The organism is Kitasatospora sp. NPDC057015, assembly GCF_042673745.1.
Classification (GTDB): Bacteria; Actinomycetota; Actinomycetes; order Streptomycetales; family Streptomycetaceae; genus Kitasatospora.
Genome location: NZ_JBHUSG010000053.1, coordinates 1 through 57,671, shown reverse-complemented (window position 1 = coordinate 57,671; position 57,671 = coordinate 1). Strand labels below are relative to the sequence as shown.

At 74.6% G+C, this 57,671-nt stretch carries 39 protein-coding genes; 21 read left to right on the top strand and 18 right to left on the bottom strand.

The features are described 5' to 3' along the window. Positions 1 to 150 precede the first annotated feature (150 nt). Positions 151 to 909: a GNAT family N-acetyltransferase gene (locus ACFTWP_RS34590; protein ID WP_380268980.1), complete on the top strand. Its 759-nt coding sequence runs from the start codon at positions 151 to 153 to the stop codon at positions 907 to 909. Between the two features lie 116 nt (positions 910 to 1,025). Next, positions 1,026 to 1,949, top strand: a complete 924-nt coding sequence (locus ACFTWP_RS34585) for a glutathione S-transferase C-terminal domain-containing protein (RefSeq protein ID WP_380268979.1) — start codon at positions 1,026 to 1,028, stop codon at positions 1,947 to 1,949. 113 nt (positions 1,950 to 2,062) lie between these two features. On the opposite strand, the gene ACFTWP_RS34580 is transcribed toward ACFTWP_RS34585, so the two are convergent. Together ACFTWP_RS34580 and ACFTWP_RS34575 are read right to left on the bottom strand one after the other, a co-directional pair. Beyond that, positions 2,063 to 2,893: an alpha/beta fold hydrolase gene (locus ACFTWP_RS34580; protein ID WP_380268978.1), complete on the bottom strand. Its 831-nt coding sequence runs from the start codon at positions 2,891 to 2,893 to the stop codon at positions 2,063 to 2,065. A gap of 140 nt (positions 2,894 to 3,033) precedes the next feature. Next, complete coding sequence (locus ACFTWP_RS34575; protein ID WP_380268977.1) at positions 3,034 to 3,993, bottom strand: TIGR01777 family oxidoreductase; 960 nt, start codon at positions 3,991 to 3,993, stop codon at positions 3,034 to 3,036. Positions 3,994 to 4,258: 265 nt separating this feature from the next. Here ACFTWP_RS34575 and ACFTWP_RS34570 point away from each other — a divergent pair, with 265 nt between their 5' ends. Together ACFTWP_RS34570 and ACFTWP_RS34565 are read left to right on the top strand one after the other, a co-directional pair. Continuing rightward, positions 4,259 to 6,091 carry an allantoin permease gene (locus ACFTWP_RS34570; RefSeq protein WP_380268976.1) on the top strand — a complete coding sequence of 611 codons (1,833 nt, stop codon included), beginning with the start codon at positions 4,259 to 4,261 and terminating at the stop codon, positions 6,089 to 6,091. 219 nt (positions 6,092 to 6,310) lie between these two features. Continuing rightward, on the top strand, positions 6,311 to 7,105 hold the full coding sequence (locus ACFTWP_RS34565) for a metal-dependent hydrolase (RefSeq protein ID WP_380268975.1): 795 nt from the start codon (positions 6,311 to 6,313) through the stop codon (positions 7,103 to 7,105). Between the two features lie 60 nt (positions 7,106 to 7,165). Here the strand turns inward: ACFTWP_RS34565 and ACFTWP_RS34560 are convergent, their stop codons facing one another. The 4 genes from ACFTWP_RS34560 to ACFTWP_RS34545 form a co-directional block, all read right to left on the bottom strand. Then, positions 7,166 to 8,248, bottom strand: coding sequence for a DUF3048 domain-containing protein (locus ACFTWP_RS34560; protein ID WP_380268974.1), 1,083 nt, complete (start codon positions 8,246 to 8,248; stop codon positions 7,166 to 7,168). A gap of 242 nt (positions 8,249 to 8,490) precedes the next feature. Beyond that, positions 8,491 to 9,036, bottom strand: a complete 546-nt coding sequence (locus ACFTWP_RS34555; protein WP_380268973.1) for an ATP-binding protein — start codon at positions 9,034 to 9,036, stop codon at positions 8,491 to 8,493. An 838-nt stretch (positions 9,037 to 9,874) separates the two neighbouring features. Further along, positions 9,875 to 11,815, bottom strand: a complete 1,941-nt coding sequence (locus ACFTWP_RS34550; RefSeq protein WP_380268972.1) for a protein kinase — start codon at positions 11,813 to 11,815, stop codon at positions 9,875 to 9,877. A gap of 605 nt (positions 11,816 to 12,420) precedes the next feature. Continuing rightward, positions 12,421 to 14,379 carry an IPT/TIG domain-containing protein gene (locus tag ACFTWP_RS34545; protein ID WP_380268971.1) on the bottom strand — a complete coding sequence of 653 codons (1,959 nt, stop codon included), beginning with the start codon at positions 14,377 to 14,379 and terminating at the stop codon, positions 12,421 to 12,423. Between the two features lie 487 nt (positions 14,380 to 14,866). Between ACFTWP_RS34545 and ACFTWP_RS34540 the strand changes: the two genes are divergently transcribed. Continuing rightward, positions 14,867 to 15,871 (top strand): YdcF family protein, encoded by a 1,005-nt coding sequence (locus ACFTWP_RS34540; protein WP_380268970.1) that lies wholly within the window; start codon positions 14,867 to 14,869, stop codon positions 15,869 to 15,871. Positions 15,872 to 15,979: 108 nt separating this feature from the next. Here the strand turns inward: ACFTWP_RS34540 and ACFTWP_RS34535 are convergent, their stop codons facing one another. Beyond that, entirely contained in the window at positions 15,980 to 16,633 is a 654-nt protein-coding gene (locus tag ACFTWP_RS34535; RefSeq protein ID WP_380268993.1) for a DUF4360 domain-containing protein, read from the bottom strand. A 313-nt stretch (positions 16,634 to 16,946) separates the two neighbouring features. On the opposite strand from ACFTWP_RS34535, the gene ACFTWP_RS34530 reads away from it, so the two are divergent. The 6 genes from ACFTWP_RS34530 (at position 16,947) to ACFTWP_RS34505 (ending at position 27,071) form a co-directional block, all read left to right on the top strand. Next, positions 16,947 to 18,053 (top strand): DUF5954 family protein, encoded by a 1,107-nt coding sequence (locus ACFTWP_RS34530; protein ID WP_380268969.1) that lies wholly within the window; start codon positions 16,947 to 16,949, stop codon positions 18,051 to 18,053. Positions 18,054 to 19,616: 1,563 nt separating this feature from the next. Then, positions 19,617 to 23,447, top strand: a complete 3,831-nt coding sequence (locus tag ACFTWP_RS34525; protein WP_380268968.1) for an amino acid adenylation domain-containing protein — start codon at positions 19,617 to 19,619, stop codon at positions 23,445 to 23,447. Positions 23,448 to 23,507: 60 nt separating this feature from the next. After that, positions 23,508 to 23,741: a tautomerase family protein gene (locus ACFTWP_RS34520; RefSeq protein ID WP_380268967.1), complete on the top strand. Its 234-nt coding sequence runs from the start codon at positions 23,508 to 23,510 to the stop codon at positions 23,739 to 23,741. A 62-nt stretch (positions 23,742 to 23,803) separates the two neighbouring features. Then, positions 23,804 to 24,685: an NAD(P)-dependent oxidoreductase gene (locus tag ACFTWP_RS34515; RefSeq protein WP_380268966.1), complete on the top strand. Its 882-nt coding sequence runs from the start codon at positions 23,804 to 23,806 to the stop codon at positions 24,683 to 24,685. A gap of 181 nt (positions 24,686 to 24,866) precedes the next feature. Next, a complete protein-coding gene (locus ACFTWP_RS34510) occupies positions 24,867 to 25,613 on the top strand; it encodes an arylmalonate decarboxylase (RefSeq protein WP_380268965.1) in 747 nt (248 codons plus the stop codon). A 231-nt stretch (positions 25,614 to 25,844) separates the two neighbouring features. Then, on the top strand, positions 25,845 to 27,071 hold the full coding sequence (locus ACFTWP_RS34505) for an MFS transporter (protein WP_380268964.1): 1,227 nt from the start codon (positions 25,845 to 25,847) through the stop codon (positions 27,069 to 27,071). A 97-nt stretch (positions 27,072 to 27,168) separates the two neighbouring features. Here the strand turns inward: ACFTWP_RS34505 and ACFTWP_RS34500 are convergent, their stop codons facing one another. Further along, positions 27,169 to 30,654, bottom strand: a complete 3,486-nt coding sequence (locus ACFTWP_RS34500) for a LodA/GoxA family CTQ-dependent oxidase (protein WP_380268963.1) — start codon at positions 30,652 to 30,654, stop codon at positions 27,169 to 27,171. A gap of 271 nt (positions 30,655 to 30,925) precedes the next feature. Between ACFTWP_RS34500 and ACFTWP_RS34495 the strand changes: the two genes are divergently transcribed. From ACFTWP_RS34495 to ACFTWP_RS34485, 3 genes are all read left to right on the top strand, one after another. Continuing rightward, complete coding sequence (locus ACFTWP_RS34495) at positions 30,926 to 31,597, top strand: maleylpyruvate isomerase N-terminal domain-containing protein (RefSeq protein WP_380268962.1); 672 nt, start codon at positions 30,926 to 30,928, stop codon at positions 31,595 to 31,597. Between the two features lie 241 nt (positions 31,598 to 31,838). Beyond that, positions 31,839 to 32,408, top strand: a complete 570-nt coding sequence (locus ACFTWP_RS34490; protein WP_380268961.1) for an SMI1/KNR4 family protein — start codon at positions 31,839 to 31,841, stop codon at positions 32,406 to 32,408. A 332-nt stretch (positions 32,409 to 32,740) separates the two neighbouring features. Then, the gene (locus ACFTWP_RS34485) at positions 32,741 to 35,863 is read left to right on the top strand and encodes a phosphocholine-specific phospholipase C (RefSeq protein ID WP_380268960.1); all 3,123 of its coding nucleotides are present in this window, start codon (positions 32,741 to 32,743) and stop codon (positions 35,861 to 35,863) included. A gap of 189 nt (positions 35,864 to 36,052) precedes the next feature. On the opposite strand, the gene ACFTWP_RS34480 is transcribed toward ACFTWP_RS34485, so the two are convergent. From ACFTWP_RS34480 to ACFTWP_RS34470, 3 genes are all read right to left on the bottom strand, one after another. Further along, a complete protein-coding gene (locus tag ACFTWP_RS34480; RefSeq protein WP_380268959.1) occupies positions 36,053 to 37,747 on the bottom strand; it encodes a SpoIIE family protein phosphatase in 1,695 nt (564 codons plus the stop codon). Between the two features lie 299 nt (positions 37,748 to 38,046). After that, positions 38,047 to 38,862, bottom strand: coding sequence for a DUF4184 family protein (locus ACFTWP_RS34475; protein WP_380268958.1), 816 nt, complete (start codon positions 38,860 to 38,862; stop codon positions 38,047 to 38,049). A 166-nt stretch (positions 38,863 to 39,028) separates the two neighbouring features. Then, positions 39,029 to 40,306, bottom strand: coding sequence for a DUF5685 family protein (locus ACFTWP_RS34470; RefSeq protein ID WP_380268957.1), 1,278 nt, complete (start codon positions 40,304 to 40,306; stop codon positions 39,029 to 39,031). Between the two features lie 412 nt (positions 40,307 to 40,718). Between ACFTWP_RS34470 and ACFTWP_RS34465 the strand changes: the two genes are divergently transcribed. Both ACFTWP_RS34465 and ACFTWP_RS34460 read left to right on the top strand, forming a co-directional pair. Further along, positions 40,719 to 42,191, top strand: a complete 1,473-nt coding sequence (locus tag ACFTWP_RS34465; RefSeq protein ID WP_380268956.1) for an MFS transporter — start codon at positions 40,719 to 40,721, stop codon at positions 42,189 to 42,191. A gap of 183 nt (positions 42,192 to 42,374) precedes the next feature. Then, positions 42,375 to 43,118 carry an SDR family NAD(P)-dependent oxidoreductase gene (locus tag ACFTWP_RS34460; RefSeq protein ID WP_380268955.1) on the top strand — a complete coding sequence of 248 codons (744 nt, stop codon included), beginning with the start codon at positions 42,375 to 42,377 and terminating at the stop codon, positions 43,116 to 43,118. 117 nt (positions 43,119 to 43,235) lie between these two features. Here ACFTWP_RS34460 and ACFTWP_RS34455 read toward each other — a convergent pair whose 3' ends face one another. Then, the gene (locus tag ACFTWP_RS34455; protein ID WP_380268954.1) at positions 43,236 to 44,267 is read right to left on the bottom strand and encodes a phosphotransferase family protein; all 1,032 of its coding nucleotides are present in this window, start codon (positions 44,265 to 44,267) and stop codon (positions 43,236 to 43,238) included. 345 nt (positions 44,268 to 44,612) lie between these two features. Beyond that, on the bottom strand, positions 44,613 to 46,052 hold the full coding sequence (locus ACFTWP_RS34450) for a DUF2252 domain-containing protein (protein WP_380268992.1): 1,440 nt from the start codon (positions 46,050 to 46,052) through the stop codon (positions 44,613 to 44,615). Between the two features lie 166 nt (positions 46,053 to 46,218). On the opposite strand from ACFTWP_RS34450, the gene ACFTWP_RS34445 reads away from it, so the two are divergent. Then, positions 46,219 to 46,728 (top strand): DUF2809 domain-containing protein, encoded by a 510-nt coding sequence (locus ACFTWP_RS34445; RefSeq protein ID WP_380268953.1) that lies wholly within the window; start codon positions 46,219 to 46,221, stop codon positions 46,726 to 46,728. Positions 46,729 to 46,816: 88 nt separating this feature from the next. Here the strand turns inward: ACFTWP_RS34445 and ACFTWP_RS34440 are convergent, their stop codons facing one another. Next, the gene (locus ACFTWP_RS34440; RefSeq protein ID WP_380268952.1) at positions 46,817 to 47,404 is read right to left on the bottom strand and encodes a TetR family transcriptional regulator; all 588 of its coding nucleotides are present in this window, start codon (positions 47,402 to 47,404) and stop codon (positions 46,817 to 46,819) included. Positions 47,405 to 47,519: 115 nt separating this feature from the next. Here ACFTWP_RS34440 and ACFTWP_RS34435 point away from each other — a divergent pair, with 115 nt between their 5' ends. Continuing rightward, entirely contained in the window at positions 47,520 to 47,864 is a 345-nt protein-coding gene (locus ACFTWP_RS34435; RefSeq protein ID WP_380268951.1) for a hypothetical protein, read from the top strand. Between the two features lie 120 nt (positions 47,865 to 47,984). Here the strand turns inward: ACFTWP_RS34435 and ACFTWP_RS34430 are convergent, their stop codons facing one another. Next, on the bottom strand, positions 47,985 to 50,171 hold the full coding sequence (locus ACFTWP_RS34430; RefSeq protein WP_380268950.1) for an MMPL family transporter: 2,187 nt from the start codon (positions 50,169 to 50,171) through the stop codon (positions 47,985 to 47,987). A 256-nt stretch (positions 50,172 to 50,427) separates the two neighbouring features. Between ACFTWP_RS34430 and ACFTWP_RS34425 the strand changes: the two genes are divergently transcribed. Further along, entirely contained in the window at positions 50,428 to 51,051 is a 624-nt protein-coding gene (locus tag ACFTWP_RS34425; RefSeq protein WP_380268991.1) for a MarR family winged helix-turn-helix transcriptional regulator, read from the top strand. 49 nt (positions 51,052 to 51,100) lie between these two features. On the opposite strand, the gene ACFTWP_RS34420 is transcribed toward ACFTWP_RS34425, so the two are convergent. The 3 genes from ACFTWP_RS34420 to ACFTWP_RS34410 form a co-directional block, all read right to left on the bottom strand. After that, positions 51,101 to 52,357, bottom strand: a complete 1,257-nt coding sequence (locus ACFTWP_RS34420) for an NAD(P)/FAD-dependent oxidoreductase (RefSeq protein ID WP_380268949.1) — start codon at positions 52,355 to 52,357, stop codon at positions 51,101 to 51,103. A gap of 202 nt (positions 52,358 to 52,559) precedes the next feature. Continuing rightward, on the bottom strand, positions 52,560 to 53,342 hold the full coding sequence (locus ACFTWP_RS34415) for an SGNH/GDSL hydrolase family protein (protein ID WP_380268948.1): 783 nt from the start codon (positions 53,340 to 53,342) through the stop codon (positions 52,560 to 52,562). Positions 53,343 to 53,530: 188 nt separating this feature from the next. Further along, positions 53,531 to 54,316 (bottom strand): oxidoreductase, encoded by a 786-nt coding sequence (locus tag ACFTWP_RS34410; RefSeq protein ID WP_380268947.1) that lies wholly within the window; start codon positions 54,314 to 54,316, stop codon positions 53,531 to 53,533. A 214-nt stretch (positions 54,317 to 54,530) separates the two neighbouring features. On the opposite strand from ACFTWP_RS34410, the gene ACFTWP_RS34405 reads away from it, so the two are divergent. Together ACFTWP_RS34405 and ACFTWP_RS34400 are read left to right on the top strand one after the other, a co-directional pair. Further along, positions 54,531 to 56,969 (top strand): SpoIIE family protein phosphatase, encoded by a 2,439-nt coding sequence (locus ACFTWP_RS34405; RefSeq protein ID WP_380268946.1) that lies wholly within the window; start codon positions 54,531 to 54,533, stop codon positions 56,967 to 56,969. A gap of 297 nt (positions 56,970 to 57,266) precedes the next feature. Then, a partial coding sequence (locus ACFTWP_RS34400; RefSeq protein WP_380268945.1) for an electron transfer flavoprotein subunit beta/FixA family protein occupies positions 57,267 to 57,671 on the top strand: 405 nt, incomplete at its 3' end.

The following is a 57,671-nucleotide window of genomic DNA, read 5'->3' as shown; positions in this document are numbered from 1 at the left end:
CGAGCCGTCACCACCGAGCCGTCACCGCCGAACCGACCGTCGCAGCGCAGTCCGGTTCCCCGCCGTCCTTCCGAGGGCCGGGGTGCCCGACGGCCGCCGCGCCGCCGCGCCGGAGCCGGCGACCCGCAACAGAACGAGGAACGAATCCGCATGCCCATCTCCGACACGCTCATCGCCGACGAAGGACCGTCGGCGCCCTCCCCGGCGGGGATCGCCGGCGGCCACCCGCTGGACAACGCCGTCCTGGCCGCCCTGCTCGGGCCGCACGCCCGGCTCGCCGAACGGCGCGGCGACGTGCTGCGCTACCCGGCCGACGTCTCGCCGTTCGTCGCCCTCCCGGACCAGGCCGACGAGGCGCACTGGCAGGACCTGGCCGACCTGCTGGAGCCGGGAGCCGCCGCGGTGGTGACGGGGGATCGGCGGACGCCGCCGCCGCACTGGGAGGTCGTGATGAACGGCTCCGGCGTCCAGCTGGTGGACGACGGGGTCGCCGCCGCGCCGGACCACGAGGCCGTCCCGCTCGGCCGGGCCGACGTACCGGAGATGCTGGACCTGGTCGCGCGCGCCCAGCCCGGCCCCTTCCTGCCGCGCACGATCGAGCTCGGCAGCTACCTCGGCATCCGGCGCGGCGGCGTGCTGGTCGCGATGGCGGGCGAGCGCCTCCACCCGCCGGGCTGGACCGAGATCAGCGCGGTCTGCACGGCCGAGGAGTACCGCGGGCAGGGGCTGGCGACCCGGCTCGTCCACGCCGTCGCGCACGGCATCCGCGAGCGCGGGGAGACGCCCTTCCTGCACGCCGCGGCGAACAACACCAACGCCATCCGGCTGTACGAGTCCCTGGGGTTCCGGCTGCGCCGCGAGACCAACTTCCTCGCCGTCAGAGCCCCCGGCGGGTCGCCCCGCGAGTGACCCCGCCGCCGGGGCCCGGGCCGGCCCGCCACGCGGACGGCGGGCCCGCCCGGACCCGGCAGCCGTTCCCACCCCGACCGACCACAGGCAGTTCACCCACAGGAAGGACGTCTGGCATGAGCCGGATCCCGCAGTTCGCCAGCCCCGTCGACACCGCCGCGCACGGCGAGTACCGGATCAACCGTGCCCCCGGTGACGAGCGGCCGCTCTACCGCTTCACCGGGCGGATCACCGCGGACGGGAGCAGCGGGTTCCCCGCCGAGCCCGGCCGCTACCACCTGTACGCGGGCTGGTTCTGCCCCTGGGCGCAGCGCGTCACCATCCAGCGGGAGCTCAACGGGCTGCAGGAGGTGATCTCGGTCTCGTACGTCGACGGCGTCCGGGACGGTCGCGGCTGGGCGTTCCGGGAGACCCACGGGCCGGACCCGGTGAACGGGTTCACCCTGCTGCGCGAGGCCTACGAGGCGACCGAACCCGGCTTCGACGGGCACATATCGGTGCCGACGCTCTGGGACCGGAAGACCGGCCGGATCGTCAGCAACGACTTCGCCGGCATCGGCGTCGACCTCGCCACCGAGTTCGGTGGCTGGAGCAACGGTGCGAACCTCTACCCGGAGGAGCTGCGGCCGGAGATCGAGGAGCTCGACGCCTGGCTGGGCACGGCGGTCAACCGGGGGGTGAGCGCCGCCGCCGGTGACGGTCCCGCCGCGGTCGAGGCCCGCGCCGCCCTGCTGGCGGCCTTCACGGAGCTCGACGCGCGGTTGGAGAAGCGTCGCTACCTGCTGGGCGACCGCCTCACCGAGGCGGACGTGCGGCTCTGGGTGACGCTGGCCCGGTACGACGTGTCGGTCAACGCCACCCGCGCCGTCAGCCCCGGGCTGGAGGAGTTCCCGCACCTGTGGGCCTACGCCCGGGACCTCCACCGCCTGCCGGCCTTCGCCGCCACCACGGACTTCGCCACCTTCACCGCCCCCGGGGCGACGCTGCCCGACTGGGACGCCCCGCAGGATCGGGAGGCGCTGGCGGGCGTCGCAGGCTGACGCTGCGCCGGCCCGCTCGCGCCCGGCCCGCTCCCGCCCCGCCCGGCCCGCTCCCGCCCTGCGGCAGCCCCGCCCCCGCCCGCCGAAGGAAGGCGGGCGGGGGCGGCGCCGTCTCAGCTCTCCCGGCCGGCCGGGTCCAGGGGTGCGAGCAGCGGTGAGGCGCTCCCCTCCAGCAGGACCCGGGCCACCAGCTCCGGGTTGTCGCCCATCGGGACGTGTCCGCAGTCCACCAGGGGGACGAAGCGCGCGGCGGGCAGCAGCAGGCGGGCCCGGCGGCCCTGACCGTTGGGCAGCAGCCGGTCACGGGTGCCCCAGGCGATGGTCACCGGGACGTCGGACGGCAGGTCGGCGGGGAACCGCGAGGCCAGTTCGCCGCCGCCCGCGTGCAGGGTCTGCCGAAAGCCCGGCGCGTCCAGCAGCGCCCTGGTGTCCAGCATGAGTTCGCGCGGGTCGAGGTGCTCGGGGCGGCCGTAGATCATGCCGAACATGGCCTTGCGGCCCCGGGGGTGCTCGGCCAGCCGGGCCCGCAGGGTCTCCGGCGTCCGGGCGGCGAGCCGGTGCAGGTTGAGCATGCCCGAGGCGTACAGGAACCCGGGCCGCTGGAAGAATCCGGCGGGTGAGAGGGCGGTGGCCGAGGAGGCCAGACCGTGCCGGGCGGCGTGCAGGGTGAACAGGCCGCCGAGCGAGTTCCCCGCCACGTGCGGCCGCACGACGCCGATGGACGCCAGGAAGTCGCCGAGCACCGTCATGGCGCTGTCGACGGTGTAGGGCAGGCCGGCCGGCAGCGGCGGGGAGGCGCCGAAGCCGGGCAGGTCGACGGCGATCACCTCCCGCTCGCGGGCCAGCAGGTCGAGCACGGGCTTCCATCCCTGATGGCGGTGCCCGATGCCGTGCAGGAGTAGCAGCGGCGGGCCGTCGCCCCGGCGCTCGTGTACAAGGTCCATGGCCTTGAGCGTAGAGCTGAGTTACCCGCCGGTCACCTGGTTGTGAGAATTTCTGTCAACTGTCGATCGTCGACCGTTGGCCGTCGTGTCGTCGGGCCTTCATGTCGTCGTGCGGTCCTGCCGTCGCTTCGGTCGTGCCGTCAGGCTGTCGGGCTGCGCCGGGCGGCGCGCACCTGTCGGACGAGGTCCCGGGCGGCGGCCGGCCATCGGGGGTGCTCGAAGCCGAAGCCGGCCTCCAGCAGGCGGCCGGGCGTGACCCGACGGCTCTTGAGCAGGAGTTCGGTGTCGGAGCGCAGCGCGAAGGCGCCGATCTCGGCCATCCACCGCGTCGCCGGCAGCCCGACCGGAACGCCCCAGGCGGTGCGGATCGCCCGCATGAACTCGCGCTGCGGCAGCGGCGCCGGCGCGGTGAGGTTGACCGGACCGCTGATGTCCTCCCGGGCGGCGAGGAACTCGACGGCGCGGACGAGGTCGCGCTCGTGGATCCACGACATGTACTGGCCGCCGCCCGCCAGCGGTCCGCCCACGCCGAGCCTGGCCAGCCGCAGCAGGGCGTCGAACGCGCCGCCGGCGTCCGGGCTCATCACCATGCCGGTACGCAGGGCGACCTTGCGGGTCCGCGGCGTGTCGGCCTGCTGCTGGGCCAGCTCCCAGGCCTTGGCGATGTCGACGCTGTTCGCCCAGTAGTCCGGAACGCCCGGCTCGTCGCCGCCGATCACGCCGGTCGCCTCGTCGTTGGGCGCGTCGAAGCGGTGCGCGTAGACGGTGGCCGTGCTCATCTGCAGCCACACTGGGGGAGGGGCGGCGGCGCTCGCGATCGCCTCGCCCACGATCCGGGTGGAGTGCACCCGGGAGTCCGTCATCTCCCGCAGGTTGGCCGGGGTGTAGCGGCAGTTGACGCTGCGCCCGGCGAGGTTGACCACGAGGTCGCAGCCGTCCACCTGCTCGGCCCAGCGCCCCAGGGTCCTGCCGTCCCAGCCGACCTGGCGGGCGTCTGCGGGCCGCCTGGTCAGGATGACGACTTGGTGGCCGGCGCCGGTCAGGGCGCGGTCCAGGATCGCGCCGACCTGCCCGGTTCCTCCGGGTATCACTATCTTCATCGGGCTCCCCCTCGGTGAGTGGGGCGATCGTAGCCCAAATATGAACGTGTTCAAAATACTGTGGAGGCAGAGTCCGGACGGTGGGCCCGGGCCGTGGTCGTGCGGGTGGGGCCACCGGAAACCTCCGCTTCACGCCCGCGGGCCCGGCCGGAAACACCCACTGCCTACCGTTCCCGCACACGGGCCCACGGGTCCGCGGACGCGGGCCGGCCCGGTCCCGCCCCCGCCGCAGCAGCACATCCGACGGCACCCCAGGAGGCCAGGCATGCGCACCGAGCCGCGACCGACCGCCCCGACCGGCGGTCAGGAACCCACCCGGGCGGCCCCGGTCCCGAGCTCCTCACCGACCGGCGGCCGGGGCGGGAGCGACGTCCCGGCAGCAGTCTCCGACCCGGCGGTCTCCGTCCCGGCAGCCCCCGACCCGGCTGTCTCCGTCCCGACGGCAGCCCCCGACCCGGCCGCCGGCCGGGCGGCCGACGAGACCCTGGAGGACTACACCCTGCGGTTCGCGCCGCGCAGCTACCGCCGCTGGACGCCCATGGTGGTGGCCACCACCGCGCTCGGCGGCATCGCGTACATGGCCGACTTCTCCATCGGCGCGGGGATCGGGCTCGCCCACGGCACCGGGAACGCGCTGGCCGCCATCCTGCTGGCGGCCGCGGTCATCTTCGTCACCGGCTTCCCGCTCGCCTACTACGGAGCCCGCTACAACATCGACCTGGACCTGATCACCCGGGGCTCCGGCTTCGGCTACTACGGCTCGGTCCTGACCAGCGTGATCTTCGCCAGCTTCACCTTCATCTTCTTCGCCCTCGAAGGCTCGATCATGGCGCAGGGGCTGAAGCTCGGTCTCGGGCTGCCGCTGTGGCTGGGCTACCTGGTCTCCACGCTGATGGTGATCCCGCTCGTGGCCTACGGCATGAAGGCGCTCAGCAAGCTGCAGGTCTGGACGACACCGGTCTGGCTGCTGCTCATGGTCGCGCCGCTGGCCTACCTGGTCGCCCGGGATCCCGGCACGGTGGACCGCTTCCTGTCCTACGGCGGGACGTCGGGCGGCGGTGGCCTGGGCGCCGGGCCGGTGCTGCTGGGTGCCGGTGTCTGCCTGTCCCTGATCGCGCAGATCGGGGAGCAGATCGACTACCTGCGCTTCATGCCGCCCAGGACGGACGCCAACCGCCGTGCCTGGTGGACGGCCGTGGTGACGGCCGGGCCCGGCTGGGTGGTCCTGGGCGCGCTGAAGCAGGTGATCGGGGCGTTCCTGGCCGTCTACATCCTGGCCGAAGCCGGTCCCGCGGCGGCGACCGAGCCGATCCGGCAGTTCACCGGCGCCTTCGAGGTGATGATGCCGTCCTGGGCGGTCGTCCCGCTGGCCGTCGCGCTGGTGGTGATCAGCCAGATCAAGATCAACGTGACCAACGCCTACTCGGGCTCGCTGGCGTGGACCAACTCCTACACCCGGGCCACCCGGCACTACCCGGGCCGGATGGTGTTCGTCCTGGTCAACCTGGGCTTCGCGCTGGTTCTGATGGAGGCCGACATGTTCAGCTTCCTCAACAGCGTCCTGGGCTTCTACTCCAACTGCGCCATCGCCTGGATCGTCACCGTCGCCACCGACATCATGGTCAACAAGTACCTGCTGAAACTCTCCCCGCAGGCACCGGAGTTCCGCCGGGGCATGCTCTACCCGGTGAACCCGGTGGGACTCGTCTCCTTCGTCGCCGCGTCCGGACTCTCGATCGCCCTGTACTTCCACGCGCTGGGTGACACGCTCCAGCCGTACTCCCCGGTGGCGGCGGCGCTGATCGCCTTCGTCCTCACCCCGCTCACCGCCGCCGTGACCAGGGGCCGCTACTACCTGCGGCGCACCTCCGACGGGATCGACGCCCCGTACCTCGACCCGGACGGCAACCCCAGCGCGGCCACCTTCGCCTGCCACGTCTGCGGGCAGGAGTTCGAACGCCCGGACCTCGCGGCCTGCGCCGCCCACGACGCCGTGGTCTGCTCGCTCTGCCTGAGCACCGACAAGGCCGGCGAGCACGTCCTCCCGGCGACACCCGCACCCGCACCCGAACGCGCGCCCGCACCCGCCGCCCGCTGACGGTGCGTCGCCGCCCGGTCGCTGCCGGTCGGCACGTCGCGGCAGGTCGCGCCCCCGACCGCCCCCGGCCGCCCCCCGACCGCCCCTCTTCGGGACGGCGCGGCGCGGGCCGCGGGCCCGCAGGTCGGGGGCGTGTGCCGACGGTGATCACGGAGGGATAGGCTGCCGCACCGTCAGGTGCCGATCGGCCCTGCGACCTACTGAGGGGTGGAGATCGCCATGATGGGACCGGCGCATGCACTGTCGGGTGCAGCGGCCTGGCTGATGGCAGGGGCGGCCTCGGCCGCACTGGACCATCCGATGCCCTGGCCCGTGCTCGTCGCGGGGGCCCTGATCTGCGCCGGGGCGGCGCTCGCACCGGATCTCGACCACAAGGCGGCGACCATATCGCGGGCCTTCGGGCCGGTGTCGCGGACGGTGTGCGAGGTCGTCGACAAACTGTCGTACGCGGCCTACAAGTCGACCCGGATGAAGGGCGACCCGCGGCGCAACGGCGGGCACCGCACCCTGACCCACACCTGGGTCTGGGCGGTGCTCTGCGGGGCCGGCGCGGCGGCCGTCGCCGTGTACGGCGGCCGCTGGGGCGTCCTGGCGGTGCTGTTCGTCCACATGGTGCTGGCCATCGAGGGCCTGCTGTGGCGGCACGCGCGGGCGTCCAGTGACGTCCTGGTCTGGCTGCTCGGGGCGGCCAGCGCCTGGATGCTCGCCGAGACCCTCGACAAGCCCGGCAACGGCTCGGACTGGCTGTTCGCCGAGCCCGGTCGGCAGTACCTGTGGATCGGCCTGCCGATCGTGCTGGGCGCGCTGGTGCACTGCATCGGTGACGCGCTCACCGTCTCCGGTTGCCCGGTGCTGTGGCCGATCCCGATCGGGCGCAGGCGCTGGTACCCGATCGGGCCGCCCAAGGGCATGCGCTTCCGGGCCGGCAGCTGGGTGGAGATGAAGGTGCTGATGCCGGTCTTCATGGGCGTGGGCGGCGTCGCCGCCCTCGGTGCGCTCGGTTACATCGGCTGACTCCCGTCCGGACCGGACCGCACCGCCCGGGCGGCGGGCGGTGCGGCGCGGCCGCGGTGTTCAGCGAGGCTCCAGCACCACCCAGACCGGGCCCGGACGGAAGGTCATCGGCGCGCCCGCGTACGAGAACGTGGTGCCGGAGTCCGCCCGGGGGCGGGACCAGGTGCCCTGGTAGGCCCGGCCGTCGCGGAGCACGACCGCCTCGCCGTCGCCTACGGTCGGCGCGAAGGGCACGGGGTTGCCCGCGGAGTCCCGCAGCCCGAGCGGCGAGGTCCGTTCGTCCACCCGTTGGACGACGACGGTCGCTGCCCCCAGCCGTCCGCCCTCGCTCGTGCGGGCGGGTTTCCCGTCCATCGACACCAGGTACCTCTGGTCGGCGGCGGACCAGTTGAAGGTGAACGAGGCCGCGGGCATCCGGGCGGTGAAGCCGTCCGCGGGCGTCCCGCCCGCCGGCGCCGCACCGAACCGGAAGCCGATGTCGCGGGCCTGGGCCGCGTCGGGGGAGGCCCGCAGGACGTCCGAGGGCACCACGTACTCGTTGTGCGGCGCCGCTCTGGACGGGGAGCGGAAGAAGGCGCCGCCGTGCTGCAGCGGTGAGACGTTGAGAACGTCCGCTGCGCCGAGGACCGGGAGGAACCGGCTCTGCGCGCCCGAGTAGACGAAGTTCACCCGCCCGTACTGTTCGAGGAGTTCGAGATCGCTCTCGCGGGCGCTGCGGACCGGGCCGATGGTGTCGCCGGGCGGCAGGCGGTTCGAGTCGTAGACCGCCAGGAGTCGCGAGATGCCGCCCTCCACCTCGATCGCGTAGACCACGTCGGCCGAGTCCAGGCCGGTCTGCGGCCTGGCGTCCACGATGTTGTCGATCTTCACGGCGGTGATCCGGCCCGCCTCGCCGGGGAGTCCGGTGAGGGGGGACACCCCCTGCGCGCCGGATGTTCCGGGGCTCCCGGGCGTGGTGGGGGCGCCGGGTGGCGCCGCGGGTGCGGCGGGCGGTCCGGCGTCCACCGGCAGCGGCGAGCGGCCGGTGACGAGCACGAGCAGCACCGCGAGCAGGACGGCGGTCGCGCCGAGTACGACAGCGCCCAACCGGCGGGCCCGGGGGAGTGAGCGCCAGCGTGTCGCGATGCCCTGGAAGGCTCTCATCCGGGGGTTCACCTCCGTCCCCCCGTGGCCGGGACTCCGGCCGGTCGGGCCCCGGTCCGTCTGTCGGTCCGGTGGTGCGGCCAGAAGTCTGTGTACGGAGAGACGAGCTGGGCGCTCCGGGCGGTTCCACCTCTTGCCCGGCCGACGCTCTGACCGCCCGGCCGACGCCCTGACCACCCGGCCCGGCGCCGGCGACGGCGCGGTCGTGCCGGGCGGAGCATCGCGGTGGGGCCGCTGGTGATTCACCGGTTCCGGGTGCGCTGTGCGATCCCGACAGCGGGGTGGGCGGCAGCGGGGGGCTCAGGGAGCGTGGCGGCGGGCGCCTCGGGGCGGCGCTGCGGGAGGCGGGCGTGGACGGTCTTGCCGCTTCCCGGGTCCAGGGTCACCTGGACGGGGCCGCAGAGGGCCGCCACCAGGTGCAGCCCCAGGCCGCCGGTGCCGGCGCCGGGGTCGGGCAGTCGGGGCAGCGGAAGGCTGCGGCTCGGGTCGGACACCGCGATGTCCACCGCGTCCTGAAGCACGGCCAGGTCCAGCGTGCCGGGCCCGCCCGCGTGTCGTACGGCGTTGGTGACGAGTTCGCTGACCACCAGCAGCAGGTCGTCCCGGTCCTGCGGTCGGTCGGGGCGCACGCGGTCGAAGTAGGCCCGGACGGCCGCGCGCAGCCCGTGGACGCCGTCGGGGGCGGCCGTGAACGTGGCCCGCCAGTGCTCGGTGCCGGCGGTCGGGCCGGTCACCGCGTGACCGGTGGAGTGGTCCTCTCGGGGGTGGGCGATCGCCGTGGCGGGCATGGTCCTCGGCCTTCTCTCGTGTTCGTCCCCGCCCGGCCCCGCTGCGGCGGGCCGCCGGCGCCGGACCGGGTGGCGGCCCGGACCCCTCCGGGTGCTCGGACGGTGGCCGGTCCCGGGCTCTGCCGGTGGCGGAGCCCAGGACCTCCTGCTCGGTGGTGCACCGTGGCCGGCCCCTGGTGGCGGGCCCGGTCGGTGTTCGGCGTCAAGCGTGGTCGGTGGTGCGGGGTGGTTCAGTGGCACTCCCAGTAGCCCTTGTGCCACTGCTTCTCCCGGTGGCCGGGCACCCAGTGGTTGCTGGTCTCTCTTGCCCCGGGTTCGGAGCCGCCACCGCGACCGGATGGGCTGGTTTACGAGGAATCTCATATTTGGCGATGTTCGTCTGATTCATCCCCGGAGGGCGGGCCGCCGTCAGGCCTCTGGGGGCATCGTCGCCGTGTGCGTCACCGGCCCGCCGCAGGCCTGTCGTGCCACCGCGAGGAACTCCGTCGACGGCGCGGTCGGAGCACTTCGAGGCCCGCACCGTTCACCGGGGATGGTCACCGACAGTCAACTCCCTTGCGCGGCCGACCGGGTCGGCGGGCCGACCGGCGCCACGGCCGTCCCCGATCCCGCCGCCCCCGGGCCGGCCCGGCGCACCCGGGAACCCGCCGGGTCGGGTCGGCCCGGGGCCACTGCCGCCTCGCCCGGCCCCGTCGGTCGCGACCGACGGGCCGTCAGATCAGCGCTCTGCAAGGATGCTTCGCGACCTCCGGCCCGGTGCGGGCGATCGATCGTCACAAGTGCCGACGCCCGGCGCGGGGTTGGGCGGGAACGGGCGACGGGGCCGCGTCCGGCGGGGTCAGGCGCCGCGCGGCACCGTCCTGAACACCGAGCCCTTGACGTCGGCGGCCAGGTAGCCGCCGCCGTAGGCCCCGGAGAGGTAGACCGAGATGGTCGGTGTCTCCTGGAGGATGTCCGGTCCGATGATCAGGTAACGACTGGTCGGGTCGGGGACGTTGAGCGACTGCTCGGCCTTCTTGATCAGGTCCGGCAGCAGGTCCCAGTTGTAGACCTGGAGGTCGACCAGCTTGTCACGCGGTGTCAGTGCGGTCCCGGGCGTGCTGGTCGCCTTGCCGTTGCGGTAGGTGATCCGGTCGTAGACGGCGGGATCGGCCGCGGTCGGGGCCTCGGCGATCGCGTACTCGGGGTAGACGACGAGCTGCTTGATCTTGGTGCCCGACATCAGCGGACGGATGGCGTCGATGGTCGTCCGCACGCCGTCCGGGGTGAGCAGGCTCTTCTTGTCGGCGGGCGGGGCCGCGGGCTGACCGGTGGCGGGCTTGGACGCGGCGGGTTCGGCCGTGCCGCCCGACCCGGCCGGCGCCGGGGTGCTGCCCGCGACGCTCGGTGAGGTGGAGCTGCGGGGCCCGGCCACGTGCTTGTTGTCGCCGGCCGGGAGCAGCTTCCAGGAGAGGAGGCCGGTCAGGCAGACCGCGACGACGCAGATGGTCACCAGCGTGCCGCGCCGCCGCCCCGGCGCCGGGGGCTGGTGCGCCGGTCCGGTCGGGCCGTCGGGCCGGATCTCGTACGGTCCGCCGGCGTAGGGGCCGCCCGCGTACGGTCCGCCGGCGTACGGGTCGACGGCGTACGGTCCGGCGGGGTGCGCGCCGGCGGGGTGCACGCCGATGGGGTGCAGGCCGCCGGCGTACGGACGACCGGTGTTCGAGCCCGTGTCGAAGGCGGCGCCGACGGCCGGCCCGCCGTTGCCCGGCGCGGTGTCGTACGGGTGGCCGGCGAAGTCGTCCCCCGGTCGGGCGTGAGGCCGGCCGAGCGGACCGGTGAAGTACTGCGGACCTTCGGCCGGGTGGCCGGTCGGACCGGTCGGACCGGGCACCGGCGTGCCGGGAGCGACGCCGCCGAACACCGGCGTACCCGGGGCCGGGGTGGTCGGGCCCGGTGCACCGGTCTCGGCGGCGGCGAGGTACCGGTCGACGGTGTCGGCGTCCGGCCGCTGCGCCGGATTCCTGGCGAGCATGGCGGAGAGCAGCCCGCTCAGCGGTCCGCAGCGCACCGGCGGCGGCAGCGGCTCGTCCAGCACGGCGGCCAGGGTCGCGAGCGAGGTCGACCTGCGGAGCGGATGGTGGCCCTCGACGGCGACGTAGAGCAGCATGGCGAGCGACCAGAGGTCGGAGGCCGGGTTGCCCTCCTCGCCCCGGATCCGCTCGGGGGCGATGTACTCCGGCGAGCCGATCAGCGCGCCGGTCGCGGTGAGGGCGGTGGCGTCGTGCATCGCGGCGATGCCGAAGTCGGTGAGCACCGGGGTGCCGTCCGGACGGAGCAGGACGTTCGCCGGCTTGACGTCCCGGTGCAGGATGCCGGCCGCGTGCGCGGCGCGCAGTGCGGCGAGCACCCCGCGTCCCGTCCTGGCGGCCTCGGGGACGCCGAGCGGGCCGCGGGCCAGCCGGTCGGCCAGGCTGCCGCCGCTGATCAGCTCCATCACCAGCCAGGGGTGGGGGTGCTCGACGCTGTCCACGATGTGGTGGATGACCGCGACGTTCGGGTGCTGGAGGCGGGCCAGGGCCCGGGCCTCGCGCAGGACCCGCTCGCGCGTCTCGCGCGCGGCGGTGGGGTCGGCGGCCTCCATCGCCGGGTCGAGGGCCCGGACCTCCTTCAGCGCCACCTCGCGGTGCAGGGCGTTGTCGCGGGCCCGCCAGACCAGGCCCATGCCACCGCCGCCCAGGCGTTGCAGCAGTTCGAAGCGGCCGTCGATGAGCCGTGTGTCCGGCCCCCCAGAGTTCATGACGGTCATCGTAGGAGACCGGAGTGACGCCGTACGCCACGGAGTCCGCCCGGGCCGCCGCCCCGCAGGCCCGGCCCGGGCCCGCCGGTGGGTCCGCGGGCGGCTCGGGGCTGGCCTCGCGCTCTCACGCGCGTGCCTCGTCCGACGCTTGATCAAACAACGGTGAACGCTTCTGACCTGCAACGATGGAACTTGTCTGGGGTCCTGTCCGCTGGCAGGAAGTCCAGGGTGACGGGGACGGGGCGTTCGCACAGGCCGGCGCGGTGCTGCTGGTGGAGACGGTCCGCACGACCGGGCTTGATACGGCGATGTCGACGGGGATCGAGGTTCGCGGGTAGTGACGGGCAGCTTCCGACACTTCGGCCGAGCGGACCCCGCCGGGGCGGGCGGGTTCACGGCGGTGGCCCAGCAGGCCACGTGGGAACGTGCCTTGGGCAGGACGGATCGCCTCGCGTCAGGAGAGGTGGAGGGCGGTCGAGCGGGAGATCACGCAGGCCGGCGCGAGGGACGGGCGGGCGCCCGGCCAACTCCTGCACGATGAGGAGTCGGTGGCCGCACCCGGTGGTCCGGCGTGTGCGTGTGCCGGACCACCGGGCGAGGAGGGCCTACGGGCAGACGGCCAGGATGTTCGAGATGACGGTGCAGGTGGCTGTGCCGGTGTCGTTGGCCGCGGTGGTGTCGGTGGGCGCGGAGGCTGTTCGCAGGGCGCTGACCGGGACGGGTCCGAGGGACAGGAGGTTCAGCGGGACGCGGAAGGACTTCGCGACGCTGGCGCCGTTGGTGATGCCGCCGTAGGTGCAGGTCACGGTGTGCGTCGTGGTGGTGCAGCCGGAGGCCGGGTTGGTGGCGCTGGTGCCCGGTGGGAGGGTCGCGGTGATGGTGGCCGAGGTGACCGGGTCGGGGCCGCTGTTGTGGGCGGTCAGGGTGTAGGTGAGGTAGGGCACCAGGATGCCCAGGTGGGGCTGGCCGGTGAGGGTGACAGCGATGTCGGCGGTCGGCGGGACGTAGGTGAACTGGTCCGCGCCGCTGGTCGCGCTGGTCCCGCCGGGGGTGGTGACCTGGATGTCGACCGTGCCGGCCGGATGGGCCGGGGAGGTGGTGGTGCAGGTGGTGTCGGTGGTGCAGGACACAGCGGTAGCCGGGCTGCCGGGGCCGAAGGTGAGGGCGCTGGCGCCGGTCAGGCCGGTGCCGTGGACGGTGACCGGGGTGCCGCCGGCAGTGGGTCCGCTGCCGGGACTGACCGCGGTCACGGTCGGTTGCGCGACGTAGGTGTACCGGTCGGCCGCGGACGCGGGGCTGCTGCCGGCGGGAGTGGCGACGGTGACGTCCACGGTGCCGCCGGCGTGGGCCGGGACGGTGGCGGTGACGGTCAGGTCGTTGACGACGGTGACATCGGTGGCCGGGGTGCCGCCGAAGCTCACGGTGCCGGCGCCGGCCAGGCCGGTCCCGGTGATGGTGACGGTGCCGCCGCCGGCGGCCGGGCCGTGGGCGGGGGTGATCGCGGTGACCGCGAGCCGTGGGGGCGTCACGGCGACGCCGAACGGGGTGGTGCCCACCGGGACGGTGCCGGTGACGGCGCGGGTGGCCGTGTCGATCACCGAGACCGTGTTGGAGCCGGAGTTGGTGACGTAGGCGCTGCCGCCGGTCCGGTCGGCCGTGACGCCGACCGGCGCCGAGCCGACGGTGGTCGTGCCGGTGACGGTGTTGGTGGCGGTGTCGATGACCGAGATGGTGCCCGCGTTGGCGTTCGCCACGTAGACGCTGGCTCCGTCCGGGGTGATCGCGATCCCTTCCGGGCCGCCGGGGTTGGGGATGAGGGCGGTGATGGTGTTGGTGGCGGTGTCGATGACCGAGACGGTGTTGCTGTTGAAGTTGGCCGTGTAGGCGTGGGCACCGTCGGGGGTCACCGCCACAGCTGCGGGCGTCCTGGCGTTGGGGTCGGTGATGGTCGCGGTGACCGTGCTGGTGGCGGTGTCGACGACCGAGACCGAACTGCCCACGAAGTTGGCGACATAGGCGTTGACGCCGTCGGGTGCGAACGCGATGCCGAAGGGCTGGCTGCCGGTGGCGAAGGTCGCGGTGACCGTGTCGGTGGCGGTGTCGATCACGGTGATCCCGCCGACGCCCGTCGCGATGTTGTCGCCCACGTAGAGCAGGGAGCCGTCGGGGGAGACGGCCACCGGACCCGGGACCGCGCCGACGGGAACGGTCGCGGTGACCGTGTTGGTGGTGGTGTCGATGACCGAGACGTTGTTGTCCCCGTCGTTGACGACGTACACACGCGAGGCGTCGGGGGACACGGCCACCCCTTCGGGGAACCTGCCGACGGGAACGGTCGCGGTGACCGTGCCGCTCGCGATGTCGATGACCGAGACCGAATTGCCGCGCAGGTTCGTGACGTAGGCCATCCGGCCCCCGGTGCTCGCCTGGGCGGGCGCGGCGGCCAGGGCGACCAGGCCGGTCAGGACGAGGGCGGCGGAGCACGCCGCGGCGGTCAGGGGACGACGCCGGGAGCGGCTCCTCAGCCGTAGCGGCCAGGCTCTGCGAGAACGGGAAGACGTCACTGTCTCTCCTTCCGGTCCGCACCACGACGGCGGGGACCGGCAGGGCCCCGGGAAACCGGCAGCGGTGCGGTCGCACAGGACGGACTCGCCCCCTGCGGTACTCGCCGCCGGGTCGTCCCCGCCCCCGCACACCGCCGCCGCCCGGTCCGGGCCGCGGCGACAAGCGACTCGTACGCGCCCGCAAGGTCGGGCACGTCCAAGTCCTCGACATGGTCTCAACGATGCACCCCACACCGTGCCAGATGTTCGAACTTGAACGAAGCTAGCCGGTCGGCGATCCCTTTGTGACGCACGCCGATCCCTCGGCCCGGATCCACCGGGGCCGATTCCCCGCTGCCGCCCGCCCGGTCACCACCGGCCGCCGACGCATCCCCCGACCCGCCCGCCACCGGCCCCGGACGGACGTGGTCACGGCGGCTCGAGGTCACGGGCGACGCGCCGCCCGGTGCCGGCGCCGCGGGCGGGGCCCGTCCGTAGGATCCTGCGCATGCCCGCCTATCTTCTGGCCACCGTGTTCCTGCTGCTCTTCGCCCTCGGTGTGCGACGCGACCGGCGTCGATTCGGCAACGCCGTCCTGCTGGGGCTGTCGGTGCTGTTCCTGGCCGCCGGACTGCTCGGCTCGCTCGCCCGCCTGCCCGACGGGCTGGTCGACGCCGTCCTGCTGGTGATCCCGGCCGCGGCCGGACTCGGCCTGGTGGCCTCGGCGGTCTTCCTGGTGGCCAACGGCGTCACCATGGTCCGCCAGGAGGGCGGCCGGCTGGCCAATCTGCTGTCGCTGACGGCCGGGCTGGCGATCCTGGTCCTGATCGCCCTGCTGTTCGCGGCCGTGCACTTCGACTCGCGGGCGCTGCGGGCGCTGGCCGGGGGAGTCCTGCTGGTCGCGGGCTACCTGGGGTTCCTCTTCCTGTGCTTCCTGGGGTACGCCTTCCTCTACGGGCGGCTGACGGTGCGCCGGGACGTCGACTTCATCGTGGTGCTCGGCGCGGGGCTGGTCGACGGCGACCAGGTCCCGCCGCTGCTGGCCCGCCGCCTGGAGCGCGGCTACGCCCTGTACCGGGTGCAGGAGGCCCGCGGCCGGCCGCCGCGGATGATCGTCTCCGGCGGCAAGGGCAGTGACGAGCAGGTTCCCGAGGCGCAGGCGATGGCGGTCCACCTGGCGGAGCTGGGGTGTCCGCCGGAGCGGATCGAACAGGAGGACCGCTCGCGCAGCACCGAGGAGAACCTCGCGTTCAGCAGGGTGCTGATGGAACGGCACGGGCCGGACTACCGCTGTGTGGTCGTCACCAACACCTTCCACGTCTTCCGCTCGGCGGTGATCACCCGCCGCGCGGGTGTGCCCGGCCAGGTCCTGGGGGCGCACACCGCGCGGTACTACCGGCCCAGCGCGACGATCCGCGAGTTCGTCGCGGTGCTCGCGCTCTACGGGACGCTCAACGTGACGGTCTGCCTGCTGCTGGCCGTGCTCGGCGCGCTGGCCGGCTGGGCGTCCTGAGGCCGGTGGTCCGGGGTGGGGCGGGTACCGGGCGGGAAGCCTGCCCGGCGCCCGCCCCGCCGACCCCGGCCGCCGGCGCGGCCGGCGGCCGGGGCAGGGGGTGGGGGATCAGGGGCAGTAGTCCCAGGCGAGGCGGTACGTCGTCCTGATGCTGCCGTCGGTGGAGTCCATCGTCATGAAGCTGGTGGTCCGGGAGGGGTCCGAGGTGCCGGGGCTCACCCGGAGCTCGGTGTTGATGTTGAAGTTGCGGGTCTCGCCGCAGGGCGCCCAGACCAGCGCGGCGACCGGCACGCTGTCGGTGGCCTGCCAGCCGTCGTCGAGCGGCCCGGTGAAGCGGTGGCTCTGGGACGCCGTCTGGGGCGAGCCCTGGAAGTAGTAGTTCGCCTTCTGGATGCCGACGGCGCCCTTCTCCAGGTGGGCGAAGCCGCGGTAGTCGGCGGAGGCGATGGCGTAGGTGAAGCCCTGCGGGACGTGCACCCGCAGGTTGAGCTGGCAGTTCTTGCGGAAGTCGGTCGGCTTGGAGCCGAGGCCCACCTGGGCGACGTAGTTGCTGTACGTCACGGTGAAGGCGGTGCTGTCCGGGGAGACCGCGACGGCGGCCGTCCCCGCCGGACAGCCGGAGCCGTTGACGGTCGCCACGTCGATGACGATCTTGTCCGGCGGGGGCGGGGTGGGCCAGCCGCTGCCGGCTCCGCCGCCGAGGCCGGTGAGCGAGGTGCCGAGCAGGGCGGTCGCGCCGCTGACGGCGAGCATCCTTGCGATCATGGGTTTCCTTCCGATCGTCCAGGAATCCCGGGCCGCGTGGTCGAGGAGCGGGCCTCGGGACTTGGCGTGTACATGGCAACACATCGCGACCGTCCGCGTACAGGGTGCGTTCGCGGCCCGTTCGGCCGCGGCCGGCGCACCGGGCGCACCGGGTGCACCGGGCAGACCTGACGCCCCTGACGCAGTGGGCGCACCGGGCGCACCGGGCGCACCCGCGCGCGGTCCGGCGGTCGGCGCGGACCGGCCGGTGCGCGCCGGGAGTTCCCGGGTTCGGCTGCGGAGGGTGACCGGTCGGGAGCAGGGTGCACGCATGACTGAGTACGGCGACGGCGTTCCCGGCTACCGGACGATCAGGGTGGGAGTCCCGCAGGCCCCGGTCGCGGACCTGGCCGACCTCGCGGCCTGGCAGGCGCGGGATCCCTACCCCGACCTCCTGTCGGCCGGCCACCCGGTCTTCGGGCTGGCCCGGGAGCGCGAGGAGGGCGGCTGGGAGCTGCATCCGTACTTCGGCGCCCCGATGCCGCAGGGGGCCCGCGAGAGCATGGCGATGGAGTTCCGCCGGCTGGCCGCGGAGGCCGGGCGGGCCGGCGACCGGGCGGGGCGCGCGGAGTGCCTGCGGGCGGCGGAGCGCCTGGACGGCGAGAAGATCGACGAGACGACCGTCCTCGGGGCCCGCTACCGGGTGGTGCGGGCCGAGCGGTTCATCCGCAGCGGTCCGGACGGGCCGGAGCCGCCGCGCTCCACCGACCCGGATCCCGCACCGGCGGGCCGGGCGGACCGGGCGCACGACCCGGCCGCGGGGTTCGTGATCGACCCCACCGTGCCGACGGGCGTGTCCGAGGCGATCCTCAAGGCCGAACTGCTGGCCCTGGTCCGGGCCGCGGGCACGGCGCCGCCGCCCGTCCTGCGGGACTCGCGGCTGGCCGCCCGCACCCACCCCGGCGGCGTGCTGCTGCCCGCCGCCTTCATGGTCGCCGAGTGCGTCGGCGGGCGCTGGGCCCCGGAGTCGAGCCTGGACGCGACCACCCCGCAGGGCGCCCGGGACGGGCTGGCGCTGGCCCTGCGCGTGCTGGACCCGGTCCGGCGCGGGCTCTCCGCGGCCGAGCGCGGCCAGTACGCGCGCGCCGCCGACCGGCTCGACCGGGAGCGCGGCTGCGACCTTCGGGTGGCGGACCGGCTGCTGCGGGTGGTCCGGACCGAGCGGCTGGTGCGGATCGGCCCCGACGGCCCCGAGGGCCCCCGCTCCAGCGACTTCGACCCCGACCTGCCGGTGCTGGAGCTCGACCGTCGACTCCGGGCGCGGGGCGGCGATCCGGACGCGGAGTCGCCGGAACCGCCGGACGAGGCGACCAGGGAACTGGCCCGGCTCTTCCGGCGGGAGGAACGCCGCCGGCGCGAACAGCCGGGCCGGCGCTGACCACCCCGCCCCCCTCGACGGCGCTCCCCGGTCCGTTGCCGCCCGCGCCCCGGGTGTCGCGGTTCTCCCGGGCCGCGTCGGTTCGGAGCGGGCTCCGCCGGGCGCCGCTGCGCCCGGCCGGGCATCCGGCCATCGTATTCGCGTTCGCGTTCACGTTCGCTGTTTCGGCCGGGCCGGGGAATGATTTCATCAATGGCAATGCTGCGTTCATGATGGTGAATGCGGCGTACACAAAAGGGGTCATCCGAGGTGGTGTCGGGTGAGGGTTCGTGAGGAAACCTCGGTCGCCGACAGTTTCCGGTTCCCGCTCTTCCCCGCGCTCGATCGGCTTCCCGTCGGGATGAATCACTGGTCCGCGGGTGGTGTGCTGCAGGTCCGGACTCGGACGACCGATTAGCCGATGATCCACCGCCGTCGTCGCGCCGCCGGTGTGACGCGATTTCATCGGGCGGGCGGGTCCTGGTCGTCTCATCCACCACATGAATCACTCCCGCACCACGGTGGCGATCGGTCGACGGCCCGGGCCCGCCCCGCCGAAGGCCGGGAATTTCCGTGAAAGGCCAGGTCACACGCGATATTCGCAGCCGGGGAGGCCCGCTGCGAACAGATCTGGAACAGAGTGATCCGGATATGGTCGTACGGTAATGACGGACCGTGCGTGGTACGTGGTGCGTGTACGGGGCGAGCGGGATGATCCGGCCGGGCCGTCGTACCTGATCTGAGCTGCTGGAACGGCGATACGGCCGAGCGCTGCTGCGCCGCCGCGGGGGAGAAGGAAGGTTTCACCGGCCCTGATCCGCGGACGGCCGGACGATATCCAGACGAAACCTTTGCCCTTGCCTTACTTCCTGTGCTCAGTTTACGATCGGCGCATGTTGTTTGAAGGGCGTATGCCTTCTTCGGGCGACGCCGACGATCCAGCAGGGGGTCACGGCAGGCCCGCCCCTATTGTTTCTGTCGAACTTCTCGGATTTATGTCACGCCATGAAATAGCGGACCCGCGACGGCGTGCCGGAGCACCCGGATGCGGGGCGACGGCAGATCCCCCCGGAACCGACCGCGGTGTGCGCGGTCGCCGGAAGGGTCCGGCCCGGCGTCGTTCGGGCCGGTCGCCCGACCGTGGGTGTCGCCGCTGACGGCACCGCGGTTCCGGGGTCGGAACAGGCCCGCACCGGACGGCTCGTCCGGTGCGCTGCCGGCTGCCCGCTGTTCGCTGTCCGCCACCCGCCGGGCCGTGCGGACCGGCCCGGGCCACGGTCGCCGTGCGGGGCCGACCGGCGGAGCGGTCGCTCCGGCCTCGTCGCACCGCCGTGCCGGCTCCGGGCGCCCTGGCGCGACCGGAACGCCCGCGCGCGGCAGGCCCGGTGGAGTTCGGCGCCCTGCCCCGGCCCTCGGCCCGCGTGCCCGGTGCCGGGTGGCGTGCGTCCGGGGCCGCCGCTCAGGTGCCGGAGGCGGGCCTCGGGCGGCCGGTCGCAGGGCGCCGCGGTGGGTCCAGGGGCGGGGGAGGAACGGGGCAGGCCCGGTCACGCAAGCGTCAGATGTTCTTACTACGTGGGGGACCACATGGAGACCGCACAGTTCATCGCGCCGGTGCACGACACTCGCTTAGGGCTCGGCGCCTGCCTGCCAGGACTGCTGGAACAGCAGGCGGAACTCCGCCCCGAGGCCACCGCGGTGGCCGGTGGGGACCGCCGGCTCAGCTACCGGGAGCTCGCCCGGGAGAGCCGCCGACTCGCCGCCCACCTCAGGGACTCGGGCGTCGCCGCCGAGGACTGCGTGGGCCTGTACGTCGAACCCTCCGCGGACCTGATGACCGGCGCCTGGGGCATCCTCTACGCCGGGGCCGCCTACCTGCCGCTGTCGCCCGAGTACCCCGCCGACCGGCTGCGCTTCATGATCGAGGACAGCCGGACCCGCGTCATCGTCACCCAGGAGCACCTGCGCGCGCGGCTCGCCGAACTGGCCCCGGCCGGCGTCCGGGTGGTCACCGCGGCCGACGTCCGGAGCGTCGACGGCCCCGTGCCGGTGGGCATCCGGCCGGACTCGCTGGCGTACGTCATCTACACCTCGGGCAGCACCGGCCGGCCGAAGGGCGTGATGATAGAGCAGCGCAGCATCGTGTCCCAGATGCGCTGGATGGACGCCTGCGGCCACCTCGGTCCCGAGGTGACGGTCCTGCAGAAGACGCCGATGAGCTTCGACGCGGCGCAGTGGGAGATCCTCGCCCCGGCCGCCGGTGCCACCGTGGTGACGGGCACCCCCGGCCTCTACCGGGATCCGGAGGCCCTGGTCGACATCATCGACGAGCACGCCGTCACCACCCTCCAGTGCGTGCCCACCCTGCTCCAGGCGCTGCTGGACACCGAGCGGCTCGGCGACTGCACCACCCTGCGAAGGGTGTTCTCCGGCGGTGAGGCGCTCTCGCAGCGGCTCGCCCGGTCCTTCGCCGACGAGCTGCCCCGGGCCTCGCTGGTCAACCTGTACGGCCCCACCGAGACCACCATCAACGCCACCGCGTGGCTGGTGGATCCGGACGCGATCGGCGACGGCGCGGGCTCGATCCCGATCGGCGTACCGGTGGACAACACCCAGTGCTTCATCCTCGACGAGGACCGGGCGCCGGTGGACATCGGCACGACCGGTGAGCTGTACATCGGCGGCGTCCAGTTGGCCCGCGGCTACCTGCACCGGCCGGACCTGACCCGGGAGCGGTTCGTCCCCTCCCCGTTCGTACCGACCGAACGGCTCTACCGCACGGGGGACCTGGCCTACTGGAACGCGGACGGCACGATCCAGTACTCCGGCCGGGCGGACAACCAGATCAAGCTGCGCGGCTACCGGGTCGAGCTGGACGAGATCGCCCTGGCGATCGAGGAGCACGACTGGGTCAGGCGGGCGGCGGCCGTGGTCACCGACGACCCGCGGACGGGGTTCCAGAACCTGGTCGCCTGCATCGAGCTGAATCCCAAGGAAGCGGCCCTGATGGACCAGGGCAACCACGGCGGCCACCACCAGTCCAAGGCGAGCAAGCTCCAGGTCCGGGCGCAGCTCGCGGGCGCCGGGCTCCGCAGCGGCGACCAGCTCGCCGGCCGGCCCGCCCTGGAGCTGCCGGGCCGCAAGGAGTCCGAGCGGCAGCGGCGGGAGACCTTCGCCCGCAAGACCTACCGCTTCTACGAGGGCCGCCCGGTCACCAGGGCCGACCTGCTGGCGCTGCTCGCCGAGCGCCCCGCCGCGACCCGCTCGCGCGCCCTCGACGACCTGCACTTCGACGAACTCGGCACGCTCCTCAGATGGTTCGGCCAGTTCCGCAGCGACCAGCGACTGCTGCCGAAGTACGCCTACGCCTCCCCGGGCGCGCTCTCCGCGACCCAGCTCTACCTGGAGACCGGCGGTCTGGACGGCGTGCCGGCGGGCGTGTACTACTACCACCCCGCCGACCACCGACTGGTCCGGGTCGGCCCGGCCGAGGAGCGCGGCGGCCCGTACCTGCTGGCGCACTTCGCCGGCCGCCGCAGCGCCATCGAGCCGGTCTACCGGAACAACATCCTGGAGGTGCTGGAGTTCGAGACCGGCCACATGGTGGGCGTCTTCGAGGAGATGCTCCCCGAGTACGGCCTCGGCATCCGGCCGCTGGAGCACCGCGAGTCCGTCAAGGGCCGGCTGGACGTCGCGGACGAGGACCACTACCTGGGCACCTTCGAGATCCACCCCGCCGACGGGACCCGGCCGCACGATCCGGCCGAGATCTACCTCCAGGCGCACCCGGGCCGGGTCGAGGGCCTGCCCGCGGGCCAGTACCGCTACCGGGACGGCGCGTTGGAGCACCTCTCGGACGAGCTGGTGCTGCGCCGGCACGTGATCGCGATCAACCAGCAGGTCTACCAGCGGGCGTCCTTCGGCATCACCGCGGTGAGCCGGGCCCGGGAGCCGTGGCTGGAGTACGTCAGCCTGGGCACCAGGCTGCACCACCTGCAGCGCAACGGCCTCGGGCTGGGGCTGATGTCCTCCGGCTACAGCTCCAGGAGCGGGCACCCGCTGCCGGCCGCGCGGCGGATGGACGAGATCCTGGCCGGGCACGGGATCGCCCGCGGCGCCTCGTACTTCTTCGTCGGCGGCGGGGTCAGCGAGGAGCAGGTCCGCAGCGAGGGGATGTACGAGGACTCGGTCCACATGAAGGGCCCGGCGGAGATCGTCAGGGACGAACTGGCCGCGCTGCTACCGGACTACATGATCCCCAACCGGGTCCTGGTGCTGGACGAGCTGCCGCTGACGGCGAACGGGAAGGTGGACGCCAAGGCGCTGGCCGCCTCGCCGCAGGTGCTCGCCGCCGGCACCGGCAGCGAGTACGTGGCGCCCTCGACACCGGTCGAGCACTGGCTGGCCGAGGCCTGGGGGCGGGCGCTGAAGTACGAGAACGTCTCCGTGGCGGACGAGTTCTTCGCCTCCGGCGGGAACTCCCTGATCGCGGTGGCGCTGATCAACCGGATCAACCGGCACTACGGGACGGCGCTGCCGCTGCAGGTGGTGTTCGAGGCGCCGCGACTGGCCGACCTGGCCGCCCGGATCGAGGGCGGCGGCGCCGGCCCGTCCTCCCGGCTGGTGCCGCTGCACACCGAGGGCGCCGGCAGCCCGGTGTTCTGCTGGCCGGGCCTCGGCGGCTACCCGATGAACCTGCGCCTGCTGGCCAGGGAGGTCGGGGTCGGCCGGCCCTTCTACGGGATCCAGGCGCACGGCGTGAACGCCGGTGAGGTGCCCCACCCGACGATCAGGGAGATGGCCGCCGCGGACGTCGCGGAGATCCGCCGGGAGCAGCCCGAGGGGCCCTACACCCTGTGGGGCTACTCCTTCGGCGCCCGGGTCGCGTTCGAGTCGGCCTGGCAGCTGGAGCAGGCCGGTGAGCGGGTGGAGAACCTCTTCCTGATCTGCCCCGGGAACCCGAAGGTCCGCACGGCGGCGGGCGAGCGCCACGGCCGCGAGGCCTCGTACCGCAACCCGGCGTACCTGACCATCCTGTTCTCCGTCTTCGCCGGCACCATCAGCGGGCCCGAGCTGGAGCACTGCCTGGCTGCGGCCTCCGACGAGGACGGCTTCGTCGCGGTCGTCCACGAGCTCTTCCCGGCCCTGGACGAGGAGTTGATCCGCAGGATCACCCGGATCGTCGGCGGGACGTACGAGTTCGACTACAGCTTCCGCGAACTCGCCGAGCGGCGGCTGACCGCGCCGGTCACCATATTCAAGGCCGAGGGGGACGACTACTCGTTCGTCGAGGGCAGTTCGGGCTACTCGGCCGCGCCCCCGACGACGGTCGACCTGGCCGGCGACCACTACGGCGTGCTGAAGCCGCACGGAGTGGGCGAACTGGCGGCGGCCCTGCGGGCCCGACTCGGCCTCTGAACCCCCGCCGGCACCCGCCGGCGGATCCCCGGCACCACCCGCCCCTACCGAAGGAGAGCCATGCCCCACGTCAGCATCAAGTACCACTCGCGGGAGTTCACCGACGAGCAGAAGGAGGCGCTGGCCGACGCCGTCAGCGCGGTCGTCGAGCGGCACTTCTCCACCTACGAGGGCGCGGTCTCGATCGCCCTGGAGCCGTACCCCGCGGCGGACTGGCACGAGGCCGTGTACCTCCCCGAGATCACCGGACGCGATCACCTGCTGATCAAGGCGCCGGACTACCGCACCACCTGAGGGCGCGTCCGGGAGACCGGACGGCCCGGCGACACCGTACAGCCCCCAAGAGGAGAACTCGCATGACAGAGACGACCGGTACGCAGACCCGCACGAGGAAGGTCGCGGTGCTCGGCACCGGCATCATCGGTGCGCCGGTGGCACGCAACCTGCGGAAGAACTTCGCGGTGAGCGTCTGGAACAGGACGCACGCCAAGGCGGAGGCCCTCGCCGCGTCCGGTGGGATCGAGGTGGCCGACACGCCCGCGGCGGCGGTCGCGGGCGCCGACGTCATCGTCACTGTCCTCAAGGACGGTCCGGCGGTGCTGGAGGCGGTCGAGGCCGCGGCCCCCGCGCTCGCGAAGGGCGCGGTCTGGGTCCAGCTGAGCACCGTCGGGGTCGAGGCGATCGGCGAGCTCGCCGGCTTCGCCGAGCGGCACGGCCTGGTGTTCTACGACGCACCCGTCCAGGGCACCAGGCAGCCGGCGGAGAACGGCCAACTGGTGATCATCGCCTCCGGGCCGACGGACCGCCGCGAGGACGCCCGCCAGGTGTTCGACGCGATCGGGAGCCGGACGGTCTGGATCGGCGAGGAGAGCGGCGCCGCCAGCCGCCTCAAGCTCGCGCTCAACAGCCTGGTCTTCGCCCTCACGCACGGCACGGCCGAGAGCCTGGCCATCGCCCGCGGGCTGGGCATCGACCCGGCACTGGTGGTCGACGTGGTGACCGGCGGTCCGCTGGACAGCAAGTACTTCCAGCTCAAGGCGGCCGCCATCCTCGCGGGTGACTACTCCACCAGTTTCTCCGTCAGCAACTCGGTGAAGGACGCCCGGTTGGTGGTGGACGCCGCCGAGGAGGCCGGCGTGAAGGTCGACGGCACCGCCGCCGGCCTGCGCCGGTTCCAGCGGGCCCTGGACGAGGGCCACGGCGACAAGGACATGGCCGCCTCCTACCTGGCCGGCTGACGTCCGGTGGCCCACCGCCGGGAGACCGGCGGTGGGCCGCCCACCCCGAACCCCCCGCCCACCCCGACCCTCCTGGCCCCGGACGCCCGGCCCGCCGCGCCCGCCCGGGCCACCCCCCGGAACGTGCCCGCCAGTCCCTGTCCGGCCCTCCCGGGCCGCCCAACACCCTACGGAGCTCCCCATGACCGACTCACTCGGGCCGCGCCTCAAGGTCGGCGTCGTCCTGCCCTCGACCAACACCTCGGCCCAGCCCGAGATGGAGGCCCTGCGGCCCTTCGAGGTGACGAACCACACGAGCCGGATGCTGATAGGCGACGACTCGATGGAGGACGAGCCGGGCTTCGACCACGTGATGCACAGCATCAGGAGGTCGACCCATCCGGCGATCACCAGCCTGATCACCTGCAACCCCGACTGCGTCATCATCGGGGTCTCCCCCGAGAGCTACTGGGAGGGCGCCGAGGCCCACGCCCGCGTCCTGGACTCGATGAAGTCGGTCGCCGGCGGCTTACCGGTCACCATGAGCCCCGACGCGATCCGCGCCGCGCTGGACTCCTACGGCGCCCGCCGGATCGCGGTCATCACCCCCTACCTCCCGGTCGGCGACGACTCGGTGAGCCGCTTCTTCACCGACTCCGGCTACGAGGTGGTGCGGATCCGCGGGCTCGGCAGCCAGAGCCCGGCGAAGATCTCGCACGTCTCCGAGGCCCGGCTGCGCGAGGCGGTGAAGGGCATCGACGGGACGGACATCGAGGCGATCGTCCAGGTCGGGACGAACGTGGCCATGATGCGTGTGGCGGCGGTCGCCGAGGCCTGGACCGACAAGCCGGTCATCTCGAACAACGCGGTGCTCTACTGGCACGCCCTGCGCCAGAACGGCATCACGGACCGCGTGCACGGCTACGGCTCGCTGCTCGCCGAGCACTGAGGCGCCCCCGGCACCCGCGGTACCCCGCACTCCCCGCAGCACCCCGTACTCCCCGCAACACCGCAGCACCGCATGGCCGAAGCACCGCACCGCACCGCACAGCACCGCAGCACCGACCTGTACCCGCAGCACCGACCCGCGTCCCGGCCCCGGCGTGGCCGGGACGCCGCGCGACCACGTCCAGAGCCGCGCCGACGGCGGGAACGGCTCGCACCGAACTGGAGAACTCTCGTGAGCAGTACCGGAAGTACCGAAGCAGTCGCGCTGAGCCCGGACCGGCCCCCGGCCGAGGACAGGCTCCCGGTCTGGGGACTGCTGGCGTTCACCACCGCCGGCTTCCTGGCCATCATGACGGAGACGATGCCCGCCGGCCTGCTGCCGCAGATCGGCCGCGGGCTGGACGTGTCGGAGGGTTTCGCCGGCCAGCTCGTCACCCTTTACGCCATCGGTTCGGTGGTGGCCGCGATCCCCGTGGTCGCGGCCACCCGCAGCGTGCGGCGCCGCCCGCTGCTCCTCTTCGCCGTCGGTGGCCTGTGCGTGTTCAACACCGTGACCGCCCTGTCGACCGACTACGCGCTCACCCTGACTGCGCGGTTCGTCGCCGGGATGGCGTCGGGCGTGATCTGGGGTCTGCTGGCGGGCTACGCCCGGCGACTGGTGCCGGCGCACCTGCAGGGCAGGGCGCTCGCCGTGGTCGGGGTCGGTCAGCCGATCGCGCTCACCTTCGGCGTGCCGCTGGGCACCTGGCTGGGCTCGCTGACGGACTGGCGCGGGGTCTTCTGGATCATGTCCGGAGTCGCCCTCGCCCTGCTGTTCTGGGTACGGGCGCTGGTGCCGGACTTCCCCGGACAGGCCGCCGAGAGCCGGCAGCCGATCGGTCGGATCTTCCTCGCCCCCGGCATCCGTTCGGTGCTGGCGGTGATCTTCCTCTGGATCCTGGCGCACAACATCCTCTACACCTACATCGCGCCCTTCCTGGCCGACGCCGGGCTGGACGGTCGGGTCGACGTGGTGCTGCTGGTCTTCGGCGCCTGCGCCATCGCGGGCATCTGGGCGACCGGCCTGCTGGTGGACCGCCGGCTGCGGGCCCTCACCCTGGCGAGCCTGGCGGGCTTCGCGGTCGCCGCGCTGGTGCTCGGGATCGGCCACTCCTCGCCCGTGGCGGTGATCGCCGGCGTGGTCGCCTGGGGGTTCACCTTCGGAGGGGCGCCGACGCTGCTGCAGACGGCGATCGCCGACACCGCGGGGGACGGCGCCGACGTCGCCCAGTCGATGCTGGTCACCGTCTTCAACCTCGCCGTCGCCGGTGGCGGCCTGGTCGGCGGTCTCCTGCTGGAGTCCTCCGGGGCGGCCTCGTTCCCTTGGATCCTGCTGGTGCTGGCCCTGCTCGCGCTCGCGGTGGTCCGCAACGCCCGGGCCCACGGGTTCAAGCCGGGCCCCCGGGTGACGGGGGAGTAGCCGCCCTTCCTTCCTCCCTCCCCGGCGCGTCAGGAGCGGGGCAGGGCCCGTCCCGGCCGGTCGGCGCCGGCCGGGACGGGCGGTCAGCCACCGGATGTCAGTGGACGGCGCCCATGCCGGTGATCCTCGGTCGGACGGTCTGGGCGTCCGCCTCCCCGGGCGCGGCCCCCTCCGGACCGGCGCCCGACCCCGCCGCCGCATCGGCCGGCGCGGCCGCACCCACCCCGGCACCGCCCACCGCCGGCACCGGGAACGGCGTGGACAGCAGCACCCGGGCCTGCGGGGCGCTCAGGTCGGGCAGCGGACAGCCCGCGGTGATCCACTCCACGGCGATCTCGCGCCCGCTCTTGCCGGTGCCCGGCACCACGGCCTCGAACGCCCGGCCCATCGAACCGCCGGGGGACAGCAGGTCGGTGACGAAGCTGCTCTGCTCGGGGCGGCCGGGTGTGATCAGCCGGTTGTCGGGGTGGGAGATCGCGGCCAGCAGCGATCCGGTGGGCTGGGTGAACCACCAGGCCACCGTGTCCTTCCGGGTCACGGCCGGGTTCATCGGGTCGGGGCCGGTGATGACGGACCCGATGTGCCCGGGGGTGCCGGTCTGGCGCTGCCGCAGGGTCTCGACCAGCTTGATCATCGCCTGGAGCGGCGAGAGCACCGGGGGAGTGGGCGGCGGGCCGTCGGTGAGCGAGCGCGTCCACTCGTGCCAGAGCGCCAGCTCGCTCTCGGTGAAGACCTTGTACATGGGCCCGGTGAAGGAGGTCAGTTCGAAGAACGGGCTGCCCTCCGGATCGCCCGGCAGGATCAGCCCGGACTCCTGGAGCTGCACCAGCAGGCCGGACGGGTCGAGGAACCAGTCGTTGAGCCGGTTGTCCCCGAGCTGCTTCCCGTCGTGGTTCACCGAGGCGTACGGCGCCTTGCGGGTGATCATCTCGACCAGGCGGTCCTCCGCGGTGGGCGGGTTCAGCGCCAGCCGGAGAATGTCCTCGCCGATGGTGCCGGTGTCCTGGAACGCCACGTAGCCGGTCCAGATCCGCTGCCACTGCTGCTGGACGGCCTCGTCGCCACCGGCGTCGTAGATCGCCTCCAGGTACCGCGCGACCGCGTCCCGGGCCTTGGCGCCGTGCCCGGAGGCCGCGTTGTCGATGCCCACGTGCATCTTGTAGAACCGCGAGTCGACGCCGTAGTAGTCGAACAGCTCCGCCGTGGGCTTGATCCCGACCACCTCCCACTCCAGCTGCAGCGTCATCCCGAGGATCTCCGGGAAGAACCGCTCGGAGTAGAGCGAGATCGCCAGCTGGAAGGCACTGAGGGTGTACGCCGAGTCGAGCATGTCCGGCTGCATCGCGAAGTCGTAGGAGTCCACCGGCGGCAGGTAGAGGCCCACGCTGCGCAGCAGGTCGTGGTAGAGGTTGGAGTGGTTGAGCGCGGGGTCGCCGCCGCCGACCTCGTCCACCCAGATGGAGAACAGCAGGGCGTGGATGTCGCTGATCGGGCCGACCGGGGTGGCGTTGCGCAGCCAGGCGCCGTCGAGGAGGTTGAACGGCGCGAACTGGCGGATCCGCTCGATCAGCGCGGGCCGGTTGCGGAAGATGGGGTCCTGCGCCGGGTTGTAGTTCTCGGCCTGCCGCACCAGGTCGGTGTAGATCAGCTGGAGACGCGCCTCGAACGCCTCCTGGGTGTAGCGGAACGGGCGCAGGGTCAGCGGCAGCAGCGGATCCGCCTGTCTGGCCACCGCATGGGCGAGCACGCCCTCCACGTACTGGGCGGCGGCCTCGACCTGCTGCGGGAAGCGGTCGGGGTGCTGGAGCATGTAGAACCACTCGCGGTCGGTGAGGCCGACCTGCCGGGCGCGCTCGGTCTCCACCAGCACCGTCTCGCCGGCGGCGCCGGTCCGGGCGACGACGAAGCCGAGGCTGCTCCACTTCTCGACCATCTCGTTGTCGCCGGCGTGATCGCGCAGGAGCTGCCAGCGCCGGTTCATCCGCGTCAGGTAGGCCAGCGTGGTCTCGCCCTGACGCCGTTCGAGCTCGGGACGGTAGACCGCCTGGGTCCCCACTCCCCGGGCCCACGGCTTGCGGTACGCGTCGAGTTCGGTGGGCTGGGAGGGGCTGCCGGCGGCCCGGATCAGGCTGCGGTACTGCTCCTCCGGCAGGACGTCGTCCGGCCGCTGGGCCGGCCACCAGTGCGTGTGGCACTCGTAGAAGTCGGCCTGCCAGGGCACCGCCATGTGCTTGGTGACGTCCCCGGCGGCCAGGCCGGCCCGCAGCCGGAACGCGCCGGACCAGGTGGCCGGGTCGTCGGCGATGTACGTCATCTCGATGCCGGGGAAGAACGGCCCGCCCACGCAGGGCTCCAGGGCGGCCCGGACGAGGGCGTGCGGCTGTTCGGCGACGGGCAGGTCGGCGAGCGGCGCGGGTTCGGCGGTGGTCGAGGCGTCCGGGTCGTGGTCGGCGGTGAAGTCCCCGGCCGCCCAGCGGCGCATCCGCTCGTACTGTCCGGGCAGCAGGGTGAACCAGGTGCGGGGCTTGCCCTCGATCGGGTCGCCGTCGTCGCCGGCGAGCTGCGGCATGAAGGCGTAGTTGGCCTGGGTGACGTCCTCCGCGCCGGGGGTCCGCAGCCGCCGGAAGACGGTGTTGCGGGCGACGGCGTCCCCGGGGGCGTTCGAGGCCAGCGCGGCCAGCAGGTCCGGGTCGCGGAAGTCGCCCTGCTCGCCGGGGCCGTGACCGCGCAGGGCGTTGAGGTTGACCCACTGGTAGCCGCTGATCCGGTCGAGCAGCGGCAGGACGTCACGGGTGAACGAGACCTCCGGCGGCGCGGTCAGCCAACCCTCGCCCTCGGCGACCTCCCGGGCGACGTCGTAGAGGGTGACGATGTTCTCGGTGTCGGGGGCGAAGTCGGGCGGTGCCACCAGGACCCAGGCGGGGGTCACCGGGATGCTCCGCCCGCCGGCCACGGTGACGGTCGCGCTCACCGGGCCGTCGGAGGTGTCGTCGTGCCAGAAGTCGTTGTTGGCGTAGGTGGTGAGCGGGTTGTCCGGTTTGGCGGAGGCCGAGTGGCCGTATCCGCCCAGGACGAGCAGCCGGCCCGCCTCGTCGGTCCGCAGCTCGCCGAGTGCGACGGGGATGCCGAGGAAGGTGCCGGTGTCGAACCGGGCCTGCCGGCCGTCCGCGTCCGGGCCGCTCACGCTGCGCGGTCCCGGCTTGATGACGAGGGTGGCCCGGGCCTGCGGGTCGGCCGGGTCGATGCTCTGGTTGCGCAGGTTGTCCGGGGCCTCGGAGCGGTTGAACCTCCCGTGGAAGCGGTACCAGGCGGCCTTCGCGTTGGCCAGCTCGACCGACCACTGCAGGTCCGCGTCCTCGGCGGTCACCTCGCCGAGGACGTTGTGGTCCTTGTCGTAGCCGTAGACGCGGAAGCGTGCGGCCTGGCGTTTCACCCGGCCCTGGGGATCCTTGTAGCCGGCTTCGGGGTGCGCGCCCGTCCCGGGTGTCTCCGGGCCGACGAACCAGCCGTCGGGGCTGTTGCCGACGCGGGCGACGCCGAGGGTGGGGTGGATTTCACAGTAGGCGATGTCATCTGGGTTCACGGCGGCCTCCAGGAGGGACACGGTGGTCACGACCCAGAGCAACGGCGGTCTGCCGGTTCGGCGGCTGACGGCGGCCGGGCTCTGACGATGGGTCATAAGGATCGCATACGCACTAACATGCCGGGGGAGACACGCTCAAGCGTGGCTGGGCGGCCCCCGGGGCCGCAGTACCGGAATTTTCCAGTCCACTCATACCGGATTGGACCTGTCCCGTCCGGGTGCCACGCGGTCAGAATCGGCAGTGATCATGGTGTGGAGCAGGGAGAACGGCATGGGCGGCAGGGACGGCAAGGACGCGACCTCGGCGGTGCGCCGGGCCTACCTGCGGACGGCGCGGACCGTCGGGGAGCTGCTCGCCGAGCCCGAGGTCGCCGCGGCCTGGCACGCCCCCAGCGCCCTCGACGGGGTGACCGTCGGTGACCTCGCCGGCCACCTCGCCGCGCAGACCTTCCTCGTCCCCCGGGCCCTCGCCGAGCCACTGCCCACCGACCGCGCGAACCCGGTGCGGCTGCTCGACTACTGCGCCGCCGCCGGTCGGACCGGCTCCGCGCCCGACGACGCGGCGGGCATCCGGATCCACCCGGGCGGTGCCCGGACGGCCGCCGAAGGGCCGCGGGCGCTGGCCGACCGGGCGGCGGCCACCGTCACCGCGCTGGGCCCCGCCCTGGCGGCCGAACCGGCCGACCGGCTGGTCCACCTGCCGTGGGGCCCGTGGACCCTGCGACTCGACGACTTCCTGGTCAGCCGCATGATGGAACTCGCCGTGCACGCCGACGACCTGGCCTTCAGCGTCGGCCTGCCCACCCCGCCGATCCCGGCCGCCGGACTCGACACCGTGATCCGCCTGCTGACCCGGCTCTCGGTCCGCCGGCACGGCCCGACCGCGCTGCTCCGTACCCTGGCCCGGGCCGAGCGGGCACCGGCCACGGTGGCGGCGTTCTGAGGGAGTCCCACCCGGTCGGGCGCGGCCGGGGCGGGGCCCGGGCGTCCGTCGGGACCGCGGACGCGGCCGTGTTCCGCGTGGTCGGTTCCGGTGTTCCGCCATCGTCCGGTCGGCCGGTTTGGTGGGCCGTCGAGTTCCGGTCGACCGGTTTGGCGTCGATGGGGTGGTCGGGGACGCCTGACCGTCACAAGTCCCTTGCCCAGACTGTCTGTTGTCGGTTCTGACTGGCAGGATCGCAGGCGTGACAGATCATGGCGGACTGGTTCGGAGAGTGGCGGAGCGGGCCCGGTCCCGCGAGCAGGCGCTGCCGGCGCCGGTGAGCGCGCGGGAGCTGGCGGACGCGGAGGACGAGCTCGGCGTGGCGCTGCCGCCGCTGCTCGCACGGCTGTACCGGGAGGTCGCCAACGGGGGCTTCGGCCCCGGCTACCAGCTGCTGCCGCTGGTCGGGCCGGGCCGTACGGTGCTCGCGGTCCACCGGGCGGAGCAGGAGCGGGTCCGGGGCGGGGAGAGTCCGCGCTGGCCGGCCGGTGTGGTGCCGGTGATGGACTGGGGCTGCGGGATGTTCGCGGCGGTGGACTGCCTCGGTGGGGCGGGCACCGTCCTGCTCTTCGAGCCCAACGGCGTGGTGGACCGCTGGGAGGACGCCTGGTACGTCGACGCGGACTGCCTGGCCGGCTGGCTGGAGACCTGGTTCGCGGGGATGGCCTGGTACGAGGAGATCAGCGGCGCGGGAATGCGGGCGACCGAACCGCGGCCCTGGGAGGAGGTCGAGGCCCGGCTGTCCGCGCCCGATCCCGACCGGGCGCCGTGACCGACCGGGCGCCGTGACCGACCGGGTCGTGCGCGGTGTCGGCGGGTGGGGTGTCGTCGTGCGCGGTGTCCGCGTCTGTGGGTGTGTGCGGCCGGTCGGCCGACCCGCGCGGTCGGTTCGCGGACGGCCGAGGTCCGCAGGCGGGCGCCGCGCGGTCCGCGGCGCCCGGGAGGGGCCGTCGGGGCCTCCGTAGATGTCTATACAGGTTGGGGACCGCCGGCGGTCATCGAGTCGTCACCCAACACCCCGGTCATGGTCATCTTCGCGGCTTAGACATAACGGGTCTGGACCAGTCAGGCACCCAGTACCGTGATCGAGGAGCCACCACCCCCATGAGTCCGATCCCCGAAGTCTCGCGCCGTACCCTGCTCGGCGGCGCGGCGGCGGCCGCCGTGCTGTCCGCCCTCCCCCTCAGCGTGCGCGAGGCGCTCGCCGCTCCCGCCCGGCCCGGAAAGCTCGCGGACATCGAGCACGTCGTGGTCCTCATGCAGGAGAACCGCTCCTTCGACCACTACTTCGGTTCGCTGCCCGGCGTCCGCGGCTTCGGCGACCGCGCGGCCGTGCGCGGGGTCAACGGGCGCTCCGTCCTCCACCAGCCCGACCCCTCCCGCAAGGAGGGCCACCTGCTGCCGTTCCCGATGAACGCCGCGCACACCAACGCGTACCAGCAGGGCGCCCCGGCCTTCGGGTTCGTCGACTCCATGAAGGCCTGGAACGACGGCCTCGCCGACGGCTCGGTGACCCGCCGCTCCGGCGGCTGGCTGGGCCAGGGCTACTACGAGCCCGCCGACATGCCCTTCTACAACGCGCTCGCCTCGGTGTTCACCACCTGCGACGCCTACCACGCGTCGGTGCAGTGCAACACCAACACCAACCGCGAGCACCTGATGACCGGCACCAGCGGCGGCACCGTCCGCGACACGCCGGTGACCGACAACACCGAGATCCCCGGCGGCTACGAGTGGACCACCTACGCCGAGCGGCTGGAGCAGGCCGGCGTCAGCTGGAAGACCTACCAGGCACTGGACAACTTCGACGACAACGCGCTCGCCTGGTTCGCCCCCTTCGTCAAGGCCAAGCCCGGTGAGCCGCTGTACGAGCGCGGCATGCGCGCGGTCGGCGACCCGGCGAAGAAGTCAGACCCCTTCGCGATGGGCGACGCCCTGGTCGAGGCGTTCACCGCGGACGTCCAGGCCGACACCCTGCCGCAGGTCTCCTGGCTGGTCGCGCCCGCGGCGCTCTCCGAGCACGCCAACTACGCGCCGCCGAACGGCGAGCACCTCACCGCGCGGCTGCTCTCCGCGCTGGCGGCCAAGCCCGAGGTCTGGGCCAAGACCGTCTTCATCCTCAACTACGACGAGCACGGCGGCTTCTTCGACCACCTGCTGCCACCGGTGCCGCCGCTGGCCGCCGGGCGCGGCAAGTCCACCGTCCCGGTCGACGGCGAGGTCGTGGTCCGGGTGAGCAAGGGCGGCAGCACCTACCACCGGGTGGTCTCCCAGGACGGCCGGTACCGGGTGAAGGCCGCCGACGGCTCGCTCACCTGGTCCGACACCCTGCCGGCCGGCGAGAGCCTCGACTCCGGCCCGTACCCGATGGGTCTGGGCGTCCGGGTGCCGATGATCGTCGTCTCGCCCTGGACCCGCGGCGGCGTGGTGGACTCCACCGTCTACGACCACACCTCGGTGATCCGGCTGCTGGAGAAGCGCTTCGGCGTCCAGGAGCCCAACATCAGCCCGTGGCGGCGCGCCGTCACCGGCGACCTCACTGCCGTCTTCGACTTCTCCGGCCGCGACCCGCAGTGGCCGCAGCTGCCCGACACCAGCGGCAACCGGCAGAAGGTCACCGACACGGGCAAGCTGCCCGCGCCCACCGTGCCCAGCCCGCAGGCCCTCCCGCAGCAGCAGCGCGGCTCCCGCACCGCCCGACCGACCCCGTACAACCTGACCGTCAAGTCGCGGCTGAAGGACGGGGTGCTGACCGTCGACTTCGTCAACCAGGGCCGTCAGGGCGCCGTGTTCGCGGTCTACCCCGCGCCCGGCACCGCGCCCCGCCACTACACCGTCGGCGCGAAGGACCGGCTCTCCGACACCTGGACGGTCGGCGCCGAGGGGTACGACCTGCGGGTGCACGGCCCGAACGGCGCGCTCTGGCACCTGCGCGGCGACGCCGCCGCCCTGTACGAGGCCTCGATCTCCGAGGAGCAGAACGGGCGGGTGCTGGAGGTCGACGTGATCAACCGGACCCGCACCGCCCAGACCTTCCTGGTCGGCGACCTCGCGTACGGCGACGGGCTGCGCGAGGTCCGGGTCGGGGCCGGCGACGACAAGACCGTCAACGTCCGGGTGGGCCGCGAGGGCTGGTACGACGTCACGGTGGCGCTGCGCGGCGACCTCGCCTTCCGCCGCCGCCTGGCCGGGCGCTTCCCCGGCGACGGGCAGGGCGTCACCGACCCGGCGATGGGCCTGCCCGACCCGCTCACCGTGGACGTCTCGCTGCGGGCCGCGTCCGCCACCATCGACGAGGCGATCCTGCTGCCCGGGCGCCCCGCCCGGATCAGCGCCCGCCTCACCGCCGCCGCGACCGCCCTCACCGCGGTCGAGGCGCAGCCGCTGGTGCCGGCCGGCTGGACGGTCACGGCCGTCACCCCGGCGCCCGCCGCGCTGGCGGCCGGTGCCACCGCCGTCGCCGAGTGGGACGTGACGCCGCCGGCCGTGCTGCCGGGCGGGGCCACCCACCGGATCCTGGTCACCGTGCGCGCCCTGGCCGGCGACCGGTTCGCGATCGCGGACGGCGAGATCGGCGCCCGGACGGCCCCCGTGATGGCGGGTCACCTGCTCGGCGAGGACTTCGAGTCGCTCGCGGACGTGCTCCAGCCGGTCGGCGCGGTGTCGGGCTGGACGGCCCAGGCGCCGAAGGGCTGGTCGGTCGTGAACGCGCCGGGCATGCCGCAGGGCACCGCCCGCCTCCAGGGGTGGACCTTCCACACCAAGCGCGCCTGGTCGACGCCGGCCGGCCAGGACCGGGGCAACTTCACCCGGGGCCTGGGCATCCTCGCCGTCGCCGACCCGGACGACTGGGACGACACCGGCGCGCCCTCCGGCAAGGGCCGGTTCGACTCCACCCTGGTGTCGCCCGCCGTGCCGGTCCCGGCCGGCGTCGGCACCCTGTACCTCGGCTTCGACTCGCACTACCGCCAGGAGGCACCGCAGAAGGCCTCCGTCACGGCGGTGTTCGACAACGGCACCGAGACCCGGCTGCTCTCCTACAGCAGCGACGCCACGGGCAACGACAACGCCGGCAAGGACGTCCAGAACGCGTTCGTCGCCCGCAGCGTCGCCGTCCCGGCGGGTGCCACCTCGGTGACGCTGAGGTTCCGGATGTACGACGCGGGCAACAACTGGTTCTGGGCGGTGGACCACGTCCGCCTGTCCACCGCGCCGGTCACGGGCTGATCCGGGCGGGGGGCGGGGGCCCCCCCGGCCGCCGGCGCCCCCGCCCCCCCGGAGCGCCCGGCCGGCGGGCCCCCCCCCCCCCCCCGCGGGGGGGGCGCGCCGACCGCGGACCGCGGCGGCCCGGCCCCACGGTTCCGGCCGGCCCGCGGGCCCACCGTCCCCGGCCGGGGCGGCGCGCCCGCGGGCCGCTCAGCGCCGGCGCACCCGGGCGGCCAGCAGGGCGACGTCGTCCTCGGCCACCTGCGGGATCAGCCCCTGCAGTGCGGCGTCCAGCAGCCGGTCCAGCGGGCCGGCGGCCGGCAGGCGCAGGTCCGCCAGCCGGGCCAGCGAGGTGTCGATGTCCTCGCCCCGCCGTTCGACCAGGCCGTCGGTGTAGAGCAGCAGGGTCTGCTCCGGCAGCAGGTCGCGGGTGGACTGCTCGTAGCCGCCGAAGCCGGTGCCCAGCGGCGGGCCGGTCGGCACCGGCACCAGCTCGGTCCGCCGGTCCGCGACGATCAGTGCCGGCGGCAGGTGGCCGGCGCTGGAGAAGGTCCACCGGCCGCGCCCGGGGTCGGCGAGGGCGAGCAGGCAGGTGGCGGGCCGGGAGGCCTCGTCCTCCGAGATCAGGGCGTCGAGCTGGCGCAGGATCCGGTGCGGGGGCAGGTCCATGGCGGCCACGTAGCGCAGCATCGAGCGGTAGTTGCTCATGTCCACCGCGGCCTCGACACCGTGGCCCATCACGTCGCCGATCACCAGCAGGGTCCGGCCGAACGGCAGCCGCACCGTCTCGTACCAGTCGCCGCCCACCACCGAGGTGGTGCCGGAGGCCAGGTAGCGGGAGGCGAGGTCGAGGTTGGGGTGCGGATTGCCGGGCTCGGCGAGCAGTGCCCGTTGCAGCTCCAGCGCGATGCCCTGCGAGTGGGCGTACCGCCGGGCGTTGTCGATGCTGACCGCCGCCCGGTCGGCGAGGTCCTCCACCAGGAAGACGTCGTCCTCGGTGAAACCGAGGGACGATCCGCGCAGCCGGGCGAGCGACAGCACACCGATGACCCGGCCCCGGGCGGTCAGCGGCACGGCCAGCACGGAGTCGATCCCGGCCGCCCGGTAGGCCTCCAGGTCGCCGGCGTTCGCGGCCGGGCCCGCCAGCTCGTCCTCGGTGAGCAGGTTCGCGCTCACCGCCCGGCCGGCGGCCAGGCTCCGGGCGGCGGCGGACGCCTCCCGGTGGCGGACGGACTCACCGGGCCGGGCGAGCGGGTCGAGCCGCGGACGCAGCACGGGGGTGCAGGCGACGGCTGAGCGGCGCAGCCGCGCCGGGCCGGGCGCGGTGGCGCCGCCGCGCTCGACCGACTCCGCCGGGAGCATCTCGACGACGGCCAGGTCGGCGAGGCCGGGCACGGTGAACTCGGCGAGTTCCACGCAGGTGGTGTCGACGTCGAGGGTGGTGCCGATCCGCCCGGAGGCCGCGTGCAGCATCGCGAGCCGGGCCCGGGCCTGTTCGAGCTCGTGCCGGCCGCCGTCCTCGGGCTCGGCCCCCTCCAGCAGGACGGCGATCAGGCCGGCCGCGCGGCCCGCCAGCTCCAGCCGCTGGTAGCGGGCGCGCTGCCCGCCGGCCACCGCCTCGCGCGGGCGCCCGTCGGCGAGCACCAGGCGCAGCGTGTGCGCCACCGCGGCCTGCGGCGTGTCGGCGACCGGCCGGCCCACCAGCTCGGCCGGCCGCAGGCCGGTGACCTGGGCGAAGGCGGCGTTGACGTACTGCCAGCGCAGGTCCGGATCCAGCAGCCCGACACCGACCGGGAGCTGGCCCAGCACCTGGCGCAGCAGCTCTCCGCTGCCGGTGGCCAGAGCGGCCGCGGCCGCGTCGACCAGGGCGTCGGCGGCCTCCCGGTCCGAAGCCTGCGCGTGCACCGGGCCCTCCTCGCTCACGGTGGGGCAACTCGACACTGTCCATGATCAGGCGACTTCGGCCGCGGCGCATCCAGCTCGGGGGCCGGCGGGGGCACCGCGGGCCCGCGGCCGACCTGCCGGGGCCCCGCCGTCGGCGTCCCGAACCGACCCGGCGAACCGGCCCGGCGAACCGGCCTGACGGGACGGCCCGACGGGACGGCTCCCCGGTGCGGCCTGCCGGTACGCGGCCACGGGGTGACCGCCGGCGCGACCGGCGATCCGGCCCGCTCAGCTCCCGGTCCGCTCAACCCCCGGTCCGCTCAGCCCCTGGCCCGTCGCCCCCGCCGCGGCGCTGCGTGCGCGAGCACCGCGTAGCCGGTGAGGGCGAGCGCCGCCCCGGCCGCGGCGCCGAAGGCCGTGGTCGGCACCAGCTGGGCGAGGGAGGAGTCCGGCAGGAGCGTCCAGCGCCGGACCACCCGGTGGGCGGCGCCCAGCCCGGCCGCGCCGGCGGTCACCCCGAGGACCAGGGCGCGCGGCCAGCGCGGGGGCCGGGCGGCGGTCGGCGCCGGCCCGGTCCGGGCCGTCCGCGCGGTCCGGGCCAGGTACCGGGCCAGGACGACCAGTGCGACCGCGGAGCTCCCGTACTGCAGCACCTGGTACAGCGGGACACCGGCCGGCGACCGGGCCAGCACCGGCAACAGTCGGACACCGGCCCGGTCGTGATGCGTGAAGGCGTCCCAGCCGACATGGGTGCCCGCGCCGATCGCCGCCGAGAGGGCGAACCAGGCGAGGGCCCGGAGCCGGACCAGCGCCCGCCACGGCCGCACCGGTGCGGTGAGCGCCTCGGCGACCGCCGCCGCACGGGCCGGCAGCAGGGCCACCAGCGGGGCGCGCAGTACGGCGTGCCAGAGCAGCACGAGCCCGGCGGTCAGCAGCACGTCCACCGTCGGCACACCCCACCAGGCGTGCGTGGCGGACCCGTAGCCGAACAGCCCGGGCCGTACCGAGGCCGCGAAGTACGGCAGGTCGGGCACGGTCGAGCCGGCCACCAGGGCGGAGGCGACCAGCGGCCCGCCCGCCCCGCTGCGCCGGAGCAGCGGCAGCACGGCGGCCGGGTGGCTCAGAGTGAAGGGCATGCGCACACCCAAGCAGGTCCGGTGCGGCGGCCGGTCACCGGGGCGGCCGGGCGGCGGGGCGCGCCGCGGTGGCCCCGACGGGCCGCCTGCCGCCTGACGCCGCTCGCCGCCGTCGCTCCGGCGCCGCTTCGCCCGGCCGGACGGTCGCGGGCCCGTCCCGGGCCGGTCAGCAGTCGCACCCGCAGTCGCAGCCGCAGCAGTCGCAGCCGTCGCCGCAGCAACTGCAGCCGTCCCCGCAGCAGCTGCAGCCGTCGCCGCAGCACTCGGCCTTCTCGCAGCAGTCCTGGCGGGCGCACCACCCCTCCCTGCGCTGCCGGTTGAACGGGTCCTCGTGCTCGCAGCACATCAGCCGGCAGCTGCAGGCCATCAGCGTCCACAGTGCGCAGCCGGCCAGCAGGTTGCGCGGCGGCCGGCCGTCGCCGCCCGGGGGCGGGCCGAAGTCGCGGTCGGACGGCTGCCGGTAGGGGCTCAGGCCGGGCGGCTGGTCGTACGGATGCTGCCCCCGGGGCGGCTCGTGGCGCGCCGGGGCGGTCAGGAGGGAGGCGTCGGCGGCGCGCTCGGTGGCGCAGGCGCCGCCGTGGGCGTGCCGGCGGCCGAAGACCCGCTCCACCGCCCGCTCGGTCTCGTGGCCCAGCAGGGCGTGGACGAGGGAACGGTCGGTCAGTTCCACCTCGCGCAGGGCGAGCCGGATGCCGTGGACGGCGTCCCGGCAGAGGCGTTCGGCCTCGGCCCGGTCGGTGCCGGTGGCGGTCAGCGGGTTCCAGGCGCCGGTGGCGGCGTCAGCGGCCCGGTCCTCGGCCGCGTCCAACAGGTGGGCCAGCCGGCCGAACAGCCGCCCGGCCTCGGCGAGCGGGGCGGCGTTGCCGGGCCGCCCGGCCAGCGTGGCGGTGTGCGCGAAGGCGGCGGCGGTCGCGCTCTCGGTGGGCTCGGTCACCAGCAGGACCGAACTCCCGGGCCCCGCGGCCCGTTCCAGCTCGGCCTGCCGGGCGCCGGCGGTGAGCAGCACGCCGGTGTCGAAGCCCAGGGCCGCGCCGCTGCCCGCGCTCTGCCGGTCCCACCGCCGGGTCACCGCCCGGGCGCCGACGGCTATCGGGCGGCGGGCGAACACGCCGTCCCGGTCCTCGACGTGGTCGCGCATCTTCACCGACGCGAGGGCGAGCGAGACGGCGGCGGCGAGTCTGGCGCCCTCGCCCCGGGCGACCTCGGCGGTCCGCATGCCGCGCAGCGGGCAGGGCCCGGCGGTGCGGCGCCAGGAACCGTCCGTCGCCGCGGCCTGGGCCTCGACCAGGACGGAGATGATCAGCCCGTCGTAGTTGGTGGCCGTCCGGGCCAGCTGCCCGTGCTGGTCGCGCAGGGCCAGGCAGAGCCCGCACAGGTGCGCCGTCCAGGAGCTCCGGAGCCGCTCGGAGAGCCCGTGCCGACAGGGTCTGATGATGCCGAACATGATCCCCCTCGTACGCCCCGGGCCGCCGGCCCGGCTGATCGAGCGCCAATTGTACGATCAGCGCACCCCGCCGACGGCCCGCCCCCGGCCGGGCCGTCCGCCCCCGTCGGGCCGCCCGGGGCCGCCCCCGGCCGGGACACCGGAGTGATCGGGCGCCCTGGGGCTCCGGGGGCACTGGGACCCCTGGGGCTCCGGGGGCTCGCGGGGAGGGCGGATACCATCACAGCAATGGGAACACCCGACGGTACGCCAGATCCCGGCTCGCAGGCCGGGTCCGCCAGCTCCTACAGCGCCGCCGAGTGCGCCGCCCGCGGCCGCCCGGTCGGCGACGGCCCGCGGGAGCGCACCGGGCGGCCGGCGAGGCCCGCTCCCCGGCCCGCTCCTCAGCCGGCCGGGCCGTGCGGGGTGCGACGTGGCTGAGCGTTTCGACCCCGCGGGGCGCCGGGTGCTCGCGGTCTGCATGACTGCGGGTTTCACCACCCTGCTCGACCAGTCGCTGCTGAACACCTCGGTGCCCGCGCTGCGGGACTCGCTGCACGCCCAGCCGGCCCAGATCCAGTGGATCGTCGCCGGTTTCTCGCTCGCCTTCGGGCTCGCGCTGGTGCCCGGCGGCCGCCTGGGCGACGTCCGCGGACGCCGGACGCTGTTCCTCACCGGGCTCGCGGTCTTCACCGGCTTCAGCCTGCTGTCCGCGACCGCCGCCCACCCGTGGACGCTGGTCGCCGCCAGGCTGCTGCAGGGAGTCGGCGCCGGGCTGGTCAACTCGCAGATGATCGGCACCATCCAGGACGTCTTCGGCGGGCAGTTGCGGGCCCGCGCGCTCGGTCTGTACGCCGTCACCGGCGGGCTGGCCACCGCGCTCGGACCGCCGATCGGCGGTCTGGTGCTCGCCCTCGCCGGCGAGCACGACGGCTGGCGGCTGACCTTCCTGCTCAACGTCCCGTTCGGCCTGCTGACCCTCGTCCTCGCCGCCCGTCACCTGCCGCCGCCGCGCTCCAGCACCGGGCACCCCGACCTCGACCCGGTCGGGCTGCTGCTGGTCGCCGCGCTGACCCTGGTGGTGATGGTGCCGTTCGTCCTGCCGCCGGGCGGCTCGGGCGCGGTGGCCTACCTGGCCGCCGCCGGCGCGCTCACCGCCCTGTTCGTGCACTGGCAGCGCCGGTACGTCCGCAGGGGCCGGCACCCGCTGGTGCATCCCGCGCTCGCCCGCTCCCGGCCGTTCGCGCTGGGCACCGTGGTGGCGATGGCGCAGTTCGGGTCCTCGATCGCGGCCGGCCTGGTACTGATCATGTTCCTCCAGGACGGGCTCGGGATGTCGCCGGTGGGTGCCGCCCTGGTCAGCCTGCCGGCGCCGCTGGCGATGGGCATCTCCTCCGCGCTGGCCTGGCGGGTGGTGCGGCGGTTCGGCCGGCACACCGTCACGGCCGGGATGGCGCTGTCCGCCGCCGCGATGCTGGCGGGCGGCCTGGTCGCCCTCCGGACGCCGGAAGGGTCGCTGCCCTGGGCGCTCGCGCTCGTCCAGGTCTTCGTCGGGATCGCCGTCGGGTTGGTGAACGCGCCCAACCAGGCGGCCGTGCTGCGCCACGCGCCGGCCGAGGCGGCCGGGGTCGGCGGCGGGATCCTGCAGATGTCGCAGCGGATCGCGGCGGCGGTCGGGGTGCCGGCGCTGTCCGGGATCTACCTCCGCGGCGCCGCCGTCGCGGGCGGCGAGGGCCACCGCGCCGCGTACTTCCAGGCGAGCGCGACCTGTGCGGCGGTGGCGGCGCTGGCCGTCCTGGTGGCGGTGTTCGCGGCCCGGTCGGGCGGTTCCCCGAGCGCGGGGGAGGGTGAGCCGACGGCCCGGTCGGCCGGCACCGTACGGGCGCCCGCGGGCCGCGGCGCCTGACCGCCCGAACCGGCCCCGCGCAGGGTCCGCGCGGGCCCGCGACCCGGGCCGTCCCGCGCTCGGGGAACCGCCGGGCCGGGCCGGGTCGGGCCGCCGAACGTGGCGTCCGAATGCCGCCGGACTCCGCCCGGGCGGCGTACGAGTATCGGGACGTCAGCGAAACCGAGGCAGAGAAGAGCGATCATGAACGCGGTACTCGACGGCAAGGTGGCCCTGGTGACCGGCGGCAGCCGGGGCATCGGCGAGGCGGTGGCACTGCGGTTGGCCGAGGACGGCGCCGACGTCGTGCTGACCTACCTCGGCAGCGCCGAACGCGCGGCAGCGGTGGTGGACCGGATCAAGGCGCTCGGCCGCCGGGCGCTGGCCGTGCAGGCCGACAGCGCCGACCCGGCGGCCGTCCGCGCGGCGGTCGACCTGGCCGCCGCCGAGTTCGGGCGGCTCGACATCCTGGTCAACAACGCGGGTGTCGGGGTGGTCGGCCCGATCGAGGATCTGTCCCCGGAGGACGTCGACCGGGTGCTGGAGGTCAACGTCCGGGCGCCGTTCGTGGCCTCGCAGGCGGCGCTGCGCCACATGACGGAGGGCGGGCGGATCGTCACCATCGGCAGCTGCATGGCCGAGCGCTTCGCCTTCCCCGGCGGGTCGCTGTACGGCATGAGCAAGAGCGCGCTGAACGGCCTGACCAGGTCGCTCGCCCGCGAGCTCGGTCCGCGGGGCATCACCGCGAACCTGGTGAACCCCGGCCCCACCGACACCGACATGAACCCGGCGGACGGCCCGGCCGCCGAGCTGCAGCGTGGTTTCACGGCGCTGGGGCGTTTCGGGACGCCGTCGGAGGTGGCCGCGACGGTGGCCCACCTGGTGGGCGACGGCGGGCGCTACATCACCGGCGCGGCCGTGTCGGTGGACGGCGGCTACGCGGCCTGAGCGCCGCGGCGGCGGGCGGGGCGGGGCAGCGGTCGGCTTCAGCCCCACCCCGTCGCCGTTCGCCGCCGTCGCCGTTCGCCGTCGCCCGCCGCCGGCCGAACGCGTGCCGGTGGGACGTCAGTTCGCGGCGGGCGGCTCGGCCGGGGTCCCCCGCAGCCGGTCGAGCGCCGCGCGCAGGTCGGCCCGGACGAGCGCGGCGAACGGCTCGTGCTCCGCCGGGTCGTAGCCGCGCGGGGTGGCCTCGACCAGCATGATCAGGTCCAGGTAGATCCGGTAGAGGTCGATCCGCCGGGCCGCCTCGGGGGTGATCTCGAACGACGGGCCGACCACCGAGCGGTACCCCGCGAGGAAGTCGGCGTCGGCGGTGATGTCACCGAGCAGTGCGGGGGACACCAGATCCGCCAACGGGTCACCCCAGAAAGCCCGTTCGCCGTCGATGACGCCGCTGATCTCCAGCCGTCCGGCCCGCTCGGCGAGCAGCACGTTGCCCTCCCACAGGTCGAAGTGGACGAGGCTGGGCACGGTCACCGCGTCGAGCAGCCACGCGCGTGCGCGGACCGTCCCGAGCAACTGCTCCGGGTCGACCGGCAGCACGACGCCGTACCGCCGGGCGTCCGCGAGCACGTCGTCCAGCATCCGGCCGTAGGCGGCCCGCCAGGTGGGCAGGGTGCCGTGCTGGGGGTAGCCGAAGCCGGTGCCGCGGACAGCACGGAGCCGGCCGGTCAGTTCGCCGAAGTCCCGCCGAAGCCGCGCCTGGTCGGCCGCCTCGATGCGCGGGCGGGCCCGGTCCCAGCTCTCGCCGGGCAGATGGGACATGAGCAGGTAGTCGCCGTCGACGATCCGCCGCTCGAAGTCGGCCGCCAGGACCTGGGGGACACTCACCCCGGCCTGCTCGGCGGCCAGCCGGTAGAACTCCGTCTCGGTGCGCATCAGCCCGTGCTCGTAGGTCAGCAGCGGCACCACGGGCGGCGGGGAGATCTTCAGCACCGCCACCCGCTCCGGCGGGTCGAGGGTGATCCGGTAGGCGGCGTTGAAGGTGCCGCCGGTGAGCTCCTCGACGTCCGTCACCCGGGTGCCCGGGGCGCAGGAGGCGGCGACGACGGCGCGGATCTCCGCCGGGCCGAGGCGTTGCTTGGTGGCGCTGTGCATGGGGCCCTCTCGCGGCTGGTGCCCCGGCCCGTGTCCGCGCACTCCCGGGCCGTCGCGGGTCGGCCCGGTGCCCTCCGTACCGGTGCCCGTCCGGGGCGTTCCCCGTCGTGCCGTGGCCGGTCGGATCCGGCGTCCGGTCTACCCGGGCGTCCACCCGGCCGTGGTGTGGCGGAAGAGCCGGAGAGCGTTCTCCGGGACACCGGGACGCTATCGGGATCCCCCGTCCGCGGTCAACAGCGGCCGGACGGCCGTCGCATGGGCGACGGCCGTCCGGAGGTGCGCCGCCCCGACGGGCGGCGCTGACGAGGAGGGTGCGGGGCGGTGTGACCCGTTTCGGCCGGGCCCTCAGACTCCCGTCTCGGCCGGCAGCCGGCCGCTGCGGATCGCCGCGACGAGATCCGCGTGGTCCGCCTCGGTCCGGTCGGCGTAGGCCACCGCGAACGCGGCGATCGCCTCGTCCAGGGCCTCGCTCTTGCCGCAGTAGCCGCTGATCAACTCCGGCTCGGCGGTGTGCGCGTGGGCCCGGGCCAGCAGCGCGCCGGTGATCCGGGCGTAGTCGTCCAGCTGGCCGGGCAGCAGCGCGGCCGGGTCGACGCTGCCCTTGCGGTTGCGGAACTGCCGTACCTGGTACGGGAGTCCGTCCACCGTGGTCCAGCCGAGCAGGGTGTCGCTGACCACCTGCATGCGCTTCTGGCCGAGCACCACCCGCTGCCCCTCGTGCGCCGGCACCTCACGGACGGGGTAGCCCGCCCTCGCCAGGTGCGGCAGCAGCACCGACGGGCGGGCCTCCTTGACCTGCAGCACCAGCGGCCTGTCCCGGTGGTCGGTCAGCAGTACGACGTAACTGCGGGTCCCCACACTGCCGGTGCCGACCACGCGGAAGGCCACGTCCTGCACGTGGTGACGCGAGAGCAGCGGGCGCAGCTCGGCCGGCACCGTCTCGGCGTACGGGGCGAGCGAGGCGGCGACGGAGGCGGCGAGTTCGTACGGCACCTGGCTGAGCACCGGGGGAGCGGCGGTGAAGCGCCAGCGGCCCTCCGCCTCGCGCACGGTGGACTTGGCGGCGAAGCGGGCACTGGTGTTGGCGAGCGCCTTGGCCGAGACCTTGTTCAGCACCTCGGTCAGCTCGTGGGCGTCGGTGACCGCCACCAGGTGCTCGTCGGCGACCGCGTTCCAGGCGTCCAGCGCGGGCAGCTTGGCCAGCGCGCGCATGGTCCGCCGGTACGAGCCGGCCGACTCGAACGCGGCCTGCCGGGCCACCTGTTCGTCGGCCCCCACCTGGCGCGCGGCGAGCACCAGGCTGGCGGCGAGCCGCTTGAGGTCCCACTCCCAGGGGCCCGGCACGGTCTCGTCGAAGTCGTTGATGTCCATCACCAGCCGGCCCCGGGCGTCGCCGTACAGGCCGAAGTTGGCCGCGTGCGCGTCGCCGCACAGCTGGGCGGTGATCCCGCTGGTGGGGGTGTGCGCGAGGTCCGCCGCCATCAGGCCGGCCGCGCCGCGCAGGAAGGCGAAGGGCGTGGCCGACATCCGGCCCAGCCGGATCGGCACCAGGTGGTCGAGCCGGCCCGCGTTGGAGGCCTCGATGGTGTCCACGGCGTTCGGCCGGTCCGCTGCCGGCGCGAACTCGGCCTGCTGCTCGCGGGTCGCGTTCTGCCGCAGCACCTTGCCCCTGCGCTTGGCCGCGGACCCGCTGGGTCTGGGTGCGAAACCCGCCACCGCGAACCCGTGCGGCGCCGACCCGTCCGCGTCCGCCACCCCGTCCGCCACGTTCGTCGTCTCCGTCAGCCCCACCGCAACCGCCCCGTTCCGTGTCCGCGCCGCCGTCGTCGGCGGGCCGCCCCTGTCGCGATGAAGGCTACCCACCTGCGGCGGGCCACCGACAGCCGGAGTCCCAGGTCGGAGGCGGGCTGCGCCGGGTAGGGCCGGCCGGCGGCACCGTAGGGTGGGGGACATGATCGGTCCTCGGGGGAAGTTCGGCCGCGCACGGGGCCGCTGGGCGGCGGGCGCGGCGGCGGTGCTGACGGTGGCGGCCGGTCTGGGAGTGCGGGCGCTGACGGTCGGTGAGACGGCCAAGTACGTGGGCGACGCGCTCTACACGGTGCTGCTCTGCGCACTCGTCGTGCTGCTCGCACCCAGGACGCGTCCGACGGCCGCCGCCGGGATCGCGCTGGCGGTCAGCTGGCTGGTGGAGTTCGCGCAGCTCACCGGCCTGCCGGCCGACCTGTCGGCACGCAGCACGCTCGCCCGCCTGGTGCTCGGCTCCACCTTCAACGCGCCGGACCTGTTCTGGTACGCGGTGGGCGCGGCCATCGCCGCTCTCGTGCACACCGCCGCCCTCGTGTGCACCGTCACTCCGTCGCTCCGGCCGGCGACGGCGGCCGTTCCCGCATCGGAGGCCGTCCCGGCGACGGCGGCCGTACCCGGGCCGGCGGCCGTTCCCGCGCCGGCGCCGCGCCGGTGACCGCTGCCGTCGGCGCGGGGAGGCCATGACCGGTCCGCGGTCGAGCCGGGGGTGACCGGCCCCCCGGATCGGTGGGCGACCCGGCGGGTCAGTGGGCGAGCCGGCGGACCAGCCGGACGAGCGCTTCGCGCCTGGCCTCGGGGCTGTCGTCGGCCGGTCCGGCCGCCAGCACCATCCGGACCACCTGCGGTGTGGTGAACCACCAGCCGGCCAGGGCGAGTACGGAGTAGAGCAGATGCGCCGGGTCGACGTCGGCCGAGAGCTCCCCGGCCCGTTGGGCACCGGCGACCGCGGCGACCTTGTCCGCGTAGTGGGCGGCCCGTTCGCCCCCGGCCGCCACCGCCGACTCGTCGCCGGCCAGCCCCTCCCAGCGCAGCAGGCGCAGGAAGTGCGGGTGGGTGCTGTGGTAGTCGAACATCCGGCCCGCGTACTCGCCGAGGTCGGCGGCCTGCTCGGGGGTGAGCGGGTTGGCGGCGGCGACCTTGGCGAGTTCGGCCTCCAGCACGGCGGTGAACAGCTGGTCCTTGTTGCCGAAGTACTGGTAGATCCGCTCCTTGTTGACGCCGGCCCGTTTGGCGACGCGGTCGACCCGGGCGCCCTGCGGGCCGTGCTCGGCGAACTCCTCGACGGCGGCGTCGAGGAGGAGCTGTTTGGTCTTCGCGGTGTCCCAGGCCATGACCGGAGTCTACCCCTGGATTCCAACCAAATGGTTGGACGTGGGCCGTCGAGCGTGCCAAAATCCAACCAACCGGTTGGAGAAGTCTCCGACCGCCGTCCTCGGGAGGTACCGCATGGCCACCGCGTCCGCGCCCAGCATCGGCACGCCGACCGCCGCCGCATCCGGCGGCCCCGTACCCGGCGTCCCCGCATCACCCGCATCACCCGCCGCGCCCACCGCCTCCGGCGCGCCCTCCGTCCACCGGCGTGCGCTGATCACCTGGCTCGCCGTCTACCCCGCCATCACGCTCGCCCTGGCCGTGCTCGGCCCGGCCCTGGCCGGCCTTCCGCTGGTCCTGCGGACGCTGGTCCTCACCGCCGTCGTGGTCCCGGTCGCGGCCTATCTGCTGATCCCGGGGCTGCTCCGGCTCAACGCCGGGCTGGGCCGCACGCTCGCGCGCCGTCGGACGCGGGGCTGACGCCGGGGCCCCCGGGCGGCGGGCGCCGCCGGGCCGGGGCGGGAAACCGAAGGGCCCTCCGCAACGAAGCGGAGGGCCCCACGGCCTGTTCCGGTGCCGGACGGGAACCGGAGCTCGGCGCTAGCCGGCGCTCCCGTCGGCGAGCCCGGCGGCCGGTGCCCGGTCGCCCTCGCCGTCGCGGTCCTGCGGGGCCGGTCGGCCTTCGGGTCCGTCCAGTCCGTCCGGTCCGTCGGGTCGGTGGTCGGCGTCGAGGCGGGCCGGCCACCAGGTGCGCCCGCCGAGGTCGTACACCAGGGCCGGGACGAGCAGGGAGCGCACCAGCAGGGTGTCGAGCAGGACGCCGAAGGCCACGATGAAGGCGATCTGGGCCAGGAAGGCGAGCGGGATCACCCCCAGTGCCGCGAAGGTCGCCGCCAGCACCACACCGGCGGAGGTGATCACTCCTCCGGTGGCGGTGAGCCCGCGCAGCACGCCCTGGCGGGTGCCGTACCGCTGGGACTCCTCGCGGACCCGGGTCATCAGGAAGATGTTGTAGTCCACTCCCAGCGCCACCAGGAACACGTATCCGTACAGCGGCACCGACGGGTCCGTGCCGGAGAAGCCGAACACGTGCGGGAAGACGATCGCGCAGACGCCGAGGGTCGCCAGGTAGGAGAGGGCCACGGTGGCGGCCAGCAGCAGCGGTGCGACCAGGGAGCGCAGCAGCAGCACGAGGACGACGAGGATGCAGAGCAGGACCACCGGGATGATCACCGTACGGTCGTGCCGGGCGGTGGTCCGGGTGTCGAACTGCTGGGCCGTGTACCCCCCGACCCGGGCGTCCGCGCCCGGCACCGCGTGCACGGCCGCGCGCAGGCGCTGGACGGTGGCCATCGCGGCGTCGCTGTCGGCGGCGTCGGCGAGGGTGACGTCCAGTCGGACCCGGCCGTCCGCCACCCGGGCGGGCGCGCCCGGCGCGCCGCCGGTGTAGGCCTGGACGCCGCTCACGCCCGGCACGGCCCGGGCCGCCGCGGCGGTCTGCTCCGCCGTCGCCACCTCGGCGATCACCACGGCCGGGTTCCCGGAGCCGCCGGGGAAGTGCGCGGACAGCATCTGCTGGGCGGTCACCGACGGCTGCTTCTTGATGAACAGCTCGCTCTGCGGCACGCCCTGGGCGTTGAGCGTCGGGGCGAACGCGGCGCAGAGCGCGAGCACGCCGAGCGCGGCGGCCCAGGTTGCCCTGGGGCGGCGTCCGACCAGCGCGGCGACCCGCTTCCAGATGCCGTGCACCGGGGTGCGGCCGTCGGCCGGCGGCCGGGCCGGCCAGTACGCGGCCCGGCCCAGCAGCACGAGCGCGGCGGGGAGGAAGGTGAGCGCAGACAGGACGGCGCAGATGATCCCGATCGCCCCCACCGGCCCCAGCGCCCGGTTGTTGGTGAGGTCCGAGAGCAGCAGGACGAGCAGGCCGAGCGCCACCGTCAGCCCGGAGGCGGCGATCGGCTCCACCGAGCGGCGCCAGGCGATCCGCATCGCGCTCCAGCGGTCGGGCCGCAGCTGCAGCTCCTCCCGGAACCGGGCGGACAGCAGCAGCGCGTAGTCGGTGGCCGCGCCGATCACCAGGATCGACAGCAGGCCCTGGACCTGGCCGTCCACCCGGACGAAGCCGTGCTGCGCCAGCACGTAGACGATCGCGCAGGAGACGGCCAGCGCGAACACCGCGCCGATGATCACCAGTAGCGGCAGCACCACGCTGCGGTACACCGCGAGCAGGATCACCAGGACGACGCCGAGCGCCACCCCCAGCAGGATGCCGTCGATCCCGGCGAAGGCGCCGCCCAGATCGGCCTGGAGCGCGGCCGGCCCGGCGAGGCCGACGGTGGTGCCGGCCACGCCCTCGACCTGGGCCCGGACGGCGGTCACGCTGTCGCCGACCGTCCGGCCCAGGTCCGCCCGGAGCGCGACCACGCCGGACAGCGCCCGGCCGTCCGCGGAGGGCAGGGCGGGCGAGACGGCGCCGGTCGCGCCGGGGACGGCGGCGGCGGCCCGCAGCGCCGAGCCGGCCGCCGCCCGCTGGGCCTCGGTCACCTGCCCGCCGTCCACGGCCTGCCAGACCACGACGACGGGCAGTGTGGCGTCGTGCTCGAAGGCCTTGCGCAGCCGGGCCACCTCGGTGGACTCCGCGCTCGTGGGCAGGAAGGCGGCGCTGTCGTTCGTCGAGACCTCGCCCAGCTTCCCCGCGTAGGAGCCGAAGGCGCCGCCGAGGCCCAGCCAGACGACGAGCAGGAGCAGGGGGACCAGGAATCGCGTACGGCGGGTGGATCTCGTCATGGCGGGAGTCCTTCGTGCGTGTCCGTGCGGGGCCGGGCGGTGGGCCCGGCACGGGGATAATATCTCAATGATTGAGAGACTTAATCAGTGAAGTTCTACGGGACGGCCGACGGGGTCGCCACCCGGCCCCGGCAGCGGCCGAACGGGCGGTGCCCGACGCCGGGGCCCGCACCCGGGCACCGTCCGGGCCGGCGCCTAAGCTGGGCACCACGGCGGGCGCGTCCGGCTCCTGCGACCGTACGGACGGAAGGTGACCTTGCCCCAGCAGCACGCGCCGGTACCCGCACCCGAATCCAGTGAGGGCGGCAGCGACGACCGGCCGACCGAACGCCGCGAGCTGGGCCGGCTGCTCCAGGGGCTGGCCTCCGAGATGAACCTGCTCGGTCAGGACTTCGCGGCCTCGCAGGGCCTGCACGCCACCGACGTCCAGGCGCTGCTGGCGGTGATGCGCGGCGCCGGCGGGGAGACCGGGGCCGGCGGCCCGGGCCCGGGCCCGGCCGGGGGCGCGGCCGGAGCAGCGGACGAGGACGACGGCCCGGCGGTGACGCCCGGTCTGCTCCGGGAGGAGCTGGGGATCACCTCCGGTGCGGTCACCGCCGTGCTCGACCGCCTGGAGCGCGCCGGCCACGTGCACCGCAGCCGCGACAGCGCCGACCGCCGCCAGGTACGCGTGCACTACAACCCCGGTGCCAGCCGGATCGCCTCCGCCTGGTTCACCCCGGTCGCGGAGCGCACCGACGTCGTCCGGGCCGACTTCACCCCGGCCGAACTACAGGTGGTGGCACGCTTCCTGGGCCGGATGACGGAGGAGCTGGCGGCGCTGCGCCGGGAGCGTCGCACCGGAACGGCCGCCGAGCCGGCCCCACCCGCCGGGCCCTGACCCCACCGGCCGCGCCCACCCGCCCGTGGAGGCGGCGGCCCGCCGGCCGTCAGCCGCCCGCCGGTGCGCCGAGGTCCTGCAGCACCTCACGCGCCGCCCGCGTCCCGGAGGCCATCGCCCCCTGCAACGAGCCGGTCGCCCGGTGGTCGCCGCACACGTAGCGCCGCTCGCCGAAGCGGGTGGAGCGGGTCAGCGGCCACGGCGCCGGCATGGCCGGCAGCGCCTCGCGCACGGTGTACGTGGCGAGCGGCTCCCAGTCGGCGGTGTCGGTGCCGTAGAGCTCCGCGAGCGCGGACCGCACCTCGGCCTCCCGACCCTCCGTCGCGGCCCCGAGGACGGAGGTGGACACCAGCGCCCGGCCGTCGGTCGCGTAGCCGGGCGCCACCTCGCTGAGCACCACCGTGTTGAGCACCCGGCGGGCCGCGTCCACCAGCAGGGTCGGTTCGGCCAGCGGCGTCCGCGGCGCCGCGTGGTAGAGCGTGCTGACGGTACGGGTCGGCGGTACCGGCAGTCCGGGCAGCAGCGCGCCGGCGGCGCCCGGACCGGTGGCCACCACGACCGCCCGGGCCGGCAGCTCACGGCCGTCGGCGAGCACCGCACCCGCCTCGCTGAGCTCCCGGACGGGCGTGCCGAGCCGCAGCGCGCCGGCCGGGAGCCCGGCCGCGAGCTGGGCCGGCACCGCGCCGATGCCTGCGGCGGGCAGGCAGAGGGTGCCGCGCAGCATGCTGCGCCAGACCAGGTGGAAGAAGCGCGCGGAGGTCTCCAGCTCGTCCTCCAGGAAGACTCCCGACAGGAACGGCCGGAAGAACTCCTCCACCAGGGCGGGCGACACCCCGGCCGAGGCGAGCGCCGCCCTGGTGGAGGTGTCCCGGCCGCGGCGCAGCACGGCCGGGGGCAGCAGCAGGTCGCGGGCGCTCAGCAGGCCGAGCGCCGCCAGGTCGCGGGCGGAGCCGAGCCGCCCCGGCAGGAGGTCGCCGGCATGGCCGGGCCGCCGGGTCGGGTCGGTGAAACGCAGCCGGCCGCGGTCGGTCTGCACCAGGACGCCCGGGGTGAACGGGTGCAGTCGCAGCTCGCGCAGCCGCAGCCGCCGCTTCACCTGCGGGTACGAGGTGTTGAAGACCTGGAAGCCGCGGTCCAGCAGGAACCCGGCCCGCCGGTCGGTGCGGACCCGCCCTCCGACGGCGTCCCCCTCCTCGACCAGCAGCACGTCGAGACCGGCGGCGGCCAGGTCGAGCGCGCAGCTGAGGCCGGCGACCCCCGCGCCCACCACCAGGACGTCGTGCTCTCGGGTGGGCTCTGCCGGCATCTCGCGCCGCCTCTCGGGTGACCTGCTCGCGGGGACGGGGCACCGGCCCCGGGGCCGACCCTAGGCCGTCACCGACTCCGCCCCGGTCCTGACGCGCCGTCGGGGCGGGATCGTGGGGCCGGGCCGGTGACGGGCCGGGATCGCCGCCCGTCGGGGTGCCCGCGGCCGGCGCCGGGTGGAGCCCCGGCGGGCCGGCCCGCGGTCAGAGCGGCAGCAGGTCGGGGCGCTTGGCCTCGACGTGGTCCCCGGAGGACTCGCCGCGCAGCCGCCGGCCCACCCAGGGCAGCAGGTAGCTGCGGGCCCACTGGAGGTTCTCCCGGCGCTGCTCGGCCGGGGTGGGGGCGTGCGAGGTCGGCCAGGGCGCGTCCGGGTCCTGCTCCACCGGGACGCCGAGCGCGCGGGCGGCCAGCAGCGCGACCCGCTGGTGTCCCTCGGGCGACAGGTGCAGCCGGTCCTCGCTCCAGGCCCGCCGGTCGTGCATCGAGCGCAGCGACCAGAGGTCGGCCACGGCGCAGCCGTTGCGGTCGGCGATCGCCCGCAGGTGGCCGTTGTACGTGGCGATCCGCCCCCGCAGGTGCCGCAGGACGGGCACGCCCCGGGTGTCGAAGCCGGTGCAGATCAGGACGGTGCCCGCGGCCTCGCGCAGTTCGAGGACGGCGGCCTCGAAGCGTTCCGCGACCTCGTCCGGGTCGCTGCCGGGGCGCAGGATGTCGTTGCCGCCGGCACAGAAGGTGACCAGGTCGGGCCTGCTCAGCCGGACCTCGGGCACCTGCTCGGCGACGATCTGGTCGAGCAGTCTGCCGCGGACCGCGAGGTTGGCGTACCGGAACTCGCCGGCGGGGCGGCGCGCGGCGAGCAGTCCGGCGAGCCGGTCGGCCCAGCCGGCGTACCCGCCGTCCGGCCCCGGGTCGTCGAGGCCCTCGGTGAAGCTGTCGCCCAGGGCGGTGTACGAACGAAGGTCAGGGATCTCCTGGTGGTCGGCCATGGACAGAGATACTTCACTGCCTCAAGTAACCTACGCCACCGTAGGTGCCCGGTCGCGGTGCGTGAGATTGGCCACTGCCCGCCCCGCCGCGCGCGGGCACCGTCCCCGTGCCGTGCCCCGCTGCGCGCGGGTACCGTCCCCGTGCCGTGCCCCGCCGGCGGCGGCCCGGGTGCCCCGCCCGAACGACGTCAGAGCGTGCCGACCAGCCCGCCGTCGATCACGAAGTCGCTGCCGGTGACGTTTCCGGCACGGTCGCCGGCCAGCAGCAGGACGAGGTCGGCGACCTCCTCGGGGGTGCTGAAGCGGCCGGTCGCGGACTGCGCGGCGGCGCCCCGGGCGACGTCCTCGGGCCGGCCGCCGGCGTTCCGCGCGACGGTGGCGGCGACGCCGTCCTCGCCGAGCCACAGTGCGGTCGAGACCGGCCCGGGGCTGACCGTGTTGACCCGCACGCCGTGCGGGCCGACCTCCTTGGAGAGGGCCTTGCAGAAGTTGCTCAGGGCCGCCTTCGCCGCGCAGTAGTCCACGATCGAGGGATCGGGCAGGAAGGCGTTGACCGAGCTGACCGTCACGATCGAGCCGGCGCCGCGTTCGATCAGGTGCGGCAGGGCGGCCCGGGTGGTGCGGACGGCGGCCAGGAAGTTGACCGTCAGGCTCCAGAGCCAGTCCTCGTCCGTGACGGACCGGAAGCCGTCGACCCGCGGACGGACCGCCCCGACGTTGTTGACCAGGATGTCCAGCCCGCCGAAGCGCTCGACGGCCTCCCGCACCGCGCGATCCGGTCCGTCCGGGGTGCTGAGGTCCACCGCGACCGGGTGCACCCGATCGCCCTCCGGCAGGTCGTCGAGTGCCCCCGCCGTCCGGGCGGCGGCGACCACTCGCACTCCTTCGGCCGCCAGCGCCCGCGTGACCGCGAGGCCGATACCCTTGCTGGCCCCGGTCACCACGGCCACCTTGCCCGACAGGTGCAGGTCCACGGTGCCTCCTCGGCTCGGTGCGACCCGGCGGCACGCCGAGGTCCTGGCAGGAACGATCGCAGGAGCACGGAAGTCCCGCATCCGTGCCCGGCACCGCCCGGCCCGCCGGCGCGGCCATCCGGCGGCACGCCCCGCCGGATGGCGCGCACGCGGTGGCAGGGCCCAGGGGTGCGGAGGAGTATGGACCGCGTACCCCTGCAGGAGGGTCCCGCACATGCCCGTCTCGGACAGCCGCGCCGGCGCCGGCCGAGCCGTTCCGTTCGACCTGATGCCGACCGCCGCCGCCGTAGTGGACGAGCAGGGGGCCGTGGTGGGCTGGTCGGACGAGGCGGCCCGGCTGCTGGGCCGAACGGCGGGCGAGGTGCTCGGCCGGCCGATCAGCGCGCTACTCGCCCCCGGACAGGACGGCCTCCTCCCGCCCCGCGGCGGCTCCGAGCGCTCCGCGGCGGGGCTCAGCAGCGGCGCGGTGGTCCGCGCCGTCCACCGCGACGGCCGGGTGCTCACCCTCGGGGTGCAGGCCAGCGCACTGGCGGACGTCTCGGGCTCCCGCCGCTGGCACCTGTCCGCCATCGACCTCGGCGGCGCGCCCTGGTGGCGGGCCAGCCACTCCGTCGTGGAGCGCTTCCTCACCCGCTCGCCGTACGGCATCGCCGTGCTGGACACCGACCTCCGGTACGTCTGGCTGAACGGCACCCTGGAGCGGATGGCCGGCGTCAGCCTGGAGGAACGGCTCGGCCACCGGATGCGCGAGGTGCTGCCGAAACTCTCGCCGTACCAGGTGGAGCGCCAGCTGCAGTCCGTCCTGGACACCGGCGTCCCGGTGCTCAACTTCGAGTACCGCGGGTACGTCCCGATCGACCCCGGGCGCGAGCACGCCTTCTCGACCTCGATCCTGCGCCTGGACGACGACGCAGGACGGGTGCTGGGCGTCTGCTACATCAGCGTCGACATCACCGACCGCTGGCGCACCCGCGAACGGCTGACCCTGCTCACCGAGTCCGGCACCCGGATCGGGACCACCCTCGACCTGGAGGCCACCGCCCGGGAGCTGACCGAGGTCGCCGTGCCGGGCCTCGCCGACCTCGCCTTGGTGGACCTGCTCGACCCGGTGCTCCAGGGCGACGAGCCCGCCCCGCCCGGCCGGCACGATCCGCCGCCGCTGCGCCGGATGGCGCATCTCTCGGTCCGCACCGGCAACCCTGAGGTGGTGGTCGCGATCGGCGGCGACCCGTGCTACCCGGCCTCCTCGCCGATGATCCGGTGCCTGGCCGAGGAGGGGCCCGTCCTGCAGCCCAGCCTGGCGGGCCAGCCCTGGACCGAGCAGGACGCGGTGCGCGGTGAGAGCCGCGCCACCTGGGACCTGCACTCGCTGATGGCCGTGCCGGTCCGGGCCAGGGGGACGGTGCTCGGGGTGGCCGTGTTCATCCGGTCGGGCGGCTCCGACCCCTTCGAGTCCGAGGACCTGGCGCTCGCCGAGGAACTGGTCTCCCGCGCGGCCGTCTGCCTGGACAACGCCCGCCGCTACACCCGGGAACACCGGATGGCCCTCACCCTCCAGCGGAGCCTGCTGCCGCAGTTCCTGCCCGTCCTGCCCGCCATCGACGCTGCCTACCGCTACCTCCCCGCCGCCGCCGACGGCAGCGCCGGGGGCGACTGGTTCGACGTGCTGCCGCTGTCCGGCGCCCGGGTCGCGCTGGTCGTCGGTGACATGGTCGGGCACGGCATCAACGCCGCCGCCGCCATGGGCCGGCTGCGCACCGCGGTGCACACCCTCGCGGACATGGACCTGCCCCCCGACGAGCTGCTGGCCCACCTGGACGACCTGGTGCTGCGCCTGGTGGACGAGCGTTCGGCGCAGCAGGGCGACGCCGAGACCGCCACCACCGCGCACGGCGCCACCTGCCTCTACGTGGTGCACGATCCGGCGACCGGGCACTGCACGATGGCCCGGGCCGGCCACCCGGCGCCGGCGATCATCACTCCGGACGGCCGGGTGACCTTCGCCGACCTGCCGCCCGGCCCGCCGCTGGGGGTGGGCACCCTGCCGTTCGAGTCGGCCGAGTTCGACCTCCCGGAGGGCAGTGTGCTGGCGCTCTTCACGGACGGCCTGCTGTCCGGCGCCGGCCTGGCCCCGGAGGTCGCGGGGGAGCGGCTGCGGGCGGCACTGGAGAACGTCCGGCCCGGTCTGGAGCACGCCTGCGACGACATCCTCGCCGCCATGCTGCCGGACGGTCCGGACGACGACGCCGTCCTGCTGCTGGCCCGCACCCACGGGCTCGCCGCGGACCGGGTGGTCACCTGGGAGCTGCCCAGCGACCCCGCGGTGGTGGCCGAGGCGCGGAGCCTCGCCGCCGGCGCGCTCACGGCCTGGGGCCTGGACGACCTGGTCTTCACCACCGAGCTGGTCGTCAGCGAGCTGGTCACCAACGCGATCCGCTACGGCTCCGCGCCCGTGACCCTGCGCCTGATCAACCAGGCGGTGCTGATCTGCGAGGTCTCGGACGGCACCAGCACCTCGCCCCGCCTGCGGCACGCCCGGACCACGGACGAGGGCGGGCGCGGGCTCTTCCTGGTGGCCCAGCTCTGCCGGCGCTGGGGCACCCGCTACACCGGCAGCGGGAAGATCATCTGGGCGGAACAGAATGTGCCGTGAGCCGCCGATGATCACCCGGACGGCCAGTACCTCCATAAGCGGGTACTCAGTGCCGTGAGCTTGCCGGGTGGGGCGAAATATCCACCATTCGGTGGCACTCAGTGCCTTTACAGAGGGTACTGAGTGCCATATTCTGCGGAGGTACGTTCGACCTCCGGGTCACGCGGCCCCCGGCCGACCGGCCGAGTGCGCCCCCCGGGGCCACCGACCCGCCGAGCCGGGCAGGGCCCGCGCCCCGGCGGCCCGCGCTCCGCGAGATCGAACAGTCCGACCGACATCTGCCACAGGAGACAGGCCGTGAGCTTGAGGATCGTTGTCTGTGTGAAGTACGTGCCCGACGCGACCGGTGACCGTCGCTTCGCGGACGACCACACCACCGACCGGGAGGGCGTCGACGGCCTCCTGTCGGAGCTGGACGAGTACGGCGTGGAGCAGGCGCTGCGGATCGCGGAGGCGCACGGCGACGCCGAGGTGACGGTGCTGACGGTGGGCCCGGACGACGCGAAGGACGCGCTGCGCAAGGCGCTGTCGATGGGTGCGGACAAGGCCGTCCACGTGAACGACGACGACATCCACGGCACCGACGTGATCGGCACCTCGGCGATCGTCGCGAAGGCGCTGGAGCAGACCGGTTTCGACCTGGTGATCGGCGGCATGGCGTCCACCGACGGCACGATGGGCGTGCTGCCGGCGCTGCTGGCG

Coding starts and splice junctions, on each gene's coding strand:
- ACFTWP_RS34590 (WP_380268980.1), top strand. CDS start 151: ATGCCCATCTCCGACACGCTCATCGCCGACGAAGGACCGTCGGCGCCC.
- ACFTWP_RS34585 (WP_380268979.1), top strand. CDS start 1,026: ATGAGCCGGATCCCGCAGTTCGCCAGCCCCGTCGACACCGCCGCGCAC.
- ACFTWP_RS34580 (WP_380268978.1), bottom strand. CDS start 2,893: ATGGACCTTGTACACGAGCGCCGGGGCGACGGCCCGCCGCTGCTACTC.
- ACFTWP_RS34575 (WP_380268977.1), bottom strand. CDS start 3,993: ATGAAGATAGTGATACCCGGAGGAACCGGGCAGGTCGGCGCGATCCTG.
- ACFTWP_RS34570 (WP_380268976.1), top strand. CDS start 4,259: ATGCGCACCGAGCCGCGACCGACCGCCCCGACCGGCGGTCAGGAACCC.
- ACFTWP_RS34565 (WP_380268975.1), top strand. CDS start 6,311: ATGATGGGACCGGCGCATGCACTGTCGGGTGCAGCGGCCTGGCTGATG.
- ACFTWP_RS34560 (WP_380268974.1), bottom strand. CDS start 8,248: ATGAGAGCCTTCCAGGGCATCGCGACACGCTGGCGCTCACTCCCCCGG.
- ACFTWP_RS34555 (WP_380268973.1), bottom strand. CDS start 9,036: ATGCCCGCCACGGCGATCGCCCACCCCCGAGAGGACCACTCCACCGGT.
- ACFTWP_RS34550 (WP_380268972.1), bottom strand. CDS start 11,815: ATGAACTCTGGGGGGCCGGACACACGGCTCATCGACGGCCGCTTCGAA.
- ACFTWP_RS34540 (WP_380268970.1), top strand. CDS start 14,867: ATGCCCGCCTATCTTCTGGCCACCGTGTTCCTGCTGCTCTTCGCCCTC.
- ACFTWP_RS34530 (WP_380268969.1), top strand. CDS start 16,947: ATGACTGAGTACGGCGACGGCGTTCCCGGCTACCGGACGATCAGGGTG.
- ACFTWP_RS34525 (WP_380268968.1), top strand. CDS start 19,617: ATGGAGACCGCACAGTTCATCGCGCCGGTGCACGACACTCGCTTAGGG.
- ACFTWP_RS34520 (WP_380268967.1), top strand. CDS start 23,508: ATGCCCCACGTCAGCATCAAGTACCACTCGCGGGAGTTCACCGACGAG.
- ACFTWP_RS34515 (WP_380268966.1), top strand. CDS start 23,804: ATGACAGAGACGACCGGTACGCAGACCCGCACGAGGAAGGTCGCGGTG.
- ACFTWP_RS34510 (WP_380268965.1), top strand. CDS start 24,867: ATGACCGACTCACTCGGGCCGCGCCTCAAGGTCGGCGTCGTCCTGCCC.
- ACFTWP_RS34495 (WP_380268962.1), top strand. CDS start 30,926: ATGGGCGGCAGGGACGGCAAGGACGCGACCTCGGCGGTGCGCCGGGCC.
- ACFTWP_RS34485 (WP_380268960.1), top strand. CDS start 32,741: ATGAGTCCGATCCCCGAAGTCTCGCGCCGTACCCTGCTCGGCGGCGCG.
- ACFTWP_RS34475 (WP_380268958.1), bottom strand. CDS start 38,862: ATGCCCTTCACTCTGAGCCACCCGGCCGCCGTGCTGCCGCTGCTCCGG.
- ACFTWP_RS34470 (WP_380268957.1), bottom strand. CDS start 40,306: ATGTTCGGCATCATCAGACCCTGTCGGCACGGGCTCTCCGAGCGGCTC.
- ACFTWP_RS34460 (WP_380268955.1), top strand. CDS start 42,375: ATGAACGCGGTACTCGACGGCAAGGTGGCCCTGGTGACCGGCGGCAGC.
- ACFTWP_RS34455 (WP_380268954.1), bottom strand. CDS start 44,267: ATGCACAGCGCCACCAAGCAACGCCTCGGCCCGGCGGAGATCCGCGCC.
- ACFTWP_RS34445 (WP_380268953.1), top strand. CDS start 46,219: ATGATCGGTCCTCGGGGGAAGTTCGGCCGCGCACGGGGCCGCTGGGCG.
- ACFTWP_RS34440 (WP_380268952.1), bottom strand. CDS start 47,404: ATGGCCTGGGACACCGCGAAGACCAAACAGCTCCTCCTCGACGCCGCC.
- ACFTWP_RS34435 (WP_380268951.1), top strand. CDS start 47,520: ATGGCCACCGCGTCCGCGCCCAGCATCGGCACGCCGACCGCCGCCGCA.
- ACFTWP_RS34430 (WP_380268950.1), bottom strand. CDS start 50,171: ATGACGAGATCCACCCGCCGTACGCGATTCCTGGTCCCCCTGCTCCTG.
- ACFTWP_RS34420 (WP_380268949.1), bottom strand. CDS start 52,357: ATGCCGGCAGAGCCCACCCGAGAGCACGACGTCCTGGTGGTGGGCGCG.
- ACFTWP_RS34415 (WP_380268948.1), bottom strand. CDS start 53,342: ATGGCCGACCACCAGGAGATCCCTGACCTTCGTTCGTACACCGCCCTG.
- ACFTWP_RS34405 (WP_380268946.1), top strand. CDS start 54,531: ATGCCCGTCTCGGACAGCCGCGCCGGCGCCGGCCGAGCCGTTCCGTTC.